The organism is Streptosporangium album (genome assembly GCF_014203795.1).
In the GTDB taxonomy this organism is placed as follows: domain Bacteria; phylum Actinomycetota; class Actinomycetes; order Streptosporangiales; family Streptosporangiaceae; genus Streptosporangium; species Streptosporangium album.
The window spans coordinates 56,544-111,196 of the sequence record NZ_JACHJU010000003.1; the positions used below are offsets into that span (position 1 = coordinate 56,544).

The following is a 54,653-nucleotide window of genomic DNA, read 5'->3' on the forward strand; positions in this document are numbered from 1 at the left end:
CCGCTCGGCCTCCTACTCCCCGTGCCGGTGCCGCCGCCGGGAGCGGCGGCGGCCAGCACGATCCCGTAGGCGAGCGGCCCGTCCAGTCCCAGCCCGTTCACCAGTGCCACCGCGACAGCCGGTACGATCACGATGTCCGCCGCTGCGGCCGCTACCAGCGCCCGCGGACGGCGCCGCAGGACGGTGAACCCCTCCAGGGTGAGCGCGGTACCGATGGTGAGCATGGTCGCCACCAGGAGCAGGACGAGCCCTAATGTGACCGGTGCGGAGCCCATGTCACAGGCCGTAGGCGGACAGGACACCGCCTGCGGCTGAGTTCCGGCCGGCGGGGCGAGCCATACCGCGGGGCGGATGGCGCCGCCGGAATCCAGTTCGGCCCACGGGGCGCCTCCGGCGTTCCGGCATTCGCTTGATTTGACATCTCTCTAATCAGCGAGGCACGCTACCTACTACTTAGATAATCTTCTAAGCAAGAGGTGTGTGATGCGTGCTCTGTTCCGCCGGTTCCGCTCCGCTACGGACGTCACCTTCGATGAGGTCCGCGGCGAGGCCTGTGACACGAGCTGCCGCGTGAGCGCCGCCGTGGACCGCGCCCGCATCGCCACCCTGCTGTTTCGCTAAGCCGCGACGAAATCTCTGGAGAGATAATCATGAGTGACGGATGCTGCGGTCCCACGGGCCCCACGACAGTCGAGATCGAGCAGATCGCCTCGCACCCCGAGGTGAGTGCGTTGCCCGTGGTGGTGATCGGCGCGGGCCCGGCCGGGCTGGCCGCAGCCGCGCACCTGACCGAGCGTGGCCTGGACTTCGTGGTGGTCGAGGCCGGGCACCAGGTCGGCGCGTCGGTGGCGCAGTGGGGCCACGTGCGGGTCTTCAGCCCGTGGCGCTACAACATCGACGGTGCCGCCCGCCGCCTGCTGGAGGCCGACGGCTGGAGCGCCCCCGACGCCGATTGGCTGCCCACCGGCGCCGAACTGATCGGCGACTACCTCGCCCCGCTGGCCAAGCTGTTCGGTGACAAGGTCCGCCTGGGGGCGAAGGTGACGGCGATCAGCCGCCTCGGCCTCGACCGGGTCCGCACCACCGGCCGTGAGGAGGTCCCGTTCCTGCTGCGCCTGTCCGACGGCCAGGAACTCCAGGCGCGGGCGATCATCGATGCCTCCGGTACCTACACCACCCCCAGCGTCCTGGGCGCCGACGGCCTGCCCGCCTACGGCGAAGAGCAGGCAGCCCGGTTCGTCGATCACGCGCTGCCCGACGTCCTGGGGGCCGATCGCGAGGTCTACGCCGGCAAGCACACCCTCGTCATCGGCGCCGGACACTCGGCGGCCACCACCCTGCTTGCCTTGGCCGAGCTGGAGGACACGCAGATCACCTGGGCGGTCCGCGCCACCAATGCCGGCCGCACCTACGGCGGTGGCGGAGCGGACGCCCTCCCGGCTCGCGGTGCGATCGGCACCCGGCTGCGGGCGCACGTCGAGTCCGGTCGCATCACCCTGGTCACCGGTTTCTACACTCACACCGTCACCGAGTCCGGCGGCCGGGTGAGCGTGGTCAGCCGTGACCCGTCCGGCGGCGGGCAGTCGGTGACCGCCGACCGGATCGTGGCCGCGACCGGCTACCGGCCTGATCACTCCATCGCCTCCGAGTTGCGCCTGGACCTGGATCCGATTCTCGGCTCCACCCGCGCCCTGGCACCGCTGATCGACCCCAACCAGCACTCCTGCGGCACCGTACCCGCTCACGGCGTCGACGAGCTCGCGCATCCCGAGAACGGTTACTACGCGGTCGGCGTCAAGAGCTACGGCCGCGCCCCGACGTTCCTGATGGCCACCGGATATGAGCAGGTCCGCTCGGTGGTCGCCGCCCTGGCCGGGGACTGGGAGGCGGCCCGTGACGTCCAGCTCGACCTGCCCGAGACCGGCGTGTGCTCCTCCAACCTGGCCGAAGCTCAGGAACAGCGCCTCGGCCTGGCCACCGGCATCAGCGGCGGCCTGCTGGCCACCCCGCTTCCCCTGGTCACCGTCGCCTCCGACGGTGGCGGCTGCTGCGGCTGAGAAAGGGAACCGACATGTCAGAGGGACACCCCACCGCGGCACAGAAAGAGGCCCTGCGCCTCATCTGCGACCATGGCCACCTGGACACCCACCAACTGGGCCGTCACCTGCTCAGCGCCCGACGATCGAGCACCAACCCGGGATTCGCCCCGGCGATCACCCGCATGGCCGGCACCCTGACCTGGCGCCTGAAAGCCCAAGGCTTCATCACCGACGCCGACACCGAGGGCGCCTGGAGGACCACGGCGGACGGCCGCGCCCTGATCTCCTGCGGCAGGACGCGCGAGTGAACTCCACCGCAGAGAGCGCCGCCCCTGCCACAGGAGGCGGCGCTCCGTCACGTTCCCCTCATGGCCGGCGGATCGTCGCCGCGCTGGCCGTCACCCAGACCATCGGCTACGGCGTGCTCTACTACGCCTTCTCCGTCTTCCTCACCCCCATGGCCCGCGACCTGAATGCGAGCGGCACCCAGATCGCCGCCGCACTCACCGGCTCAATCCTGATCGCCGCGCTGCGCGCCCCGCTGGTCGGCCGTGATGGCGGTCCTGCTCATCACCTACCTCATCCACCTCGGGCACTCACCCGTCCTGGCCGCCACGCTGGCCGGGCTGCTGGGCGTGCTGTCGGTGACCGGACGCCTGCTCACCACCGGCCTGCAACGCCGTATGCCCGCCGCGCTCATCGCGGCGTCGATCTTCACCCTCCAGGGCGTCGCCGCCGCGCTGCTGCCGCTGGCCGGGCGGACGGTGCCGGGCGCCATCGGCTGCGTGCTGGGATTCGGGCTCGGATTCGGCATCGCCTCCATCACCCTGCCGCATCTGCTGGTCGAGAGGTACGGCACGGCGGCGTATGCCTCGTTGTCGGGCCGCATCGCCGCCTTTTCCGTCACCGACAAGGCCTTGGCTCCGCTGGGAGCGGTCGCGCTGCTGGCCTACCATCGCGTATGATTTAGATAGATTTCGAAGTAAGGAGTGCCGTCTTGACCGCCATCACCACCTCGTGCTGCGCGCCGATCGCGCGCGCGCCACTGAGCGAGCCCGACGCGGCCGAGCTGGCGGTACTGCTCAAGGCGGCCGCCGACCCGGTCAGGCTGCGCCTGCTGTCGATGATCGGCTCGCATGCCGGAGGTGAGGCGTGCGTGTGTGACCTGACCGCCGCCTTCGATCTGACCGCGCCGACCATCTCCCACCACCTGAAAGTGCTGCGCACCGCCGGGCTGATCGACAGCGAGCGGCGCGGCACCTGGGTCTACTACTGGATTGTCCCGGCCGCCGTCGCCCGGCTGGGCGCGCTGTTCACCCCGCTGGCCGAGCCCTCGAGCGTGTGAGCAGCTCCCCGACCGCCACCGCGCGGGCGGTCGACGTCCTGGTCATCGGTGGAGGGCAGGCCGGCCTGGCCGCCGGGTACCACCTGCGCCGCGCGGGAGCCGACTTCGCCGTCCTGGACGCGCAAGAACAGCCCGGTGGCGCGTGGCGGCACGCGTGGCCGTCCCTTCGCCTGTTCTCCCCCGCTCAGTACAGCTCGCTGCCCGGGTGGATGATGCCGCCCCCGCCGGCAGGCGGTTACCCCAGCGCCGCCGACACCGTCGCCTACCTGACCGACTACGAACAGCGCTACCAGCTGCCCGTGATCCGGCCGGTGAGCGTGCGGGCCGTACGGCGCAGCGGCGCCTCCCTGCAGGTGGAGACCGACGCGGGCGTCTGGCGCGCCCGGATCGTGATCAGCGCGACGGGCGCCTGGTGGCGCCCCTACGTGCCGTACTACCCCGGCATCGGTGACTTCGCCGGCCGGCAGTTGCACACCGCCGACTACGATGGCCCCGCCTCCTTCGACGGTCGGAACGTGGTGATCGTCGGTGGCGGCAACTCGGCCGCGCAGATCCTCGCCGAGCTCTCTGCCGTCGCGGCGACCACCTGGGTCACCTCGCGCCCGCCCCGGCTGCTGCCTGATGAGGTGGATGGTAGGGCGCTGTTCGATCTGGCGACCCGCCGCCACCAAGCCGCCCTGGTGGGCGAGAGCGCGACCGGGATCGGCGCCCTGGGCGACATCGTCTCTGTGCCCCCGGTCCGAGAAGCACGTGACCGAGGTGTGCTCAAGGCCGAGCCGATGTTCACCCGCATCACCTCTGAGGGCGTGGCGTGGAGCGACGGCACCACCTTGGCCTGCAACACCATCGTGTGGTGCACCGGATTCCGCCCTGCCCTCGGGCACCTGGCCCCGCTGCGCCTGCGCGGCGCGGACGGGCTCATCCCCACCGACGGCACCCGCGCCCTGGGCGAGCCTCGCCTGCACCTGCTCGGCTACGGCGACTGGACCGGACCCGCCTCGGCCACCCTGATCGGTGCCGCCCGCACGGCCCGCACGGCCGTGGCCGAGGTGATGCAGCAGTTGGTGGCTGACGCCCGCTGACGACTCCGTCACCGGCCTTTGCGGCTGCCTACTGCCCGCTCACTTGTTGGTCCAGCGGCGGATCTGCCGGTTTTTGGGAACTCCGTAGGTCTGGAAGAGATCGCCGACGATCTGGGGCGTGGCCCGGGCCAGCGGCCGGCCGTCATCGGCCAGGTCATCCAGCCAGGCCATCGACTCCGTAGGCCAGGCGACAGCGGCGGTGGGCGACGGTGATCTCTGATTCGGCCAGCCACCTTGTCGACCAGGGCAGTGCTCTGCACGGTGTGAGCAGCAGGCCCACTGGCGGGATGATCCAGTCTGATTAGGCGCCCCTCTATCTTGACACCAGCTCCCGTATCTTGACACCAGCTCCCGCGCTGACACCGCCCGCGTGAACCCCAGCAGTCTAACGACCGATGATCAAGAGCGCGGCCGGTTCGGCACCCGCAACGTTGACCAGCCGTAACAACCTCGCGGGCGTGTGTTGGGCTGCTCCTTTACCAGTTCCGCAGGCCGAGCTGGCAGCAGGGCGAGCACTCCTCATTCCACCCCGAGCCCGCTCCCGAGGCCGCCTCCGGTGTCGCCCGCTAGGCCGACCCGGCCTCCTGATGCGGTGGGCGACGGCGGGTAGTCGTCGACGGTCATGGAGTTGTACAGGCGTGCGCTCTTGGTGGTGAGGCGGAGGAGGGCGCGGCTGGGTCCCGCGGGCAGGGCGGAGATCAGGCGGGCGCCCTGGGCCAGTCCCGAGACGCCGAGGCGGGACGTGGGGATCAGGGTCTTCGCCGCGCTGAGCGCGGCCGCGCGGCTGCCGCGCACGTGTTCCGCCATCGCGCGCTCGTAGGCGGGGAAGGCGCGCTCGTGGTCGCCGCCCGCCCGCGCCAGTTCCCCGGCGAGGACGTAGGCGCCGACGACGGCCAGGCTGGTGCTGCCGCCGACGGCCGGGCCGGGGCAGTAGCCTGCGTCGCCGACGAGCGTCACCCTCCCCCGCGACCAGGTGTCCATGCGGAGCTGGGTGATCGAGTCGAAGTAGAACGCCGGGGTGCGGTCGAGCTCGTCCAGCCAGCGGTCCACGTCGGCGTGAAGGCCGTCGAACGCGCCGCGCAGCAGCTCCTTCTGCCGGGGCACGTCGCGGTGGTGGTAGTCGAGCTCGCGCTCGCTCCGGAACAGGAACAACGCCCGCGCGTCGCCGAGGTGCCGCGCACCGTACATGCCGGCAGTGCGGCCGACGCCGACGTGGATGAGGAGCTCGCCGTCGAGGCCGGAGGTGTTGGGCAGGGTCAGCACCCCGAGGTAGGCCCCGACGAAGGCGCTGAAGCGGGACTCGTCGCCGAAGACGAGGCGGCGCACGTTGGAGTGCAGCCCGTCCGCGCCGACGACGAGGTCGAAGTGGCGCGGCGCGGCGTTCTCGAACCGCACCTCGCCGTCGGGCGACATCGCGGTGATCGAGTCGCCGAAGACGTACTCGACGTCGTCACACGTGGCGTCGTAGTAGATCTCGCTCAGGTCGTCGCGCATGATCTCGACGTGCCGGTCGGAGGTGGCGCTGAAGATCTTGGAGAGGTCCACCCGGACGGGACGCCGCGCGCCCTCCCGGCAGAGGGTCATCCGGTTCGTGCCGGTGGCCCGCTCCTCGACGCGCGGGAGCACGCCCATCTTCTCCGAGATGTTCATCGCGGGCCGGAACAGGTCGACCGCGTGGCCGCCGGTCTTACGCAGAGCCGGCGCGCGCTCGACGACGGTGACGGAGAAGCCGTGCCTGGTGAGCCAGTACGCCAGCACCGGACCGGCGACGCTGGCGCCGGAGATGAGAATCTGCATGAACATGTCTCCTTACTTAATGATCGGTAAGCACACCCCGGATACCTATCGTTAAGTCAGATAGGCTGCCGGGATACCTCGTCCCTCTGGCACCAAGCGGCGGATCCAGGTGATCGCCCGCGAGCTCTTCGCCCAGCAGGGTGTGCAGCGGACCAGCCTGCAGGAGATCGCCGACCGGCTGGGCATCACCAAGCCGGCGCTCTACTACCACTTCTCCTCACGCGAGGAACTGGTCCGCAGCATCGTGCAGCCGATCATCGACGAGGAAGAGGCGTTCCTGGTGGGTCAGGAGGCGTTGGGCGAGGTCGAGCCCCGCGCCCTGCTGGAGGGCTGCTTCGGCTTCCACTACCGCCACCGCGAAGAGATCGTCCTCATGCTCAGCGAGCTGACCACGCTCGCCGACCTGGGCCTGATCGACCTCGTGCTGAACTGGCGCGGGCGGCTGGTGAAGCTGCTGCACGGCCCCGAACCCACGCTGGAGCAGGCCACCCGGGCCGTGATCGCCTTCGGCGGCCTCCATGACTGCACGATCCAGTTCACCGACGTGCCAAAGGACGAGCTCCGCCGGGTGGCCGTGGACGGCGCCTGCGCGGCCCTGGGCATCGAGCCGCAGCGCGAGACCTGGCGAAGGGCGTAATCATGCCTCGTCCCCGGTGTGCCGCTCGTCGATCCGCAGGTCACCGAGGCCGCTTCCGCCGAGGACGATGCCGGGTGGCTGGTGTTTCTGTCGGCCCCATTGTCTCATTCAGTCCGTCTGCGCGGCGTGGATCGCGGCGAAGGCCAGGAGGGGTGCGGCGGTCCGCGGCGGATCCTCCAGCATGGGCGAGTGTCCAAGGCCGGGCAGCAACTCGACTCTCGCGCCCGGAACGGTGCGGTATCCGGCGGCGGATGAAGATTGCCATCTCCGGTCTTCCTCGCCGAAGATCACCAGCAGCGGCTTGCCGAGGGGCGTCAGCCGATCCGGGAGCGCCTGCTGCTCCAGGTAGTCGCGGGACGCCTTCATGGTCATGGTGAGCGTGTGGTAGGTCATACTGCGCACTTCGTCCAGGAGCTCTTGTGGAATCTGGTAGCCCGCGAGGCTGAAACCGGTGCTCGCAAACTGGCGGATCTGCTCGTCGGTCGGAGGCCACTGCGACGGTCCGATGGCGGCGGACTCCGGTGCGATGAAGGCGTCCAGGCTGGGTCCGGTGTTGATGAGCGCGAGCGCGGTCACCAGGTCGGGTCGTTGCTCGGCGAGGGCCGTGGTGCTGTAGCCGCCGGAGGAATGGCCGACCACGATGGCGTGCTTGACGCCGAGCCGGTCCAGTGCCACGCCGACCCGGCGTCCCTGGTCGGGGATCTCGTAGCTGCGGTCGACCGGTTTGGCCGACCGGCCGTGCCCGAGCAGGTCGATCCGGATGACACGATGGGATCTGGTCAGCATCGGAACCAGCGGGTCCCACGAGCGGGTCGAGGAGGCGGACCCGTGGATGAGCAGGAGTGCGGGGGCGTCGCGGGGGCCGTCCTGGCACACGTAGATGGTGCCGTCGTCCAGGGACAGGGTCGAGCTCTCGGTGGCCTCGGGGCCGCCGTTCACGTGCGGTCCGCCGTCAGAAATGGTCATGAGGCCACTGTCGCCGCCGGTACGCGCCGGTGGATTGGACGAATGTTCCCCTCGATCGGCCCGCGTAGCATGGGGCGGTGCGGACATTCGTGCACGGCGCGGCTGTGTGGGGCGTGGCATGCCCGCAGCGGCCCAGCCGGGTGGCCGGTGTCACCATGGCCGGGTTCCGGGTCCGTGACCTGGACACGCTCCGGATGGTCCCGCACCCGGCCGTGACGGTGCTCCTGGAGTTCGGTAACGGCCCGCTCGTCGTGGATGCCGCCACCGGCTGGCAGCAGCGGGGAAGTATCGTCGCCGGGCCCGGGCTCGGATCCGGCGGCGCGGTCCGGGCGCGGGGTGAGAACGTCGAGTGCGTGCAGGTGCGCCTGTCCCCGGCGATCGCCCGCGCGGTTCTGGGCGTCTCCTCCGCCGACCTCGACGGCGCCGTGGTGGCCCTCGACGACCTGTGGGGCCGGGAGGCGTCACGGATCCGTGAGCAACTGGGCGATGTCTCCTCGTGGCAGGATCGCTTCGCGTTGACGGACGCGCTGCTCGCCCGCCGGCATGAGGCGGGGCCGCCGGTGGACCCGGAGGTGGCCTGGGCCTGGCAGCGGATCGTCGCCAGCCGCGGCCTGGTACGGGTCGACGGACTGGCGGCCGAACTCGGATGGAGCCGTAAGCGCCTGTGGTCCCGGTTCCGGTCGCAGATCGGCATGCCGCCCAAGCGCGCCGTGAAGCTGGTCCGCTTCGACCATGCCGCCCACCGCCTGGGCGCGGGACAAGACGCAGCCCGAGTCGCGGCCGACGGCGGCTACGCCGACCAGTCCCACCTGCATCGAGACGTCGTGGCGTTCACCGGAGCCACCCCCGCGACCGTGGCCGGCGAGCCATTTCTGGCGGTTGACGACATTGCATGGACCAGCCACGAAACCTTGATCACAATCGGTCGAATGAATTGATCTTCCTGAAGTAGATCTTGAAGCGTGACAGGCTCGGCCCTCGTGACACACGGTGACCATGGAGGGTCGATGGGTACGCGCAGACCGCTCACACTTGAAGATCGCGAGGAGATCTCGCGATGCCTGGTGGCGAAGATGTCCGGAACGGACATAGCGGCGCACATCGGCCGTACTCCGTCGTTGGTGTCTCAAGAGATCAGCCGACACGGGGGACGCGACGGATACCGGGCACATCGGGCCGACGCGCACGCGGCCACCTCGCGGTCGCGCCCGAAATGCCGGAAACTCGACGATAACCCCAGGCTTCGCGCCCGGGTCGAGGACGGGCTGAAGATCGGCTGGTCGCCCGACCAGATCGCCGGACGCTTGCGCCACGAGCACGGATATACCGACCCTGGGAAGGTGATTTCCCACGAGGCGATTTATACCTGGATCTACGCTTTACCCAAGGGCGAGTTGGCCGCGCGCGGCATCGAACTACGCAAAGGCGGCACTGAGCGTAAACCGCGGGGGCGCAAAAAGTCCCCGGGTGCCCGGATCGTGGGCATGCGGTCCATCGACGACCGGCCCGAGGAGGTCGCCGGCCGCCAAGTCCTCGGGCACTGGGAGGGTGATCTCATTATCGGCAAAGCGGGTAAAACGGCCGCCGGCACGCTGGTCGAGCGGGTCAGCCGGTTCACCGCGATCGTGGCTCTTCCTGATGACCGCACCTCCGACGCGGCCTGTGACGCCTTGATCGCCAAGGTGACTGACCTGCCAGAACGCTTCCTCAAGTCGATCACCTGGGATCAGGGTATCGAGATGGCCAAGCATGCCGCGTTCACCCTGGCCACCGAGATCGATGTCTATTTTGCCCACCCTCATTCCCCTTGGGAACGCGGTACGAACGAAAACACCAACGGCCTGATTCGCGAATACATTCCGAAGAGTACAGAAATTCCGAGTAATGAGCAAATCCTCAACGACATTGCGGATTCTCTCAATTCGCGACCGCGTCGGGTGTTAAACTATAAAACGCCAGCCGAAGTTCTGGCCGAGCTAATCGCCGCTGAAATTCATTCCACTGATTGATACCGCCAATGCCTTGGCGCCGCCCGACCAGCAATGACACCGCCTGTGGGGCCGACACCTACGCTCGGAGTCGAAGTTGAAGAGAGGAGGAACCGCACGCAATGAGCTCCGCCACCTACGTCGAACCTGCTGAACTCGAACCGGAGATCGCACTGGTCGGCGGTGACGTCACCAAGGGCGTCGTGCGCATCGGTGACACGGTGCTCGACCCGGACGACCCGTGCGTCCCGGAAGGTGCCGACCTCCTGCACTCGGGCGGCTAATCCTCGTCGAAGGCGGCGCGGATGGCGGGCAGGTTGTCCAGCAGGGTCCGCACGCCGAGCCGGTCGGCGGTGGCCGACGCGTAGACGAACTGCACGTCGATCCGCCAGTCGCCGAACCGCAGCGGCAGCAGCACGGTGTCGCCGTCCCGCACCGACCGCACCGCGACGAACCGGGGGACCACGGCGACGTAACCCGCGTCGACCGCGAGCCGGATAGCGGTCGGCGGCAGCCCGGTCGTGTGGATCGGGGTGTCCACCCCCCGGTCCGGATGCGCGAGGGACGCAGCGAGTTCCTGGGCGTCGCGGCCCCACCGGTAGACGATGACGCCGGTGTCGCAGAGGTCCTCGATCCGCAGCAGCCTGCGATCGGCAAGCGGATGGTCCGGACGGCACACCGCCACCAGCGCGGACCGGCTGATCGGCTCGGACCGCAACCCGCGCAACGGCACCTTCGGCACCACGAATCCGGCGTGCACGCTGCCGTCAACGAGGCGGGCGACCACCTCACCGCTGTGCGCGACTCGGCAGTGCACGGTGACCGCACTGCCCGCGACCGCCTGCAGCGCGGCAGGGAAAGCGACGTCGCCGAGGCTCGCGGGCGCGGCCAGCACGAGTCGTTGAGTCTCGTGCGTCGACACCCCGATGGCCGCCTCGTCGAGAAGATCGAGACACCGCTGCGCGTAGTCGAGCAATCGCTCGCCCGCCGGGGTCGTCGTGCTGCCCCGCGCGCCGCGCACGAACAACGCGGTGCCGAGTTTGCGTTCCAGGGCACCGATCCGGACGCTGACTGACGGCGTCGACAGCCGGAGTTCGGCCGCCGCGGCGCCGAGACTTCCGGTACGGACCACCGTGGTGAACACGACCAGATCCATTGTCTCGATCTTGTGGCCGGTGCCGTCGACGCCGGGGACAGACATAGGCACAGCCTAACCCTCGCCCTAGTGATTTCTGGTCTACCTAAGCTGTGGCGTTATCGTCATATTTCAGGGCATGACTGAGATGCCGAACAAGGCCGGGCCGCTGTCCGCCGTTTCGCCAGGTGAGGATCTCCTCCTGCGGCGCGGACTCGGCACCACTTCCCTTACCCTGATCACCTTTTCCAGTGTGATCGGCTCCGGCTGGCTGCTCGCGCCGTATACCGCGGCCAAGGCGGCCGGGCCCGCGGCCTTTCTGTCCTGGACCATCGCCTCGGTCACCACCGCGCTGATATCGTTCGCCTTCATCGACCTCGCCTTCCGGCATCCGATGTCCGGCGGCAACGTCCGGTGGCCGCAACTGGCCTCCGGCCCGCTGGTCGGCACCGTGGTCGGCTGGGCGGTGTTCCTGCAAGCGGCCAGCGCCGGGCCGAGCGAGTCGACAGCGGTCGTGCAGTACGCGAGCAAGTGGCTGCCGTGGGTGATATCCGGCGAATCGCTGAGCTGGCCAGGCCGGCTGCTCGCCGTCGCGCTGCTCGCGTTCTTCTGCACGCTCAACCTTTTCGGGATCAAGCTGCTCGCCAAGGTAAACAACGTGGTTGCCACCATCAAGGTGGTGATCCCGGTGATGACGGTGATTCTGCTACTGGCCAGTGGTTTCGACACGTCCAATGTGGAAACCGGCGGCGGGGTCGCGCCGTACGGTATCTCGGCGGCGCTCACCGCGGTGGTCGGCGGCGGGCTGGTGTACTCGTTCACCGGAATCAACGCCGCCGCGGTGATGTCCGGCGAGGCGAAGAATCCGCGCCGCACCGTGCCGAGGGCCACGCTGATCGTGCTGGCGGGGACGATCGTGCTGTACATGGGCCTGCAGGCAGTGATGATCTTCTCACTGCCCAACGGGCTGCTCGGCAGCGGCTGGCACGGGATCAACCTCCAGTCGCCGCTCGCCGCGCTCGCCACCCTGCTCGGCCTCTCATGGTTCGCCACCGTGCTACTCGCCGACGCGGTCTTCTCCCCCTCCGGCAGCCTGCTGATCGGCATCGGGGTCAAGGGCCGCTACACCTACGGCGCCGCGCAGAACGGGTTGCTGCCCGCCGCACTGACCAAAGTGGACAGGCGGTTCGGCATTCCCCGGCGCGCGCTGCTGCTCAACGTCAGCCTCGGCTCGGTCGTCGTGCTCGCGTTCGGGAACTGGAAGACCATCGCCAGCTCGCTGAGTTTCTACTACGGGCTCAGCTACGCGGCGGTCTCGGTCGCGGTCACCGTGCTCGGCGCGTCGACGCCGCCGGAGAAGGGCTGGCTACGGAAGTGGACGATTCCGGTCGGCTTCGGTTCCTTCGTTCTCTCCGGGCTCATTCTTTACTGGTCCACCTGGGAGAAGATCCGGATCGCGGTGCCGCTGCTGCTGATCGGTTTCCTGATCTACCTCGCCCGTGCCAAGTCCCGCCAGGGCAGCGCGTTCCGGCAGCAGGCGGTCGGCGGCTGGCTGGTCGGATTTCTGCTCATGCTCGGCGTGCTGTCCGTGCTCGGCACGTTCGGCGGCGCTGGAGTCATCGCCGCGCCGTACGACTCGGCGCTCGTCGGTTTGCTCAGCGCGGGAACCTGGTGGCTGGCGCACCGATCCGGCCTGCGTCACCAGCGATCACTGGCACAGGCCGAGACCCCCGAAGACAACCCCGAGACCGCAAGGAGCACGGCTTGACCGAGACGGCAATCGACCTCGACTGGGACCTCGAGCGATCCCGCGCCCGGCGGACCAAGCGCTGGTCCCAGTACGACCGGGACATCATCGATCTCACCGTCGCGGAGATGGACCTGCCGGTCGCCGAACCCGTCCTCGCCGCCGTTCAGGACGCCGTACGACGGCAGGCGTTCGGCTACCCGGTCGCCGACGAGCGCAGCGAAGTTCCCCAGGCGGCAAGCGAATGGCTCACCGAAGAGCACGGCCTCACGGTCGGCCCGGACCGGGTGCGGCTGCTGCCGGAACTGATGCGCGGCGTGACCATGTCGCTCAGGCATCTGACCAGGGCGGGTTCGCCGGTGGTGGTGCCGACCCCGGTCTACGGCCGGTTCTTCGACGCCATCCAGGTCGCCGGCCGCGAGGCCGTCGAGGTGCCGATGCGCGCCGGGGACCGAGGGTATGAGCTCGACCTCGACGGCATCGACCGGGCGCTGCGCGCGGGCGCGGGCAGCGTGCTGCTCTGCCATCCCAACAACCCGACCGGTCGCGTCACCGATCGCGGCCAACTGGAAACGCTGGCCGAGCTCGCGGCCCGGCACGGCGCGCGGGTGCTCAGCGACGAGATCCACGCGCCGCTGCGATATCAGCCCGATTTCGTCCCGTACGCCTCGATCGACGACAACGCGATCACCCTGGTCAGCGCGACCAAGGCGTGGAACTTCCCCGGTCTGCGGTGCGGGCTGATCGTCTTCAGCAATCCGGACGACGCGCGGCTCTGGGCAACCTTGCCGAGGGCGGCGGTCGGCGGCATGAGCCCGCTCGGCATGGCGGCCACAGTCGCCGCGTTCCGCGACGGAAGGCCGTGGCTGCGGGAGGCCGTCCGATTCCTTGCCGACAACCGGAAACTCGTCACCGACGCGCTCGCCGGGCTGGACATCGGTTACACCGAGCCGGAGGCGGGTTACCTCGCCTGGCTCGACCTGCGCCGGTTCGGGCTCGCCGACCCGGCAGCCCACCTGCTGCGGCGGACCGGCGTCGCCACCACCTCGGGCGCCGATCACGGAACGTCCGGGAACGGCTTCGTCCGGCTCAACTTCGCGACTGTGCCCGGCGTGCTCACGGACGCCCTTGACCGGGTAACCGATTGCCTGCTCGGCGGTTGACGCGGCCGGCCATCTCAGTGCCCGTGTACAAACTGATCCCTGAGCCCGCTGCGTGGGGCGATAAATGGGCGAAATGGTGACGTAGCGCGAATCGTCGACGACGTGGAGCGACCTTCCGGTAGTAACGGCGGTTATCGATGCCCCGTCACCAACCGGAAGGTCTACCGCCGTTGTACGCCACCGCTCCTGCCGCTGTCCCCCGCAACGAAGAAACTGCCTGCTCATGCGTGGCCTGCCGCTACGGTCACAGAGCGCGGCGCCCGGCCCGGACGCGCTGCTACACCACCGACATGACCGACGCCGAATGGCAGGCCATCGAGCCGGTCATGCCCCGGCCGGCCTGGTTACACGGCAACGGCGGACGCCCCGAGAAGTACTGCCGTCGCCTGATCGTGGACGCCATCCGGTACGTGGTCGACAACGGCTGCAAGTGGCGCAACCTGCCCGCCGACTTCCTATTAGTTACGTGGAATCACGCGCCGCAGGATGCAGCTCGTATCCTGCGGCGTCCCCACGCACTGAGGAGATCCGTTGGGCAGCGCGGTGGTGCTGGAAGAGAAGTGGCCGGTCCTGGGCCGGCACGAGAAGGCAGCCGAGTGGCTGCGAATATGGGCGGATCTGGGGCGGGCTCCCCGGACGATCGATGCGTACGCGCGGGGACTGGCTGAATACCTGCTGGTCTGCGAGCGGGACGGGATCGACCCGGTTGCCGCGAACCGTCTGCATGTAGCGGCGTTCGTGAAGGAGCTGAGCACGCGGCCGAGCCGTCGAGGGGCCAACGTCGTCGCGCTGGACTCCGGGGCCGGCTTGGCGAACGCAACGCTGCAGCAGCGGCTGGTGTCGGTGCGGCTGTTCTACGACTACCTCAGGAGGAGGGACTGCGGGAGTCCAACCCGGTCGGCCGTGGCCGCTACACACCCGGCCGGAATTTCGGCGGACACCAGCGAGGGCTGGTACCCCGGCTGACGAAACTGCCGTGGATTCCGAGCGAACAGCAGTGGCTCGACCTGCTGGCCGTCGCGCGCGAGGAGCCCGTACGCAACCGCGTCATGCTCGCTCTCGCCTACGACGCGGCCTTGCGGCGCGAGGAACTGTGCTCCCTGCGGACCGATGACCTCGATCCCGCCCACCGGACCCTCCGGATTCGCGCTGAGACGACGAAGACCCGGCGCGAGCGCGTGGTCCCCTACTCGGCGGCGACCGGCGTCCTGCTGTCTGGCTATCTAGCGCATCGGGCCATGATCAGCCGGGCCCGCGGGCCGCTGTTCTTGTCCGAGTCACACCGCAACTACGGCCGGCCGTTGACCCTTTGGACCTGGTCGAAGGTAATCCGGCGCGTCGCTCTCGCCGCCGACCTGCCGCGGTTCTCGACCCACACCACTCGGCATCTGTGCTTGACCGACCTGGCAAGGATGGGCTGGGAACTGCATGCCATCGCCTCTTTCGCCGGGCATCGCAGCACCGAGTCGACGCTGACCTATATCCACCCCTCGGGCCGTGACCTGGCCGAGAAGCTGAACCGGGGCATGCGGCAGATCCATTCCTGGCGCGTGGACATGCTTACCCGAGGCGCCCATGCCCCTGAGGCGGTCGCCGAATGACCGCACAACCGAGAAGGACGGGGCCGGCAAGCACTCCGACCTGGGAATCATCCGTCGGCCTTGCACACTATGACCGTCGCGGCCTGCTTACCGAGGCTGAGGCGGAAGCACTCCAGACCTTCAGCATCGACCGGCTCCGGCACGACGGCCTCAGCCTCGACGCGGTGCCGCTTCGGCCGGTCGCCCGGCTGGTGCGGCCGTTGGCGGATGCTCTCGCTGGTCTGTACTTGCCGCCGGACGACCGTCATCAGCGGCGGTTCGCACGGGACGCGGCCGGTCTGGTGCTGGTCCGCTGCGGCGAGCTTCGCCGGGCCTTCTGAGGCTGGTCGGTGGACGACTGGGTGGACCTGATCAACGCCAGCGGCGCCGACTTCCGACGCTCATGGGGCGGCCAGATCGGCCCCAACGCCCGGCCGTTCGTGCTCGTCTACGCCTACCTGTTTGGCGACTTCACCGCCTTCGACCGGCTCGGCCGATTCATGCGGCCGCCCCTGGCCCGTCGGGTCTTCGGGAACGAGCTCGTCGACGATGCCGTCCGACGGATCTGCAAGGTTCTGGCCGACTGGGGCTACCGCCGTGACGCCGACAAGCTGGCCGCGGTGATCTGCCAGATGCTGCTGCTGAACCGCTTGGGCTTGACGAATCTGATTCCACAGAACGCCCTGGCGCACCGTCCACGCGACCTTCACTCGCTGGTGGCAGGACGGCGATCTCTACGTCCTCCACAACGACCCGCGCGAACACGTCCGACTGGCCGAAGGACGCCACGCCGAACCCAGCACAGGGATCATCGATTCACAGTCGCTGCGGGCAGCCGAGACCGTCGCCACCGACTCCCGCGGATACGACGCGGCCAAGAAAGTGCAGGGCCGCAAGCGGCACGTCATCGTGGACACCCTGGCCCTGCTGCTGGTCGTCATCGTCACCGCCGCCGGCGTCCAGGACCGCGACGGCGCCAAGCCCGCGCTGGAACACCTGCGCGACTGGTACGAGAGGATCTCGCCGATCTGGGCCGGCAGCGCCTACGCGGGCAAGCTCGTCACCTGGGCCAAGAAGCACGTCCGGCTCACCCTGGAGATCGTCAAGCGCAGCGACGATGTCAGCGGCTTCGTGGTCCTGCCTCGCAGGTGGGTGGTGGAGAGGACGCTGTCGTGGATCTGTCAGCGCAGGCGGTGCGTACGTGACTATGAACGGTTATCCGAGCACCACGAGGCCAGGGACTGTACGGGTTTACGACAGGCCCCGCCCTGGTTTGTGGCGATGTGGCCGCTACGCTTCACCCGCGCCGAGGTCGGAGCCGGGCGACGACCCCTTCCACCTGAACGATCCCAACAGCTGAGAAGGGGCGGCGGGAAAGACGACCGCCAGAATGGGGGCGGTGGAGAGGTCGGTACTGGTAGGTGTCGTATCGGGCTGCGTTCCGATCGTCTTGCTGGTGAAGGGCCTTGGTTCGGCGGCCGTCAAGGCGGGAGACCGGATCAGGGCGACCAGGAAGAAAAGGGAGCACGATCATGAATCCGACACTCAACACCATCGACATCGTGGTGTCCGACATCAATGTCTCGATTGCCTTCTACGCCCGTCTCGGGCTGGAGTTCAAGATCGATGAGCACTCGCCTGAGCACGCCGGATGTGACCTGCCGAACGGGCTGCACGTGATGCTCGATACCGAGTCCTTCCGTACCCCGTTCCTGCCCGGCTGGAGCAAGCCGTCCGGCGGGCCTCGCACCCTGCTGTGCTTCGAGTTCGACGCCCCGGCGGGGGTGGACGCCAAGTACGCCGAGCTCGTCCAGGCCGGCTATCGGGGGATCGCCGAGCCGTTCGATGCCTTCTGGGGCATGCGTTACGCCACGGTGGCCGACCCGGACGGGTGCGGCGTCGACCTGTACGCAGCGCTGCCGGCCGGCTGAGCCCGGGCGCGGCAGAGAAGCAGGTACATCATCGACGAGCAGGAGGTTCAGCAAGATGAAGTACGTGCTGATGTTCATCGAGACCGAGCAGTTCGCCCAGCAGCTGGAGGCGATGGGTGAGCTGGAACAGGCCCAGGCCTATGAGGCGGTGGGTCGGTGGTTCGCCGATAACGCCGAGGTGATCACTCATCACACGCATCTGGCGCCGGTGCACACCGCCACCACGATGCGCCTGGACGGCGCCGAGCCGGTGGTCACCGACGGGCCGTTCATGGAGGGCAAGGAGGTGGTGAGCGGGTTCGCCGAGATCGAGGTGGCCGATCTGGATCAGGCGTTGAAGGTGGCCCGCTCGTGGCCGGCGTGCCCGATCGTGGAGATCCGCCCCGTCTCATGACCGGCCCCGCAGACCCGCCCGCTGACGGTCTCCCGGACGGAAGCGCCGATGGCGAACTCGGCGAGCAGCCGGGCCGCGCCGGCGCGGCCCTGGACGGCGACAGCGGGCGGGTACTCGCGCGGGTGTTGCGCGAGCACGCGGGCCGGCTGGCGGCGAGCCTGATCTCGCTGCTGGGCGACTTCTCCGCCGCCGAGGACCTGGTGCAGGACGCGGTGGAGACGGCGCTGCGCCGCTGGCCGGTCGAGGGCATTCCGGAGCGGCCGCAGGCGTGGCTGTACACGGTGGCCCGGCGGCGGGGCCTGGATGTGCTGCGGCGTGAGTCGAACTACCGGGCCAAGCTGGCCCAGCTGCACTGGCCGGAGCCGCAGGCGGCCGATGACCGGCTGCGGCTGATCTTCACCTGCTGTCACCCGGCACTGGCCCCGCAGGCACGGATCGCACTGACGTTGCGGGTGGTGTGCGGACTGTCGACGGGGCAGATCGCGGCGGCGTTCGTGGTGCCCGAGACCACGGTGGCCCGGCGCATCACCCGGGCGAAGAAGAAGATCGGCCAGGCCGGCATCCCGTATCGCGTCCCGGCGGCCGAGGAGTTGCCGGAGCGGCTGCGCTCGGTGCTGGCGGTCATCTATCTGCTGTTCAACGAGGGCTACCTGTCCAGCAGCCCCGAGCGGGCCCAAGCGCGTGACCTGGTCGACGACGCCGAATGGCTGGCCGCGCTACTGGCCGGGCTGGCGCCGGCCGAGCCGGAGGTGGCCGGGCTGCTGGCGCTGATCCGGCTGCACCGGGCACGAGGTCCGGCCCGCTTCGACGCGGAGGGCAGGCTGGTGCTGCTGGCCGATCAGGATCGCTCCCGCTGGGACCGGCATGCGATCGAGCAGGCGGTGGCGCTGCTGACGCGGGCGGCTCGTGCGCATCGGCGGCCGGGCCCGTACCAGCTGCAGGCGGCGATCGCTGCCTGTCACGCGGAGGCCGTCTCGTTCGAGCAGACCGACTGGGCGCAGATCCTGGTGCTCTACGACATGCTGGCGCATCTGGCCCCCTCGCCGGTCACCCGGCTGCACCGGGCAATCGCCCTGCGCCATGTCCACGGCGCCGCTGCGGCGCTGGCCGAAGTCGATGAGCTGGAACGCGACCTGGCCGGCTACGCGCTCTGGCACGCCACCCGCGCCGAGCTGCTGCGCGAGCTGGGCCAGGCCGAGCGGGCGCGGGCGTGTGACGAGCGGGCCCTGAAGCTGACCACCAACCCCGCCCAGCAGGCCCTGTTGGTCGAACGGCTCGCCTGGAGCTGAAGATCAGGGCGGTCATCTGCCGGGCCGCCAGGGCGCGTTCGGGTCCACCCGGCGGGCCTGGCCGTTGATCTGCAGGGCGTAGGTGGGCCGGCCGAGGCCGGGAACCTGGCCGAGGTAGGAGTGGCCGGCCAGGTGGCACCAGGCAGGCCGATCCAGCGGCGCGGCCGGGTCGGTGGCAATCACCCGCACCACGGTGCCCGCCTCCAGGTCGGCGACGAGGCGGGCCAGCTGGATGAGCAGCAACACACAGCGGGCGTCGCCGCCGTCCAGCACCACTGGCGACGGAACAACCGGGTGACCCTCAAAAGCGCCTGGGCTGCTCATGCGGCGACCGGCAGACCGGCCAGCCGCCATTCGAGCATCCCGTCGGCCAGCCGTACCGCGCGGTGGCCGCGTCCAGTCGGGGTCCCGGTAGTATCGGCGAAATTTCCAACGGATATGCAGGTCAGGAGCCCTTCCAAGGTTGGCCCTGGAAGATCGTCTGCCGAGGCTCTGACCAGCATTTCCGTTGCTTTTGCGGCGATTACTACCGGGACCCCGAATAGGGCTGCCCAGATGGCGACGCCTCTAGATCATCCCATTTCCGGTACTGGTCGATCCGAAAGCTCCCCAAGCAGGCCGACGTGGGGGCGGAGAGCGATGACGTTGGCGTGTGGCTGGGTGAGCTGCTCGCGTAGGTCCTGGTTCTCGAGGGTGAGGATGTGGACGGCCCGAACGAGCGCGGGGACGTCTGCCTGGAGTTGCGCGAGCTTCTCGTTCTTGTTCGCGATCGTCTTCTTCAGCCTGGTGATCTCGGCGCGAAGTCGGACCTCGACGTCCGGGGTCGCGCCGCGTGCCTTGACCAGTTCGTAGAACTCGTTCTTCAGGTCGGTGTGGCGCTGGGTGAGGGCGTTGCACGGGACCTGCGACTCTTGGGCGAGCGCGACGATGGTCAGGGCGCCGTTGGAGTACTTGGCCTGGTCGTTGAGGAGGCGGTGGATGCCGGCGCGGATACGTTCGCGTTCGTCTGGGGTCGGGCTCATGTGGCGTCCTCGAGAGTGATGCGGGTGCGGTCGTGGGTGTCGGCGAGGTCGCGGAGGCGGGCGGCGTTGGCGCGGAACCGATCGCCGATCGGTCGGGCGGCGAAGGCGGCGCGTTTGTCGAGGAATTCGGCGCATTCGCGGAGCTGGGCGGCGTGCTCGTCAGCGCGGATGATATTGCCGCAGCCGGGGACGCAGCGGTCGAGGGTGGGAGTGTCCCTGACGCCGTCGCGATGGCAGAGGGCCTGAGCGCGCTTGTAGTGACGGGGTACGGACAACATCGGAACCGGAACGCACGTTAAGCTCGTTCGCTGAGGTCGATGAGGGTGCGTGACGGGGCGGCCGGAGGTGCTTGGCGTGCGTTTCCGTTCGGACGCAGCCCGCTTGTCGATCTTCGCCGGGTCTGCCCGCCGACCAGGATCGGGCGACTGGTCAGGCTGAATCGCCGCCGTAGTCACCGATCGGGTGCGCGGGGATCGGCTGTCCGGAACTCCTCAGTAACGGACAAGATCGAGTAGGGCCGCGCGAGGGCTCTGACTGGCCCCGACAGGCGTCCGTAACTCCGTCCGGAATCAACGTCCCGAAACTTGCGGACCAGAGCCGGGTTCCGGAACACGATCAACCTCCCGAGCGCCTTCGTTCGATCATGTCCGATACCGCGTCCGAAAGCTCACTCACCCTCGGCGATCAGTCCAATGGCCCTCTCGTCATTCCGTTGACCTGCGTGAACAGAGCTAATCGTGCGTTCTGGTTCCGTTGCAGGTCCAGCCCCGTCGCGGAGCCAGATCCGGATGGAGGCGACGTCGATGGTGCCCTGGTAGATGCGTTCTCGCTTGTCATAGCGGGTGGCCATGTCGCCAGCCAGCTTCATGGGACCGCTGAGAGGGGTTTTCTGCCACGAGCATGGGACCACCCGGTTGCCAGTGGTGGGACCACCCGGCGTGTCGCGTTCGGGAGGTTGATCACTTCCGGTTACGAACCGTTCCAGGCCGTTCGACTTGGTGGGGGTTCGGGGAATGGCGTTTCGGGAGGTTTCCGTGATTGAGGTACGCGAGGTGCTGCGGGCGTGGCTGGCCGGGGCCGGCCTGCGCAAGGTCGCTGGCAAGCGACAGGCCAGGGCGCGGAAGGCCTTGAGCTTGTTGAGGCACCGTTCCACGGTGTTGCGATCTTTGTAGCGTTCGGGATCGAAGGCGGGGCCGGAGAGCTTTGCTGGCTAGAACATGTCCGGCGTCGGGATCGCCTGGCTGAAGTCTCCGGACCGCAGTGAGACGTTGTCAGCAACGGTCGATGACCGTGTGTAGCCGATCACGGCGGGCGTGGGAGTGATCAAGTAGAGAAAAGCGTGAAGCCCCTGGTAGGGGTGGGTCTTGTCGAAGGATCCACCGCACCGCACACAAGGGCTTCACGTGACCTCCAGTATCACCTACACAGCCGAGTTGGACATGCCGCGCGAGGTTGTGCTGTTTCTGGCCGGGCTGTTGCGCGCCGAGCGGGTACGGCGCCGCACCCGCGCGGGCACTCGGGCGCTGGGCGAGTTCAAGCAGGCCGTTCTGATCATCCGCTGGCTGGTGGACGGCGCTCGGATCGCCCGGCTGGCCGCCGATAACGCCATCTCGCACGCGACCTGTGATCGGTACGTCGAAGACGGGGTCACCGTATTGAAGGCCCAGGCGCCGACGCTACAGGAGGCGCTCACGGCGGCGAAGGCCGCCGGCTACACCCACCTGCATCTGGATGGCACGCTGATCGAAACCGACCGCTGCCGCGCCCTGGGCCCGAACGGCGCCGACCTGTGGTGGAGTGGAAAACACAAGCAGCACGGCGGCAACATTCAGGTCCTGTCCAGCCCCGGCGGCGACCCGCTGTGGACTTCTGAGGTACGGCCCGGCCGTGAACACGATCTCACCTGTGCCCGCCTGCACGGCCTCCTCGACCCGCTGGCCAAGGCCGCCGAGGACGGGCTGATCACGTTGGCCGACCTCGGCTACGTCGATGCGGGTATGGGGTTTCGCCTGCCGTACAAGAGGTCTCGGGGTGGCACACTCACCGACGATCAGATCCAGTACAACAAGGTCCACGGTGCGCTCCGAGCCCTCGCCGAACGAGCAAACGCCCAGCTCAAGATGCGGTTCAAGGCACTGCGGAACGTCAGCAAGTGCCCTTGGAAGATCGGCGGTATCGTCGCCGCGGCGCTCGTCCTCTTCCACCGGGAGCAAGCTCACAAGCAGCTGTCACCCAGCGTGAACGCCGGTTGCTGACAATGACTCAGTGCTTGGGTGGGGATCGACCAATGCATCCAGCCGCCTTCGCCCTCCATATGCCACTCGCCCTGATCGGACAATTGAAGCAGGTGGTGAAAGGAGTTCGGGTCTTCGCCATCGGGAAAATTCTGCGAGACAGTCCCTGGGAGCATCGGCCAGCCGAAGGCGATTTCCCCGCTGGTGAGAACGCCCGGCCGTGCCCACAACCAGTCGCTCTCGGTGTTGCCGATTCTGACGTAGTCGCTTATGTACTCGTAGGTGTCGTACTCGACGTCGTCGAGAATCTCCTCCCAGGCCGCGTCATAGCCGTCGGGCATGGCGAATCCGGACTCGGCCTTCCAAGCGACCGGTGCGAAGACCTTGGACTCGGCGGGCGGGTCTATCTCGACGGCGTGCCCGGAACGGGCGGCGATCACAGCCACGGCCTCCGGTTCGAACGCCAACCCGATGTCGTCGAGGTAGAAGAAGTTGAGCAGGCCGGTGCCAGCCGGTGCGAGGTCACCGAGCCACGGGGCAAGGACATCGGTGTCAAGGACGGCGAACAGACTCAACGGATCGTCCTCGCAGGTGGGCCACGGCGTCCCCGGTTCGAGCATCGCCCGGCCACCAAATCGGCAGTGGCCTGACCCCTCACCCGGCTCGGCTCTCCTCAGGTCGAAACCGGGGCGGGCGAGGCTGACGATGCGGGGAGTGAGTTCCGCGCCGAAACGCTCGACGCAGAAGTCATGCAGGGCGGCAAGCGTCTCTCTCGGCTCCATGCGACGTTCAGCCTTCCTCAATGAACGCGACCACCTCGGGGATCTCCTGCCTGGAAGGGAAGCGTGCCATCTTCTGAAAGCACTTCAGTACCAGCACCACCGCGAACAACGCCTGCGGACTGGCGGTCCGCTCTTGAGCCCAGGCCCTCTCCTCGACGGTCGGGGTGAAGAACACATGCAGCACCCGTGCCGAGGTCAGGCGCTTGAACTGCGGGTAGGCGGTCCGCTCGATCGACGTCACGCGAGCCCTTTCCGGCTGAACACCTCCAAAACCCGCCCATCGTAACGGCAGATGATCAACACCCGCCCGCCATTCACCAAACCGCAACCAAACAAGCGCAAATGGTCACACTTCAGGCATCAGCACGTCTTCTGACCTGGGCTTCCCCTCGTAACGTGGAGATATCGCCTTAAAGGGGGACGGCGATGACAGAGACACGGCGAAGGTTCGATCAGGACTTCCGGGACGGTGCGATCCGGATCGTGGAGGAGACGGGCAGGCCGATCGTGCGGGTGGCCCGGGAACTGGGCGTCAATGCGGGCACGTTGGCCAACTGGGTGAACATGGCCCGGCAGCGGCGCCGGGTCGGTAACGACGGCCTGGGCGAGGACGAGCTGGTCCGGCTGCGTAAGGAGAACGCCGAGCTGCAGATGCGGTGTGATGTGCTCAAGCGCGGTCTGACCCTCTGGGTGCAGGACTCGACGACCCGATGAGCGTGGTCGCCTTCATCTGCGCGCAGAGGGCCGAGCATGGCGTGCCGTACGCGGTGGCCTGCCGTGCTTTGAGCAGGTCGCAGGCCTGGCTCTACAAATGGCGGCAGCGTGGGACCTCCGCGCGGGAGCAGCGTCGACGGCGGTTGGATGCCGGGGTTGAGGAATCCAGGAACAGCGGTTGGCGGTAGGGTCGGGAGCTGGCGCGGTGGTGATCATGGTTGACGGTAGGGCCCAGGGCCTGTCTTCCGCCGGTTTCCCGGTCGGCTGTGCTCTCCCTGGTGTCCGTGGTCAGGTCACTCCGTTTCCAGCTCCCGCCGCATCGAACTGGGCGTGCGGTTCTCCCGCACCCAGCTCACCGACGCCGTTCACCGCCGGTATTCAGCTTTTCCCGCCAGGGCTTGCCGGCTCTGGGCGGGACGACGATTCCAGACAGCTTGATCAGGCCGCACTGGTCCGGCGAGCGGTAGGCGACCACGTCGATGCCGAAGCGCCGTCCGCGTTTGTGTCGCTTCCCGATAAAGATCGCCAGCCGTTGGATCGCGTAGTGCCTGATCTTGCCGATGCGGATCGTGGAGTGGCCGTACTTGAAGTACGTCGCCCACCCGCGCAGGAAGGCGTTCACCTCCTGCACGACCGCTTCGACCGACATCCACAGCCGGGACCGGTGGGTGAGTTCCCGGATCCGGTCGCGGGCGTGTGCCATCGCCTTGTCTGCGGGCCAGCGAGCCAGGAACCGCACCCCTCTGCCTCCGCGCCTCCCGCGAGAGCGCACCATCCGGTGACGGAAGCCCAGGAAGTCAAAACCGGGGCCTCCTTCCTCCAGGTGGATGATGGCCGTCTTGGCCTCCTTCGGCTCCAGGCCGAGTTCGGCCAGCAGCTCCCGCAGCCGCGCGAGCGCGGCCTCGGCCTGCTGCCGGGATCTGCACATCACCAGCAGGAGAGTAGGCCGGGGGAATCGCACCCCCGGCCTCTCGCAGAACCGGACTTAAACCTCTCGGCTTATCCGGCTCCCATCGCCCAGCCGTCAGGACGAGCGCCGAGACGCCAGTGCGCGAACAGGCGGGGAGATCGCCGGGCGATCTCGGCCAGCCAGGCCATCGCGCGCCGTTCCCGGCGTTTGAGCCGTTTGTATTTCCGGCACGCCCAGCCCACCAGGAGCTTGTTGAGATGCCGGAGGAAGGAGAGCAACCGGGACCGGTAGAAGCGCCCGTAATAGTTGATCCACCCCTGCACGATGCTGTTGAACATGCGGGCAAGGTCGTCCAGAGACTTGTCACTGCGCCGGGACAGATGCCAGGAGCGGATCACCGCTCCCATCGCCTTCATCGCCTGCGTGCTGACCGCGGGCAAGAACGACACGAAGTGCTTGCCGTGCTTGTTCTTGGCCAGCCGGGGCCGGAACTCATAGCCCAAGAACGTGAACCGGGTGTGCTCGTGCGAGCCCGTCCGGTCGGCGTCCTTGCAGTAGATGATGCATGTCTTGTCCGGATGCAACTCCAGGCCGACCTGCGCCAGACGCATTGCAATCGCGTCTCGCACGTATTCGGCCTGCCGGCGGCTGCCGCAGTGCACCACCGCGTCATCGCAGTAACGCTCGAAACCAAGCGCCGGAAATTCCCGGGCCAGCCAGGCGTCGAACGCGTAATGCATGAACAGGTTAGCCAGCAAAGGTGAAATCGCCGACCCCTGCGGGGTCCCGCGATCTCGGGCGACCAGGGTGCCATCCTGCCGTTGCATCGGAGCGGTCAACCACCGCTGGACATACAACAGGATCCACCGCTGATCCGGTGAAAGGTGCTTGGCGACGGCCTTGAGCACCAGGTCATGCGGCACGGTGTCGAAGAAGGCCCGGATGTCCATGTCGATCACCCAATCCTTCCGCCAGCACCGCACCCGGCACGCCCCAACCGCATCCAGCGCCGACTTGCCCGGCCGATAGCCGTAGGAATCCGGATGGAAGATCGGTTCGACCTTCGGCTCCAGATACATCCGCACCACCGTCTGGGCCACCCGGTCGGCCACGGTCGGCACGCCCAGCACCCGCACCCCTCGCCCTTGCGGCTTGGGGATCTCCACCGCTTTCACCGGCGGCGGGAAGTACGAGCCTGAGGACAACCGGTTCCAGATCCGATACAGATTCCGGTCCCGATCGGCCTCGAACTGCGCGATCGACTCCTCATCGACCCCCGCCGCCCCCTTGTTGGCCTTGACTCTCTGAAACGCTTCCCAGACCTTCCACTTGTCGATCTGAAACGGCTTGTCCTGCTGCCTGAGTTCGCTCACCTGGCTCCTCCCGGCCCGATCGGATGACCAGCCGGTTGACCACCAAGCGACTCCGGGCGACCCGGCCCCTTCGCTCCACGCCCATTACGGCGCTTCTGCACTACTACGAGCCGGTCCGTCCCTCCGCCTCGCCCCGGTACTCGGCCCCTTGCAGTGTCCGCTGCTTGGGGTACTCCCTTCGGCCGGACGCTCCAACACGCGCCCGACACCGCTGAGACGGCAGGTTCCCACGTTCCGTACTGGCGCCCAAGCCGAACTCGCGCCACCTTGACGCCGGTCACCACCTGGCCAGCAAGCAGGCACCCGCCAGGCTCATCCCGGGGCAACAACTGGACCCCGGTTTCGATGACGCCGCTACGCTTTCGACGTTTCATCAGTGGTTCACTCTCGTTCGCCTTCTCGGCTCACACCTGACGCATCTCGTGCGCCTTTTCCGCGACGCTCACCACCACGGCCATTGAGCCGCAGCAACTCGCGGTGGTTTGGGACCTCCCCCTGCGTCCCGAGTTCCGCGTAATTAGCGGTCACTAGAGACTCCGACCGGGTAAACTTGCAGGTCAGAATGGTGTGACTAGAGCTGCGGCCTGAAATCGCCTAGAGAAACGCCTGGGCAGATTGCCCCGTTAGCTCCGGGTTTGGGTGGGTATCGTCTAGAGACGATGTATGTGAAGACCACCAGCCGGAAGACCAAGAACGGCACGGCAGTCCGCTACCTGCACCTGGCCCACAACGAGTGGGACCCGGTCGCAGGTCGCTCCGTGCCCAAAATCTTGCACAGCTTCGGCCGGGAAGACCAACTCGACCGCACCGCGATCACCCGGCTGGTCGCCTCTCTATCCAAGCTGCTGGACCCGGCCGAAGCACTGGCCGCCACCACGGCCCCCGGCCTGGCGTTCCTAGAATCACGCCCTTACGGCGGCACCTACGCACTGGACCAGATATGGCGCCGGCTGGGCATCGACCAGATCCTCATCCAGCTCCTGCAGGGCCGCCGCGGCCGGCCCCGTGACGTCTCGGCCGAGCGGGTGCTGTTCGCTCTGGTCGCCAACCGCGCCCTGGCTCCGTCGTCCAAACTGGCTGCCGCCGACTGGATCAGCAACGATGCCCACATCGACGGCCTGGCCGCCACCAGCGACGACGCCTGCTACCGGGCCATGGACTGGCTACACGACGTCCGCGAACGACTGGAGGCCGAGATCTACAACCAGGTCGCCAACCAGCTCAATCTGGAGGTGGACCTGCTGTTCTTCGACACCACCAGCACCTACTTCGAACTCGACGAGGCCGACGAGCCGATCGCTCGCGACGAGCACGGACTGCCGGTCTCCCCATCCGCATCCGCATCCGCATCCGCATCCGACGGCGACGGCGACGGCGACGGCGACGGCGAGCAGGACAGGGCCGGATTTCGCACCTACGGCAAGTCCAAGGACTCCCGCGACGACCTGCCGCAGATCGTCATCGGCATGGCCGTCACCCGCTCCGGCATCCCGGTCCGGGTATGGTCCTGGCCGGGCAACACCTCCGATTCAGCGTTGATCCGGCAGGTCAAGGACGACATGCGGGACTGGACCCTGTCCAAGATCGTGTGGGTGGCCGACCGCGGGTTCGCCTCCGCGGCCAACCGCCGCTACCTGCGCAGGGGCGATCATCACTACATCATCGGCGAGAAGCTGCGCTCCGACAGCCCCGAGATCACCACCGCGCTGTCGCGGCAGGGCCGCTACGCCGACATCACCGCGAACATGCGCATCAAAGAGGTCAAGGTCAGCGAGCACGAACGGTTCGTGATCTGCCACAACCCCGAGGCGGCCGCCCGCGACGCCCACGTCCGCGAGCAACTCATCACCCAACTGCGCGAGCTGATCGACGGCTCCGACACGCTGAGCGTGATCAAACGGGCCGAGCTACGCGGGAAGATCAGCGCCAGGCCCGCGCTGAACCGCTATCTGCGCACCACCCCCGGCGGGCGCTTACGGATCAACGCCCGCGCGATCAACGCTGAGGCCAACCTGGACGGCAAATACCTGCTGCGCTGCTCGGACCCGCATCTACCGGCCGCCGACATCGCCGTCGGCTACAAGCAGCTTTTGCAGGTCGAGCGCGGCTGGCGCGACATGAAGTCGATCATCGATCTGCGGCCCGTCTACCACCGCCGCGAGGAACGTATCCGCGCCCATGTCATCTTGTGCTGGCTGGCCCTGCTGCTGGTCCGCATCATCGAAAACACCGTCGGCGACACCTGGGTGAGCATTCGCCGTCACCTCAACCGTCTGCAGATCGGTACCTTCCATGGCCCCGCGGGCCGCTTCCGTCAGCGCACCGAGCCCACCAAGGTCCACCGCGACCTGCTGACCAAACTCGGTATCGCTGCGCCCCAGCAGATCATCGAGCTCGCTGCTCTCTCCTGATCCTTCCTAAGCTCGGACCTGTGCGCGGACTAGAGAAACGCCCATCCGGTGTGTCTCCACGCGTTTCCCCAGGTCAAGCACCGGTTTCGAGCTCTAGCCGCTCCGAATTACGCGGAACGCAGGTGCGTGAGCGATCCCGGAGGACCTACCTCCATCACCAGCACAGCACCGCATCCGAAGCTCGCGATCTTCTACATCACAACCTCCATCAGCGTTCGTGGCGCACGATCGTCGGCGAACCGGATGATCACACCGTGCTCGCGTTCGTCCCATGCCCGGTCGATCCGGTGCAGGTAGACGTTGCAGAGCAGCGGCGAGATCGGACCGCCCTGGGCGGTTCCGGTCACCTCACGCCGGACCTGTCCGTCCTGCATGACACCGGCTCGCAGGATCTGCCGGATCAGCTTCAGGACGGACTGGTCACACACGCGTTCCTCGATCGCTTGCATCAACCGATCATGCGGAATCGCCGAAAAGCAGTTGGCGATGTCCGTCTCGACCACCCACCGGCGGCCCCGCCAAGCCTCATCGATGACGACTTGAAGGGCGTCGTGCGCCGACCGTTTCGGCCGGAACCCGAAGCTGCACGTCGCGAAGTCCGCCTCGAACACCGGCTCAAGCACGATCTTCAACGCGGCCTGCACAACCCGGTCCCGAACCGTCGAGATGGAAAGCGGACGGTATTCATCCGCCCGTCCCGGTTTGGGGATCATCACCCCGCGCGCGGGCAGCGGACGGTACCGGCCCTCCCTCAGCTCGGCGGCCGGCTCGTCCACAAGCCGGACTGCTCCGTACTCGTGTTCGATCTGGTCCAGAGTGGTCCGGTCGATGCCGGGTGCGCCGTTGTTGGCGCGCACCGCGGCCCACCCACGCCACAGAACGTCCCTGCGCAGGACCTTGTCCATGAGCGCGTGAAACCGTCGTCCGGGATCGGCCTTGGCCGTCCGGTAGAGCGTGTGCTGCAGGGCACGCACCTTGTCCAAGGGAGCCTTCACCAGGGCGGTGGGACCAGCCGACATAGCGGCACTCACCGGGCACCTCCATCTGCCCCGGCATCATCTGGGGCGTCTGCATCAGCACGCGTCGACGAAGTAGGGGCCCTTCCCTCACCGCCGGTTCTGTTGTCCGATCGGCTCAAGCGGTACTACGGCCCCCTCCGACGCCCACCCGGCCAGCCATCCACTTCCCGAGGTCATCGGTTATGGGACACCACGCTCCGGCAACACGACTGCGCAGGTCACCGGGCCGGGGAGGGCCTCTCCAGTTCCCGCCGCCACTATCTGTACGTTCCACGCCCTCTACGCCGGGGGATCCTTCACGGCTGCATCTTCAGGATCTTCACCGCTTCCATGGCCTTCGCCCTTCTCAGCCGGGCTCGGCATCCCCTCGCCCCACCCGTCACCGGGTGAGAGATCTAACGACGCGGCAGGCTTCGCTTCATGCTGCGGACCGCACAGTTGCACGCCCCCAAGGGACGCTTGACGCTGGGCTTCGACTCCGACCGTTTCCAGACGGAGCCGCCAGCCTGCTACCGGGCTCCCTGACGACTACCCGGACCGGACTCGCACCGGCAAGCGACGACGAGCTTACGAGATCAGTCGTTAACCACTCATTTCGATCAACCACCTATCTCTACTGGACGCACCTGAGAATGATCATGGCGTGGGTGGGCAGTCCGGGTCTCGATGCGGTGAACGTCCGGCGCACCGGCCGGCTCGGCCGCTTATCGGTCACGTGACCATTTTGCCCCGTCATGGCGGCCTGATCAGCGAAGGTCATCGTCACTGTCTTGGTGGTCCCGTCTCGCCCTGCTTCACATCAAAAGGACTCATACGCCTATGTCTCACAGCAGTCTGACAGAGAGGGTCCCGGATCGGCGGCCAGTTCCTCGACGTGGGAGATGCGGCGGATACCGGTCAGTTTGAGCGCGAGCAGCGATAACACCGAACTGGTCGCCTCGATCCACCGGCTGCCGGGGTATCCGGCCGCGGCCACGAGGGCGGGAAGATCCAGGGCGACCAGTTCCGGGACTGCGAGCAGCAGGCCCGCCACCCGCGTCTCGGCGTGGGCGGGCAGCACGCCGAAGTCGGCGCTCTTGGCCACCGGCAACACCTGGCGGCGGGGCAGTCCACGCTGATCGTGCGGGCGCGGCCGCATCCGCTCAAAGCCTTCCTCGGCCAAGACCTCCGCCACGCCGGTCCGGTTCAGGGGCGTGCCTTCGGTGGCGAGGACCTGCGAGATCTCCACCGCCGAATGGCCGCCCCAGCGCAGCTCGATGATCCGCGTGCGGGCCGCGTCTTTGGCCGGAGCGGTCTTGGGGCCGGGCCGGGGCGGTGGTGCGAAGAAGTCCCGGTGGCCCGCTCGGAAGTCACGCACCACCGTGGTCGATGCCGCCGGTGTGTAGCCGAATCGGTCGGCTGCATCCGTCAGTGCGACGCCGTCCAGCAGGTAGGCGCGCAATGCCTCATAGCGGCGCTGGAGCGGGTCGGCCGGGTCGGTGAAGAACTCCGCGCCCGGCCGTGACCAGGGTGATCTGGCTGTATGTTCCATGCCTCAAGCAAAACCTGAGGCGGTCAAGGAGGTCGTGGCCGGCCCCGCCGTACCTGATGCCGCAGCTCCAGATCCCCGTGTTTTCCGGGCTTGCTCACATCCGCCGAAACGAATCAACCACGGGTGCCCGGAGGCACAGAAAAACGATCATGGCTTCGCATACAGCCAGACCACCCCGATGATGCCGACAGGGCGGATGGGCAAACCCCGTACGAGCAAGGGCATTCCGACTCCGTCCAGCAAGACCGGAAAGCCCGCGATCAGGGTGAATTACGATCCGTGGAAATCGGCGTTAGCGTTACGGGATGTTCGAGCATGTCAGGACGGGTGTGCACGACAACGGCGTTGAGTCAACGTCGGCCCGAACGTGGCGGGAGAGTCTGGCGCGATAACGCGACCTTGAGTGTTTCCGCAGGTCGCGGTGACCATCTGTACCATGATCCATCTCACCGCTAATGGCTGTCCTCTCGTTCCTCGACCCCGGAGGTCAGCCATGCCGACAGGGCGAACGCGGCGTACGCCTCCACACCGATCGGCAGCGTGACAGCGCTGTTGATCTCCCAATCGTCGGCGATCCCCGGCAGCAGCTTCACCGGACCGAACCCGGTCATCTCCCCGAGACCGACCCACCCGGACCATGTAGCGACTCCGGCCGGGAGTGCCAGCAGGGCGAGAGGCCAGCGGCGAGGCCAGCGAACGGAGTGGGGGCTACTGGTCATCAGTGGTCCCCTCTCTCAGTAAGGCAGCCACTTCGTCTATGTGGCGGAGCCCCACTCGAACGATCGCGTTGTGGATCTCGGTTTTGGTCAGCTCAAGTCGAGCGGCCAGGATCACGTCAATCCGCCGAGCGTCGACCTCTGCGGCGACTTCGGGGGAGACGAGCAGGCGGCCGACAGGTGGCCTCTGGGCCATGGGGTTACTCCTGGTGGGTGGCGCGTGGGTAAGCGCGGATCTCGTTGTCATGAAAACCAGCATTGCACGTGATGGAAACTGTTGGCAACAGTGTCAGTCGCATGTAATGCTGGTGAGCGTCACCAGGGTATGCCTGATGATCTCCGGTGCCAACGAACGGCACCGGCAGACAGCAAAAGGCCCCGCCGACTTCCTGGACAGATGCCCGGCGGGGCCACCTCACGAGAGGTGATCCAATCATGGACGACCTGACACGGTTCTGGGGACTCCTGTGCAGGCTGGCGCACGCTGTGCGCGTCACGGCCGCCACGCTGGCAGCGCTCGCGCTGGTGATCCAGGACGTCACCATTCACACGCTGAGCAGGTGGCACGCCCAGCAGCTCCCCAGAGGTCTGGTCGAGGTGACCGCGCCGGCCCCCGCGGAGCAAGTGCAGGAGCGCACGGCGTAAAAGGCCCTCCGCTCGGGTCGCCGCCACCAGACGCAAAGTAGCTGCGAGTAACCGGGCGTTCCCGGACAGCTTGTTAGCGGAGCAACCCGCCACATCTCCCCCGCAGGGAGCAGGACGAGCCCCAGGCCTCGTTGGTGAGCTACTCCAGCGGCCCGAACTTCATGTCCGAGACATCGATGGCCATCCCCCGCACCTGCTGCTCAGTTATCCCGCGCACACCCCTCAAGTCGGCGCCGCGCAGGACCGCGCGGGTCAGGTCCGCGCCGGTCAGGTCCGCGCCGGTCAGGTCCGCGCCGGTCAGGTCCGCGCCGGTCAGGTCCGCGCCCAGGTCCGTGCCGGTCAGGTCCGCGCCCAGGTCCGCGCCGCGCAGGACCGCGCCGCGCAGGACCGCGCGGGTCAGGTCCGCGCCGGTCAGGTCCGCGCCGGTCAGGTCCGCGCCCAGGTCCGTGCCGGTCAGGTCCGCGCCCAGGTCCGCGCCGCGCAGGACCGCGCCGCGCAGGACCGCGCGGGTCAGGTCCGCGCCGGTCAGGTCCGCGCCGTTCAGCTTCGCGCCGTTCAGGAACGCGCCGGTCAGGTCCGCGTCGGTCAGGTTCGCGCCGTTCAGGACCGCGCGGGTCAGGTCCGTGCCGGTCAGGTTCGCGCCGTTCAGCTTCGCGCCGTTCAGGAACGCGCCGGTCAGGTCCGCGTCGGTCAGGTTCGCGCCGTTCAGGACCGCGCGGGTCAGGTCCGCGCCGCGCAGGTCCGCGCCGGTCAGGTTCGCGCCGCGCAGGTCCGCTTCGGTCAGGTCCGCGCCGCGCAGGAACGCGCTGGTCAGGAACGCTTTGGGAAAGCGGCTGAAGGAGAAGTCTGCGCGGTCATTAACCTCGCCGCTTTCATCGAATGCGGCCAGAGTGGGAGCAATGGTCAACGCCGCGACTACATCGGCAGGGAGACGCACGTAGGAGCCGTTATCTTCCCCGGCGTCACTGCATCGCTTGGGCGGGGTTTTCTCACCGGGTTGAAGAGCGCACCCGTCGTGGTTGCGGACGAACGCCGACAACACATTGCGGATGCTGTCCCGGTCGCGAGTGGAGTCAGTGGTCAGGCGTTGCAGGGCGTAGATGCCGCCCAGTCGTACGTCGGATTTGGTGGAACCGAGCTGTTCGATGGCTTTCGTGTACCGGTCGGTGATCTGCCCCTCCTGGGTGGTGTTCAGCGTTTGAGCGGTGTACCAGAGCCCCAGTGCCGTGAATACGACACCGCCGATCACGACTAGCCCGGTCACTGCCTGGACGAGCGTGTGACGCGCGGAGTTGACTGCCTCCACCCGTTCGGCCGCGGTCATCTCTGTGCGTTCGACGTCCGTGAGCGGGGTGCGTTCGCCGGCGAGGTATCGGGCGGCCGGCCCGATGAGGGCCGCGAGCGCAAGGCAGGCCGCCAGCGTAAGCGCGACGCCCGCTAAGACCCAGCGCTCCCAGGTTGGTCCTGTCCACATGATCGAGGCCCAGGCGCAGGTGGCGATCAATGCCAGGAGCGGGACCAGCCAGCGCCCGCGCCGCCACCACCTGTGGCGTGGCGGTGCGGGCGGTGGGGGGTTGTCTGACGGCTGTGCTGGGGCTGGTTCTGACTCCACTGGTGGCGGTGGGTGCGGTGTCCGCCCCCTAGTTGAGGAGGCGAAGGCGACTCCGGCTGCGGCCGACGTGAGGAGCGCGGCCAACGTGAGGGCTGCGCGGAAAAGCAGGGGTTTACCAGCCATGCTGATGATTGCACCAGGTCCGCTGGCCCAGTGGAACAGGAGATGATCAACCCTCGCGACCACACGGCGTGACACTGATTACTCAGCGCTACTTTGCGTCTGGTGGCAGCGACCCGAGCGGAGGGCCTAAAAGGCATGCCCTCGCCGGGCGGGCAGGCTCCGGGATCGGGGTCGAGGAACGACGGGACAGCCATTAGCGGTACGGGATGTTCGAGCATGTCAGGACGGGTGTGCACGACAACGGCGTTGAGTCAGCGTCGGCCCGAACGTGGCGGGAGAGTCTGGCGCGATAACGCGACCTTGAGTGTTTCCGCAGGTCGCGGTGACCATCTGTACCATGATCCATCTCACCGCTAATGGCTGTCCTCTCGTTCCTCGACCCCGGAGGTGACCGTGCCGCACGCGCACTGGCAGCGGTGGGCCCGATGCTCGGTCACCATCACCGTGACCAGCGGAATGTCACGCACCTGACGACGGACAAAGCCGACGCTGTCGCTCGCGGACAGGCCAGATCCGCAGCCGGTGCACGCAGGCGGCACATGATCGGCGATCTCGTCGGGCACCTCGGCCATGCTCAGCCCTGACCCGGGCGCTCCGGGTCGGGGTCCCGGTAGCACTGACGAAGTTTCGGTCGGATATAGTCGCGACCTGCGGTGACGTCGAGGTGGTTACTGGCGGGTGTGTTCCTGCCTGGGTGAGCGTCCGTGTTCGGCAGGGGCGTGGAGTGTCGGTGCTCGCGAGGATCATGTGGCGGCCCCGGCCGCCCTGGCTGTGGTCGGGGCTCGCCCTCGACTGGTAGTGCGTTTTATCGGCGCGATGGTTTGCGCTTGATCTGGTGGAGCGTGACCACCCGATCCCGTGCTCAATGGAAGCTGTTCGCGGGTGTACGGCTCAGCGGGGAGGCGCGGCGATCTGTACGCGGCGGCTGTCGTTATCAGACAGGAACGGCGCCAGTGCCCGCCCTTCCTCGGCGACAGCGGTGCGGTCGGCTTGGGAGAAGGGGCGCAGCGGGGTGACGACCACAGTGCCCGCCTCAACGGTCCAGGTCGCGGCGGCCCGGCCGTCAAGGAGGACCATGCGAGCGCCGGCGACGGACAGGCCGCGGTGGGCGTCGTCGATGATCCGGCCACGGTCGTGGTAGCCGAGGATCGCGTTGTCGAAGGCAGGCAAGAACCGTACCGGGGCGGGTGTGCCCGGGTCGGGGCGCGGCGCGGCGGGGAGGTCCAGCAGTTCCCGGCCGCGCTCGTCGCGGAAGGAGACGAGCTCCTCGCGTATCGCGGCCACCGCGGCTGGGAGCCCGGCCAGGCCGCACCAGGCGCGCAGGTCGGCGGTGGCCGCGGGGCCGAAGGCGGCCAGGTAGCGCCGGACCAGCGCCTGGCCGACCGGGTCGGAGCCGTCGGGGGAGGGAGGGTCGATTTCGCGGCCCAGCCAGGTGGAGAGCAGAGCGTTGCGCACTCTCGCTTTGGTGCGCCACAGCCCGCGCGGCGGCAGCTGCACCATAGGGATGAGGGCGGCGACCAGCATCTCGCCCAGTGCCCGTGTTCCCGGTGCCGGCCAGTGAGCTAGTTCCATCCTGTCCTCGCAGGTCGGAGGGGGTGGCCTGGCGGTGTTGAGTGTGCTCTCTCCTGGTAGACGGCTGGGATCATGGGTCTCGATCGTCCGCCGGGGGCAAATGTGGATCTTCCGGCTTTCGTCTGCGCTGCCCGGCCTGGGGTCGTTATCGTCCGTGTCCTGGTGATCTCGCCAGGTAATCGTTGTCTTGTCGGCCGGGGGAAGCCATGTCGTCACCGCTGCTGGAGCGCATCACCATGCGCCTGGTCGCGCTGGGCACGCACGCCGATCGGTTGCGCGAGCAACTGGCCGAGACCGAAGACGAGATGGACCGGCTGCGTGTGGCCGAGCAGGTGGTCAAGGAACTCCTCGCCGACGATCCCGCCGAGCAGCTCAACGCACCCGGCGAGCCCGGCGGTGAGCCGACGCCGTTCTACCAGGTGATGCTCACCCCAGCCCAGGCAGCAGAGCAGGCCTCCCAGGGGATAGAGCTGCGCCCCATACCCGTACCCGTACCCGCGTCCGTGCCCGTGCCCGGCGGTTTGCTGATCCCGCACCGTCACCACGCTGCCGGCACTGATGAGCTGCCCGCCGACTACCAGGCGCTACTGGCCGCGGTACGCGCCGCCGACGGCCCCCTCATCTGCAAGGCGATCTGCGCCCAGCTCAGCCTTTCCACCGAATCGGGGCAGGTCGAAGGCGTGCGGGCCAAGCTGAACCGGCTGGCCGAGCGGGGCTGGCTGCGCAAGACCCCCAGCGGCGCGTTCGCCCCCTGACCTCGGGCGGCCCACTGCGCCCACTGCCGCTTCCCGCAGCCCCTGGCCAGGCCCTGCCCGGGTGAAACATCCCGAGCGTGTCCCCGGCGGGGGCCTGGCGGCGTGTGACCACAACCAAAACCACGACATCGACAACGTCGAAGGCTTCGACGTCCGCCGAAGACACGCCCTCGCCTGTCTACTCCTGCATGCTGCCGCTGTCCACCCAAACCCTCACCTTCCTGGCCGACCTGCTGCGCGCTCATCTCAAGACCATCGGCTCGCGCTGGCGGAAACTGCCCGCCGGGAAGATCGCCACCATCGTGCTGGCCGTCTTACGCCATGACCAGCGCCTGGCCGACATGGCCGGCGCCAACAACGTCTCGGCCTCCACCGTGCGACGCTGGATGCTGGAGACCGTCGAACTGCTCGCCGCCCGCGCACCCCGCCTGGACCGCGCCCTGAAGAAGATCGCCAAAGCCGGTGGTGAGGTCGTCCTGCTGGATGGCACCCTGATCCGCACCCGCCGCCGCACCGGAGCCGACAACCGCAGGAACTACTCGGGCAAGCACAAGGCCCACGGGCTGCTCGTGGTGGCGCTCACCGACACCCGCGGCAACCTGCTGTGGGTCTCCGCCGTCCGGCCTGGTCGCGCATCGGAGATCACCACCGCCCGGCACAACCGCCTCACCGCCCGCCTGCGCGAGGCCGGGCTGGGCGCTATCGCCGACCTCGGCTTCGTCGGCCTGGACGACGATGACGACAATCCGGTCATCATCACCGGCCGCAAAGCCACCCGCGGCAGGCCCCTCACCCCCGCGCAAAAGCAGGTCAACCGGCTCATCAGCGCCGAACGCGCCCCCGTCGAGCACGGCTTCGCCACGTTGAAGGCCTGGCGCATCCTCACCAAGCTCCGCCTGGACGCCATCCACGTCACCAAGCTGCTCCGCGCGCTGATGGTCCTGGCCATCACCGAACACACCCGCTGACCGATGATCACCCACCATGATCAGTACCCACCACCAGCCAGAGCATGCCCTCAACGGATCACACCAGGCCCCTGACCAGCAACTTCAAGTTGGAACGATCTCAGTGATCGGCAAGCGTTCGCGCGAGCTCGGCCATCGAGCGGGGCTCGTTGTCGGCCATCATCTCCCGGCCCGCCGCCGCGAGCTCGTCGAGGTCAACCCCGGCGAGCTCGCGGCGGTAGGTTCCGAGTACCCGTTGACGCAGCATGGTGTCGTGACGGGCGCGCCAGGCAAGGGTGTCCTCGGCGGTGAGGAGGTGGACGGTGCGGCGCATGAGGTGGGTCCGCACGACGCCCCGCCGTACCAGAAGATCCGAGAGCACCGCCGGGTCGAACGCGCGCAGCCGCGACCAGAGCCCGACGAACGGTTCCTGCGGCTCCTGCGCCTGCAGGCCGCACAGGTGCGCGACGGCGTCGCGCACTGGCAGGTCGACGCGATCGAGTAGCAACTGCCTGGCCAGCGTCGCGCGGTTGAGCGCCCGGGTATCAAGAACGGTCACGCCGCGGCACGCTCGTCGGCTGATCGCCGGCGCAGAGCCGTGCGGGTGATGGCCGGCGGGGTGTACGACACGTCGGTGCGGGGACCGATGATGGCCGAGGTGACGCCCGGGTGGGCGACGGCGAAAGCCATCGCCAGGTGGGTCAGTGAGAGACCGGCCTCCTCAGCCAAGGGCATGAGCTGCTCGACGGCGTCGAGTTTGCGTTCGTCGGTCAGGTGCTTGGGCACCCAGTTCATCCGCGCGTTCCGCGGCTCGGGCTGACCCTTGCGGTAGCGGCCGGTGAGCAGGCCCATCGCCAGCGGGCTCCACACCAGCGTGCCCATGCCGTAGCGCTGGCAGGCGGGCAGGACCTCGCGCTCGATGCCGCGGTTGAGGATGGAGTATGTGGGCTGCTCGGTGCGGAAGCGCTGCAGGCCGCACCGGCCGGTGACCCACTGCGCCTCGACGATCTCCGACACTAGGGCGTTTGAGGATCCGATGGCGCGTACCTTCCCGCTGCGGACCAGGTCGGTCAGGGCCGACAGCGTCTCCTCGATGTCGGTCCGTGGGTCGGGGTGGTGGATCTGGTACAGGTCGATGTGGTCGGTCTGCAGCCGCCGCAACGAGTGCTCGACCGCGGTGATGATCCAGCGCCGTGAGCTGCCCCCGCGGTTGGGGTCCTCCCCCATTGAGCCGTTGACCTTGGTGGCCAGCACGATGGTGTCGCGTCGGCCCTTCAGTGCCCTGCCGACGATCTCCTCGGACTTCCCGCGAGGTCCGTACACGTCGGCGGTGTCGACGAAGTTGATCCCCATCTCCAGTGCCTGGTGGATGATCCGGACGCAGTCATCCTCGTCGGTGTTGCCGGCCTGTCCGAACATCATGGTGCCCAGGCAGTACGGGCTGACTTGGATCCCGGTCCGTCCCAGCTCGCGCAGTTTCACTGCTACGTCCTTGCCTTTCGAGTCTCGTGTTGGCCGGGTAGCGGATGCCCGCCACCCGACCTGTGGTGGTCAGGACGCGTCGTACTCGCTGATGACGTCGAGGACCCAGGTGATGCCGAACCGGTCCTTCAGCATCCCGTACAGGGGCGCCCACGGCGCGGGTCCCAGCGGCTGCAGGATGGTCGCGCCGTCGGTGAGCTTCTCCCAGTACGCGGTGACCTCCTCGGTCGCTTCACCGCGCACCGAGACGAAGAACGCGTTCTCTCCCTGGTTCCACGGCAGGCGCGAGGGCACGTCGTAGGCCATCACGCGAAAACCGTTGTCTGCGGCGACCTGGCCCCACATCACCTGGTCGGCCTCGGACGGCTCCTGGACGTTCCCGGCGTCCTTGTAGGTGACCATGGCCACATCCCCGCCGAACACGGACCGGTAGAACGTGAGTGCCGCGCGGGCGTCACCTCGAAAGTTCAGGTGGGTTACAGCGTTCACGGACATGTTGGGCTCCTTGCCTGTCGATTTGTCGCTTGGCCTGCTCGATGAGCACAGTCGCAGAGGAAGCGGCCAGGTTGTGTCCGCTTCTTTGGGTAATATGGGGATTGTGCAAAAGACTTCAGCGCGCCTGCTGTCGTTGCTCTCGCTGCTCCAGACGCGCCGGGACTGGCCGGGGGCGTTGCTGGCCGAACGACTGGACATCAGCCCGCGCACCGTGCGCCGCGATGTCGACCGCCTGCGCGAGCTCGGTTACCCCATCGTGGCCGTCAAAGGTCCCGACGGCGGGTACCGGCTTGAGGCCGGTACGGAGCTGCCCCCGTTGCTGTTCGACGACGAGCAGGCCGTCGCCCTTGCCGTCGCACTCCAGATCGCTGTCACCACTGGTGCCGGCATCGAAGAGGCAGCGGCACGCGCGCTGACCACCATCCGGCAGGTCATGCCTGCCCGGCTGCGCCACCGGATCGACACCCTCCAGGTCACCGCCATCGAGCGGCCCGTGAACCGGCCGAACCCACAGGTCGACAGCGGCGTGCTCACGGCGCTCAGCGCCGCCGTCCGCGCCCGTGAGGTGCTGCGCTTCGACTACACACCCGAAACCCCGCCGGGAGGTACCGACGACGATCGCACCGAGCCCCCTCCGCGCCGCGTGCAGCCTCACCACCTCGTCACCTGGGGCGGGCGCTGGTACCTCGTCGCCTGGGACCTCGACCGCGAGGACTGGCGTACCTTTCGCGCCGATCGGATCACCCCGCGTACCCCCACAGGACCGCGCTTCACCCTGCGCGAGCTGCCCGAAGGTGATGTGGCCTCGTTCGTGGCCAGCAGGTTTCGGGGCTCCGACGGCTCGGGCGACTGGCCCTGCCGCGGCGAGGTGATCCTCGACCTGCCCGCCGCCGTCGTGTCTCGCTACACCCGCGAGGGAGTCGTCGAGGAACTCGGCCCGAACCGCTGCAGGCTCGTCCTGGGCTCGTGGTCATGGCCCGGCCTGGCGGCCGCCATCGGCAGGTTCGACGCCGACATCGAGGTCATCGGGCCGACTGAGCTCAAGGACGCCTTCGCGCACCTGGCCCGCCGCTACGCCATCGCCGCAACCGACCCGCCCCCGACCCAATGAGCCAAGCGCACCTCGACCACGGTTCCAGGCTGATCATGCCCTCGTATGTACGTGATAACAGTTCCTTATCCGGTACATGCCGCCGAGCTGGACGGCGTTGACCTGCGAGGGCGCCGAGACGGCGATCGCACGACCCAAGCACGCTATCCGGTACATCGAGATCGGTTGTGGGTTCTGGGAGTATGTGGGCTGGACCCCTCAACTTGCGATTTAAGCAGGTCCGGGTGTTGGTGCAGTCTGGGGCAGATAGCGGCCGATAGTAGGACTATTGCGACATGGCGGGATGCACCGGAATGTAACCGTCGTGGTACGGCGTGTCGCGCCCAAGAGAGCGGCCACCATCTCCATCTTCGGTGTTGTCAAGACGCCGGAGACCCGAGAGGTGGCCGCAGATGCCGACTATCGCAGCAGCGCGCGAGGTGACGGAGCACATTGGGGCATCCGGTCGGTCACATCTTCGTCCCCTGATCGATTTCCGGGCCGGCCTCCACCGGCTCTTGTGGCGCCGGGCGGACGCGTTGTTCGAGCTCACCGATGCGTTGCTGTGCGCGCAGGGGCCGGTGCGCTCGCCGGTGGAGTTGTCGATGGAGCCGGAGTTCCGCCGCGGGCACGGCTCGGTCTACGCCGCTTTGGATCAGGGCCGGATCGACGCGGGCGGGCTGCGGCGCCTGCTGCTCGGGGTGTCTGCCGCGGCCCGGCCGGGCGAGCCGTTGATGTTCGCGCTGGACATCACGCCGGACGCGCGGCCCGACGCCGAATATGCCGACGAGCGGGTGATGGTGCAGGTACGCGGCAAGGGCGGCGACAAGTTCCTGCCCGGCTGGCCCTACAGCCTGCTGGTGGGTGTGCAGTGGGGAGACTCCTCATGGGTGGACCCGATCGAGGCGCGCCGGCTGCGGCCGAGCCAGGAGCACACCGATGTCACCATCGAGCAGATCACCGGCCTGCTGGCGGACCTGGAGTCGACCGGCCGGCTCACCGGGGGCGATCCGCCGCCGCTGATCATGCTGGACGCCGGGAACTACGCCACCGACATCTCCCACGCGCTGACCGGTCGGCACGTTCAGGTCCTGGTTCGGCTGCGCGCCACCCGCGTCTTCTACGCCGACCCCGAACCCCGGCGACCTGGCGAAATGGGCGCGGGTAAGCGTCACGGCCAGGAGTTCTCCTGCTCGGATGCGGCCAAGCGGTATGCCCCGGACATCGACCTGGCCGCAGGATCGGCCCGGTACGGCACCGTGAGGGTACGCGCGTGGAAGGGCCTGCATCAAAAGCTCACCCGCACCGGTCGCTGGGCCGGTCACCCCGCCGATGAGCGGCTGCCCATCGTGCGCGGTACCGTCCTGCAGATCGTCGTGGACCGGCTGCCCGACGGCCGCAAGCCCACCAAAGATCTCTGGCTGTGGCATGCCGGGCCCGTCGAGGTCGATCTGGATCTGGTGGATCTGCTGTGGAAGGCCTACCTGCGTCGCTTCGACCAAGAGCATTTCCACCGGTTCGCCAAGGTCTACCTGGGCATGGCCCGCGCCCACCTTTCCTCCGCGCAGGCCACCGACCGCTGGATGCATCTGATCATGGCCGCCTACGCCCAACTCCGGCTGGCCAGCCCGCACGTCGATGACCTGCGCCGCCCCTGGCATCCACGCCCCGAACCGGGAAGGCCGCTCAGCCCGTACCGGGTCCGCCTCGGCTTTCGCCGTCTCCGTGCGAAATTGGGGACGCCCGCCGGCTCGCCGAAACTCACCCGACCCGGACCCGGACGCCCAAAAGGATCAAGGAACCGGCCGAAGGACAAGCGTCCGCCCTACCGAAAGACCGTAACGACCGGCAACGAACACCGAGAGTGACGTTAAATCGCAAGCTCAAGGGTCCCGGTATTAACGGCGCAAGAAACAACGGATATGCAGGTCAGCGGTCCGTTTCCAGACGGCGCTCGAAGCCCTTTACGGGGGCTTCGACCTGCAGATCCGTCGAAAATTTCCCCAGTACTACCGGGACCCCAGGAGATACGCCCACTCGGACGGCGTGGCCTGGCCCGCCTCGACAGCGGCCTTCAGGAGCGGCAGACAACTGCGCTGAAACTCCGGATCCTGGTCGGCGTGCTGGGCCAGGATCCACGCGGCGTGTGCGGCTGAGAGGCCGAGATCATTCCGGACGATCCGGACGCCCTTTTGGCTGACCACACGCGCGCCCTGGACGCGGCCTATCGGGAAGTCGGCGGCCGGCTGGACGCCAACACCGAGGTGCGAATCGACGACGCCGGAAAGATCCACCTGACCGGAGTGAAGGCCGTGGAGGAACCACCGTCGCTGGTCGACCTGCGAGGCCGCACCGCGGCGATGCTGCCGCGCGTGGACCTGCCCCAGGTCATCTTGGAGGTGATGACCTGGGAACCACAGCTGGTGGAGGCGTTCACCGCGGTGTCGGGCGGACGGTCCAGGCTGGAAGACCTGCCAACCTCGATCGCGGCGTGCCTGGCCACGCACTCCATGAACGTCGGGTATCGGCCGATCGCCAAGGCCGGCGTGCCCGCCCTGGAACGCTCACGTTTGTCACACGTCTTCCAGAACTACTTCCGGCCCGAGACGCTCAGCCTGGCCAACCCGCCGCTGGTCGCCTGGCAGGCCGGATTACCACTCGCGCAGGCGTGGGGCGGCGGCATGATCGCCGCGGTCGACGGGATGCGGTTCGTGGTCCCCATCCCAGCAGCCTTCGCCCGCCCCAACCGCAAATTCTTCGGCTCGAAACGTGGCATGACCTGGCTCAACGCCATTAACGATCAAGGAATCGGGCGTGGCGCGAAAATCGTGTCCGGGACGGTCCGCGACTCCCTGCACATGGTCGACGTCATCTTCGGGCTGGACGGCGGAGATTTGCCCGAAATCGTCGTTTCCGACACCGGATCGTATAGCGACCTGACCTTCGGCCTGCTGGAACTGCTGAACATCTCCTACCGGCCCGCGCTGGCGGACCTGCCCGATCAGAAGGGCTGGCGGATCGACCCCGGCGCCGACTACGGGCCGCTGAGCACCTTCGCCCGCGGGAGGATCGACCTGCGCAAGATCCGCCGGATGTGGCCCGACATCCTGAGGGTCGTCGCCTCGATCTACACCGGCACCGTCCGCGCCTACGACGTGGTGACCATGCTGCAGCGCGACGGCCACCCGACCGCACTCGGCGAGGCGATCGCCACCTATGGAAGGATCTTCAAATCCCTCCATATCCTCGCCTACATCGACGTGGACGAGACCTATCGGCGCGACATCAAGCACATCCGCAACCTGCAGGAGGGCCGCCACGCCCTGGCCCGCAAGATCTGCCACGGCAAGAAGGGCGAGCTCTACCACCGCTATGAACGTGGGCTTGAGAACCAGCTCGGCGTCCTCGGGCTTGTTCTGAATTGTGTCGTTCTATGGACGACCGTCTACCTGGATGCGGCCGTCCGTCAGCTGAAGGCGCAGGGCTATCCAGTTCGCGAGGAGGACATGGCCCGGCTATCGCCTTTCGTCAGCCGGCACCTCGGCGTGCACGGCGCCTACAACTTCCTGCTTCCCGACCTGGCCCCCGGCACCATCCGCGACCTGCGCGATCCGGACGGCGCCGAAGACGACGAGATCTGACCGTCACCCTGGCGGGCGGGCTTCGATCACCCGGTCTGGTTCCTCTGACCAGGCGATGTCTCCGGACAGGGTGTGCCTTCACAGTGCTCGCGGCGACATCTGTCACGCGGGTTCGGTGCGGCCCCGCCGCCCCGGTGGGCGGAGGGGCCGTGACCTGCTGGGAACCGATCTATCCGAGCACCGGGTAGTTCGCACGGAACACGTTGTGCGGGTCACGGGCCCGCTTGATCTCCCGCAGCCGCGCGAGCGCGCTGCCGGAGAAGGACTTCGCCGCCATGTCACCGGGGGACAGCACGGTGTACGGCTTGCGGCCGCTGATGTAGGCCTCCAGGTCGGCCACGACCTCGGCCTGCTTGGCGCGCGTCGCATCGGCCGCGTGCGGCAGGCCGAGACCCAGCAGGCCGAGCAGGTAGGGCTCAGCCACCGCGCCGCTCGCACCGGCCCCGCCGCCCGGCTCGGCGAGCGCCCCGCCCAGGTGCCTGATCTGCACGTTGATGAGCGGTTCGACCGGCTTGGCCAGCAGGAGCTCCACCGCGTCCGCGTCCAGGCCGGTGAGCAGCTCCGCACGAGCGATGGATGGGGCCGGATCGGTGGGCTCGGCGGCGATGTCACCCAGATCGGCAACCGGGACGACGCCGCGGCTGTCGGAGATCGCGCCCTCGATCTTGTCGATGCGCGCCAGCAGGTCCTCCCCCTGAGCCGCCTCACCCAGGTAGGCCAGATCCAGCGTCACCATCGGCGACGCGCCGGGGGGCTGGAGCCGGTTGATCCAGACACTGAGTTCACGCGGCGCCTCGGCGGTGATCTCCAGGAACGCGTCGTACACCTCCCTGGTCCGGTGCTCCGGCCAGATCACGCGCCCGCCGTACAGGACTGGCGCGGGATACAGCTCGAGTTCGAGGGCGGTCACCACCGCGAAGTCCCCGCCACCGCCGCGCAGCGCCCAGAACAGCTCGGGATCGGACTCGGCGGTCACCCGGCCCGGCTCGCCATCGGCGTCCACGATGTCGATAGCCCGCACGCTGTCGGAGGCGAAGCCGTACTTGCGGCTGAACCAGCCGACCCCACCGCCCAAGGTGTAGCCGGTCACGCTGACCCCCGGCGCACTGCCGGACAGGCCGGTCAGACCCAGCGGACCGGCCGCCGCCAGCACCTGCCCCCACTTCACGCCCGCGCCCACCCGGACCACGCGCTCCCCCGCGCGTACCTCCACCTCGTTCAGCAGGCCGGTACGCAACAGGATCAGGCCTTCCACATCACCCGAGGCGCCATGCCCGCTCGGCTGCGCGGTCACCGTCATACCCGCCCGCCGCGCGTAACGCACGAGCGCCGCCACGTCATCGGCGTCCGCGGCCTCCACCACAGCCGCGACCGGCTGCCTGACGGTGAGGTTCCACGCGGTGGCCGCCTGCTCAAAGCCGTCGTCATCAGGCAGGAGCACGCGCCCCTTGAGGACACCGCGCACATCGTTGATCGTCATAGTCGTCTCCCTCTTCAAGTTCTCGGAAATGCACCTGCCGGACCACGCGGTTTACGCGACGAGCAGGAGCACACTGATCGCCAGCATCACCACGGCGGTGGCGCCGTGGATGCCGTAGACGGCCGCCTTGGGCCCGTTGCTGCGCAGCACGATCACCGCATCGCCGACGGGAATGAAGCTGGCGGCCAGCATGAACCAGCCCAGCAGATGGGTTGTCCCGCCGGCCAGCACGATGAAGATGAAGACCCCTGCGGCGATGTCGCGCACGCCCTTGACCGACAGCCAGGCGTGGAAGCTGGGGTCCTCGGTCGGCGTGTCGGGGATCCCGAAGCCGACCGCGGCCTGTGGCGCCCAGAAGGCGCGGGCGCCCATGAAGATGATGCCCGCGCCGATCAGTCCGGCGAGCACAGTGGCGATGTTGCTGAGCATGAGTTGTCCCCTCAATCCCGATTGGCCCTCGGCGGGGCGATGGCATCAGGCGGGCGTCGCCGGAGCGGCCGCGACCTTGCGGGTCTCGCGCATCATCAGCAGGCCGTTGACCACGATCAGCGTCGCGGTCAGGCCGTGGACGCCGAGCGCGGTGGCCACGGAGCCGTGGTGGGCCAGCACGGTGGTCATGTCGCCGTACGCGGCGAGGGCCTCCACCAGCAGCACCCAGCCCAGCGCCCGGCGGTGGCCCGTCACCAGCAGGATGCCCAGGACCAGGGCCAAGACGACGTCGCGGATTCCCTTGATGATCAGGAAGCCGTCGCCGTCGCCGGACGGCCAGCTCGGCAGGCCGAAGCCCGGCGCCGTCGTCTCCGGGCTCAGGATGAACTCCACCCCGAACCAGAGGATGAAGAGGATGAAGGCGGCGGCCAGGACGGTGTTGATCTTCTTCAGCGACATTGTTCTTCTCCTTGCGAGTCTTTGTGAGCTTGGTGAGCTTCGTGGAGCTTGGTGAGCTTCGTGGAGCTTGGTGGGCTTGGGAGTCGTGTGGGTCTGGTCAGGCGGCGCGGACGCGGCTGATGTGGCGGGCGTAGCGGGGGCGGCCGATGATGTGCCAGATGCCGCGTACCGGAGCGGGAAGGGCGGACAGGAGCGTGGCGCGCTCGGCCGGGTTCGCATCCTCCAGGACGAGGCCGAAGAGGGTGAGCAGGGTGAGCTTGGGCGTGTTGGCCACCAGGTGGTCGCCCAGGGAGGCCCATTCCTTTTCGGTGATGTGCTCGGCCGCGAGCGGAAGGAGAGTGGCCTCCTCGTCGTCGAGGTGCTCGAGAAGCACGGCCCGGTGGTCGGCGAGGGCGGCCACGAGCGTGTCGCGCTCGTCCGCCCCGGCGGTGGCCTCCCACGCGGGGACCGCCGCGTCCAGCCTGGTCAGCGTGGCCGCGACGCGTTCGTGCTGGGCCTCCATGCGCAGCACGATGTCGGCCTCCAGATCGACCCGGGACAGGAGCGGCGGCCAGAGCAGCTCGTCCTCGCCCTCGTGGTGGTTCTTCAGTCCCAGCCGGTAGTCGCGGAAGTGGTCGGCGATCACCTTGGCGCGAGCGGTGTCACCCGGGGCCACCGCCACGACGAGCTCCATCAGCAGCCGCGACTCTCGGCGGAAGGCGCGGTGGACGATCTCCATGTCCTGGGTGTTGACGCTCATTTCGTTCCTGCCCTTCATCGGTTCGACGTGTTAAGGCTGCTCCGGGCGTTTGGAAGGCACTTGGAACTGACTTGGAACACCCGCGCGCGTACGATGTCCCACGTCATGGTCTTGATTCGGGTTTTGGGCTCTTTCGGCGCCGAGGTCAACGGCGAGTCCGTTCCCCTGGGCGGGCCGCGGCAGCGCGGCGTCCTGGCCCTCCTGGTCGCGGCGCGCGGACAGGTCGTGTCGGTCGACCGGATGATCGAGGACCTCTGGCGCGGCGAGCCGCCATCCCGTGCGCTGGCCTCCCTGCAGGCGTACGTCTCCAACCTGCGCCGGCTGCTGGAGCCCGGCCGCCCGCCCCGAACCCCGGCCCGCCTCCTGGTGAGCGCCTCCCCCGGCTACGCACTGCGGCTGCCGCCGAAGTCGGTGGACGCGTGGCGTTTCGAGGACCTGCTCGACGAGGCCCGCACGCTCACCGAGCCTCAGGCCGCCCGCGCCCGGCTGGCCGAGGCACTGGGCCTATGGCAGGGACCCGCGTTCGCCGAGGTCGCCGACGAGCCGTGGGCCGCCGCCGAGACCGCCCGCCTGAACGAGCTGCGCCTGGTCGCCCGCGAGCTCCACGTCGCGGCGGGCCTGCGGACGGGCGACCCCGCCTCGGTGGTCCCCGAGGCCGAGCGCCTCACCCGCGACGAACCCCTGCGCGAAGAGGGCTGGCGCCTGCACGCCCTAGCGCTGTGGAGCAGCGCCCGCCAGGCCGACGCCCTGGCGACGCTCCGCCGCGCCCGCGCCACCTTCGCCGACGAACTCGGTCTCGACCCCGGCCCCGACCTGGTCGCCCTGGAAGAGGCGATCCTCGCCCAGCGCATCGACATCCTCCGCACGGCCGTCCCCCCGCCCCCGGCCACCACACCCCCGCACGACGCATCCCCGCACGACGCGCGCCTGCACGACGCGACCCTGCATCGCGCTGCCTCGTTCGTGGGGCGGGAGGGCGAGCTTGCCGCGCTGGTTTCGGCCGCCGGGGAGGCTGCCGCCGATGGGGCGCGCGTCGCTCTTGTCACCGGGGAAGCGGGGCTGGGCAAGTCGACGCTCTTGGAGCACCTCGGCGCGCAGTTGGAGCGCGACGGCTGGCTCGTCGCCGCCGGGCGTTGTCCGGAGGTCGACGGCGCGCCGCCCGCGTGGGCGTGGGTCGAGGCGCTGCGGGCCGTCGCCGCGACCGTTCCTCCGGGGGAGTTCGCGGAAGACCTGGCGCCGCTGCTCTCCGACTCCATGCCGGTGGACAGCGACGCCGCCGCCGGGCGGTTCCGGCTGCGCCGGGCCGTGTGGGGCTGGCTCGCGGCGGCCGCCACGGAACGGCCGGTCGCCGTCGTGCTGGACGACCTGCACTGGGCGGACACGACCACGCTGGGGCTGCTCGGCGGCGGCGTCGGCGTGCGGGCCCCGATCCTGGTCGTCGCGGCGTACCGCCCGGACGAGAGCGAGCACCTCACCGAGACGCTGGGTGCGCTCGCCCGCACCGCGCCGCTCCGGATCGCACTGCCCGGGCTCGACGGCGCGGCGGTGGCCGAGCTCGTACGGGCCGAAAGCGAGGCCGACGACGCGACGGTGGCGGGGATCGCCGAGCGCACCGGCGGCAACCCGTTCTACGTGCGGGAGAGCGCGCGGCTGCTGAACGGCGAGGGTGCGCTGGTCGCGCTCTCCGAGGTCCCCGAGGGCGTACGGGACGTGCTGCGGCGCCGGCTGGCAAGGCTCCCCGAGAGCGGCGTGTCCGTCCTGCGGCTGGCGGCGGTGGCCGGCAGGGAAAGTTCGGTGGACGTGCTCGTGCAGGCCGCCGACTCCGACGGGGACGGCGTGCTGGACGCGCTGGACGCGGGCGTCATCGCCGGGTTGCTCGACGAGCCGGGGCCGGGGCGCGTCCGGTTCGTTCACGCGCTGGTCAGGGACACGCTGGTCGCCGACGTCAGCCGGTTGCGGGCCGCAAGGATGCACGCCCGGATCGCCGCCGCCCTGGAGGGCACTGGCGACGTCGCGGCGCTCGCCCATCACTATGCGCGAGCGGGATCGCCGAAGGCCGTCGGCTATTGCGTGCGGGCCGCCGAGCTGGCCGAGGCACGCTACGCCCACGACGTGGCGGCTGCCCTCCTCACCGACGCGGTCGCCAACTCCAGCGAACCGGACGAGCGCGTCGGCCTGCTCGGCAGGCTGCTCCGGGCGCAGATCAGGGCCGGGGCCGTCGCTGCGGCCAGGGACACGCGCGAGCAGGCCGTGGAGTACGCCGAGTCGATCGGCCGCGACGACCTGATGATCGCCGCGTTCACCGCCTGGACCGAGCCCACCCCCTGGCAGGCCCGCACGTACGGCACGGTCGACCGTCCCATCGTCGGCCGCCTCAGCCGCCTGCTCAAGCGGACCGGTCTCGCCCCCGACGTGCGGTCCCGCCTCCTCATCGCGTACGCCAACGAGCTGGTGGGCGAGGACGATCCGACGGTCATGGCGGCGGCGCGGGAAGCCCTCGACCTCGCCACCGATCCCCGCCTCCGGGCCGCGGCGCTCCTGGTCCTCGCCAGCGACCCCGGGCGGGAGGAGTACTCCCGCGAGCTGGTGGAGATCGGCGTCGAGCACGACCTGCCCGTCTACCGCGTGACCGGGCTGCTCAACCAGGCCGCGAACGCCGCTGCGGCCAACGACCCGGCGACGATGCGCCGCGTGACTGGGGAGGCGCTCGACCTCGCCCGCGCCTATCGGATGCCGGAGGCGATCGGCGCCGTCGAGATCGCGCTGGCGACCCTGGTGCTCATCGAGGGCCGGTTCGCCGATGCCGAGCGCCTCTACGTCGAGGCCACCGAACGCATGGAACGCGCCGGATCGGTGCACGCCGGCTTCGTCCGCCTCGCGCTGGCGGCGATCTGGCTGAACGACGGCACGCTCGGCGACCACCTGGACGACGTGCGCGCTCTCCACGAGGCGCTCGGCCCGATGGTCGCCGACCTGCTCGCGCTCGCCCTCCACGCCGCCGGCCGCAGCGACGAGGCACGCCGGGCCCGCACGTCACCGGGCCCGATCCGGCCCGACTTCTTCTTCGCCTTCCTGACCACCCTGCGCGCCATGGCCGTCATCGCACTGAACGACACCGCACTGAACGACACCGGCGCCGCCGAGGAGTGCTACGCGGCCCTGCTCCCCCATCGCGACGGTCCTCCGGCCGGCGCCACCAGCCTGTCGCTGGCCGTGCGCCCGGCCGCCCACACGCTCGGCGAGCTGGCGCTGCTGCTCGGCCGCGACGACGAGGCCGCCGCCCACTTCGCCCGGGCCGCCGCCATCGCCGACCGCTGGAACGCCCCCCACTGGTCCGCCCCAGCCCGCGCACACCTCTGACCAGCCCAGCCCGGACGGAAGATTCGCAAACCTTTGCGCTGCCCTCGGGGCCGGGGGCTGTTCCGTTAGGGGATCCCTCAGCGGAACACCGCGCAACCGGAACAGGCCCCAGGTCAGGGTGTTCCGTATAGGTGTTCCGCGAACTGTTCCGGTTAAGGCCCCCTATCCGGAACACTTCAGAGCGTGAACGGGACCCGGGTCGGCTACGCGCGCTGCAGCACCGATGAACAAGACGTCATCATCCAGACCGAGCAACTCCTCGCGCTCGACGTTCCCGAGGACCGCATCTACATCGACCGCGGTTTCTCCGGCACCACCCGCCGCAACCGCGCCGGTCTCGACCAGGCCCTGGCCGCTGTCTGGGACGGCACCGTGTTCACCGTCACCAAGTTCGATCGCTTCGCCCGCAACATGGCCGAAGCCAACGACATCCTGACCGACCCGTCCGACCGCGGCGTGCTGTTCGGCCTGGGAGCCTCCGTCTACGACTGGAACGACCCGTTCGGCCGGCTCTTCCTGCAGACCCTCGCCATGGTCGCCGAGTTCGAAGCAAACATCGGGCACCAGCGGACCCGCGAGGGCATGGCTCTGGCCAAGAGGAACGGCAAGCTCAAGGGCAAGCAGCCCAAGCTGCCCGAACCGGCGCGGCGTTCCATCCGCCGCCGCTACGCCGAAGGCGAGGTCTCCCTGGCCGACCTGGCCGTCGAGTACAGCGTCGGGCGCTCCACCATCCACCGCATCATCCACGGAGCCCCAGAAACCGCCAGGTAGAAAGCGGATCATCGCCTGCCCTGCCCCTCGCCGTGGCTATGGGAGCTCCGGGCCACCTGGCCAGGATCAATCGGACGGCCTGTGACCTACGCCCATGAGTGGTCGCATCAGAACGGCCAGTGGCGATAGCCCGGGTCCCAACGGCTCGCTAATGGAACCGCTGAGCCTGCTGGGATGGTTGGTGTCCGGGCAGACTCGGTGCCTGGTAGCCATTGGCAGGTGAGCACTCCGGCTCGCTGGACCGATCACGAGTCCTGGCGTTAGACCGTGCCGGAATCTGTCAAACCGGTTGAGACATCAGGCTACTTGTGTGGTTTGTGGTGAAGGATCGACCTCTTGGGTCGTGGGTGGTTTGTTGATCCACACTCGTGAGGGCAGCGGCGGCGGACAGGGCCGCCGGCCGTGGAACCGCTCGGGGTGGGCCAGGAACGCCGCGTTCAGCGTGGCGGCCCGCCTGGCGTGGATCTCGGCCGCGGAGCCGTCGTGCACCGATGCCGGGGTGTGCATTCCGATGCCGGAATGGCGATGCTCATTGTTGTAGTACCGGAAGAACTGGTCGCAAAAGACGTTGGCATCTTCGATGGACCCGAACGTGCCAGGAAACGCGGGACAGTACTTGAGTGTTTTGAACTGCGCTTCTGAGTACGGATTGTCGTTGGACACACGCGGCCGTGAATGGGACTGGTCGATTCCCAGCAGCGCGAGCAGCCCGGAAACGGTGTTCGAGGTCATCGAGGTGCCACGGTCGGCGTGGATCGCGCCGGGGGCGATCCCGCCGTTGGCCTCGATCGCGTGCTCGATGAACTCCCTGGCAAGGGTTCCCGTCTCCGTCGGCCAGATCTCCCACCAGATCACTTTCCGCGAGAAGATATCGATGATGACATACAGCAGGTAATAGACGCCGCGCACCGGTCCTTTTAGTTTCGTGATATCCCACGACCACACCTGATTCGGCCCGTCGGCTTCCAGTTCGGGTTTCTTCTTCGCCGGATGGACGGCCTGGACGCGCCGCTCACCGGACTGGCCGCGCTGGCGCAGCAGCCGGTACATCGTGGCCTGCGAGCACAGGTAGACGCCCTCGTCCAGCAGGGTCGCCCACGCCTGGCCCGGTGACTTGTCGGCGAACCGGGGCGAGTCCAGCACGGCCAGCACCTGCTCGCGCTCGTGTTCCGACAATTGGGCCGGGTGATGAAATGGGCGGCGTGGACCCAGCCGGGGCGGGGTGGGATTACGGCGCCGGTGCAACGTGGCCCGCGACCTTCCCAAGATCGCACATGCCCTGGCCGTGCCGAGCAACTCCTCCATTTCCGGGAAATGCTCGTCGATGACCCGAGTCAGTTCGTGTCGGAGTCCGCGCTGCTTGAGATGTCCCGAAGCAGCGCGAATGCTTTTCCCGCGATATCAAGCGCGGTCCTGGTCTTCCCGAGTTCGCCGCTGAGCTTCTCGTTTTTGGCCTCCAGTTTCGCCGCGTCGGCCTTGAGCTTTCTGTTCTCGGCCCGCAACCGGGCCAGCTCCTCCGACTCCGTGCTTTTTTTCGGCTTACCCGTCGAAGCGGCCAGTGTGCCGTTCTCCTGCTGCTTTCGCCAGTGCTCGATGTGGGAGTGATACAGCTTCTCGGTGCGCATCAGCGCGCCACGCTCGGGGCTGCCCTCGGGCAGGGCGTCATAGGCCGCCAAGATCCGCGCCTTGTAGGCGGCGGTGAAGGTCCGGCGCACCGGCCGGCGCACCCGATCGTCGGTCACCAGACCATCCTGCCCCCTCATGGCGGCCTGGTCTGCGAGGGTCATCGTCACTGTCTCGATCATCCTGTCTCGCCCTGTTTCACATCATGAAGACTCATTCATCCCATGTCTCACAAGAGTCTGACAGAGAGGGTGCCCCTGCCGGTGGTCGGGAGAGGAACAGCTGATGGGGTGTCGAGCCCGCCAAGGTCTGGCGTGAGCACTGGTCCAATAGCACGCTGGATTCTCCCACGGGCTGCTCTTTGCGGGTTTCGGAGACAGGGAGACCAGGTGCTGTTCGTCGGAGATGACTGGGCTGAAGACCACGTGCGCCACGAAGCGCGCGAAGTCGAGCGGAGGTGAGAGACCTTCGCCTCCTGGCCGTCGCAGCGGCTGGGTGAAGCTGGGGGCAGCCTGATCCGGGAGTCGCCGGGGAGGGTGGGAGCAGCCCCGACAACGCCGGGACGTGCCGAGACTGTCAGACGGTGCGGGTCCGGTTAGCGAGACAGGAAGGTGTACGAGAGAAACCAGTGCCTGACGCCCCTTAACGGCCCACCAGCTCAAACCTGACGGATATGGGCTGGGTGCGGTGCGTCCCCGCTCGTGTGCATTGGCGGGGAACTCCTCGGGACCATGTGAACCACCCCGGGGAGGCCACGACGAAGGTCTGCGGCGTAGTCGTGGCGATGCCGCAGGGGTAGAGCTGGACGCCTCACCTGTCGATCGACTTCGTGACGAACGTGGGAACCGTCCGGTGCCGCCCTCGCCCCGCGCGGCCAGCGTGGCGGAAGGGCAGGCGCGACGTCTGCTGATGGCATCGGGCGGGGCGGAGGCTCCGTAGTAGTCCGAGGCCGGGAAAGCCGGCCACATGGCGAAGGGAGCCAGCAAGTCAGTGGTGGAAGTACTGGAAGACCAGGAGGTTCGCTGGTGAATACGAGTGATCCGTCGTGGGGCCTGTTGAGGGCCGAGCGACGGGTACTGGAGATCCAGACCAAGCTGCACCGTTGGGCGACCGATGATCCTCATCGTCGGTTCGACGATCTGTTCAACCTCGTCACCGATCCCGGCTTTCTGCTGATGGCTTGGGAGCGGGTTGCGGGGAACAAGGGCGCACGCTCGGCCGGAGTCGACGGGATAACCGCCGCCTTCGTCCAGGAACGGATCGGGACTGAACAGTTCCTGGAGGAGTTGCGTGAGCAGCTCAGGAACCAGACGTTCCGGCCCGTTCCGGTCAGAGAGCGGATGATTCCCAAGCCGGGGACGCGCAAGCGCCGCCGTCTGGGGATCCCGACGATCGCCGACCGGGTGGTCCAAGCGTCCTTGAAGCTGGTGCTGGAGCCGATCTTCGAGGCGGATTTCCTTCCGTGCTCGTATGGGTTCCGGCCGAACCGGCGAGCGCACGACGCGATGGCCGAGACGCGCTTCCTGGCATCCAAGACCTACGAATGGGTACTGGAGGGCGACATCAAGGCCTGCTTCGACGAGATCTCGCACCCGGCCCTCATGGACCGGGTGCGCGGACGGATC

The 54,653-nt window shown here is 68.2% G+C and carries 59 protein-coding genes and 3 pseudogenes (2 of these 62 cut by a window edge); 32 read left to right on the forward strand and 30 right to left on the reverse strand.

The window, feature by feature from the left end; genetic code table 11:
• Positions 1-275 carry the 5' portion of a hypothetical protein gene (locus tag FHR32_RS30115; protein WP_184757953.1) on the reverse strand. It extends 31 nt beyond the left edge of the window, so 275 of the gene's 306 nt are visible here — the first part of the coding sequence; it begins with the start codon at positions 273-275; the stop codon falls past the left edge of the window.
• A gap of 208 nt (positions 276-483) precedes the next feature.
• Between FHR32_RS30115 and FHR32_RS30120 the strand changes: the two genes are divergently transcribed.
• From FHR32_RS30120 to FHR32_RS30145, 6 genes are all read left to right on the forward strand, one after another.
• On the forward strand, positions 484-621 hold the full coding sequence (locus FHR32_RS30120; RefSeq protein ID WP_184757954.1) for a hypothetical protein: 138 nt from the start codon (positions 484-486) through the stop codon (positions 619-621).
• Positions 622-650: 29 nt separating this feature from the next.
• Positions 651-2,057 (forward strand): FAD-dependent oxidoreductase, encoded by a 1,407-nt coding sequence (locus tag FHR32_RS30125; RefSeq protein WP_184757955.1) that lies wholly within the window; start codon positions 651-653, stop codon positions 2,055-2,057.
• A 14-nt stretch (positions 2,058-2,071) separates the two neighbouring features.
• Positions 2,072-2,347: a hypothetical protein gene (locus FHR32_RS30130; RefSeq protein ID WP_184757956.1), complete on the forward strand. Its 276-nt coding sequence runs from the start codon at positions 2,072-2,074 to the stop codon at positions 2,345-2,347.
• A 246-nt stretch (positions 2,348-2,593) separates the two neighbouring features.
• Positions 2,594-3,004, forward strand: coding sequence for an MFS transporter (locus tag FHR32_RS30135; protein WP_184757957.1), 411 nt, complete (start codon positions 2,594-2,596; stop codon positions 3,002-3,004).
• A 32-nt stretch (positions 3,005-3,036) separates the two neighbouring features.
• Positions 3,037-3,384 (forward strand): ArsR/SmtB family transcription factor, encoded by a 348-nt coding sequence (locus FHR32_RS30140; RefSeq protein ID WP_184757958.1) that lies wholly within the window; start codon positions 3,037-3,039, stop codon positions 3,382-3,384.
• Positions 3,381-4,466 (forward strand): ArsO family NAD(P)H-dependent flavin-containing monooxygenase, encoded by a 1,086-nt coding sequence (locus FHR32_RS30145; RefSeq protein ID WP_184757959.1) that lies wholly within the window; start codon positions 3,381-3,383, stop codon positions 4,464-4,466. Before FHR32_RS30140 ends, FHR32_RS30145 begins: the two co-directional genes overlap by 4 nt.
• 39 nt (positions 4,467-4,505) lie before the next feature.
• Here FHR32_RS30145 and FHR32_RS46185 read toward each other — a convergent pair whose 3' ends face one another.
• Both FHR32_RS46185 and FHR32_RS30150 read right to left on the reverse strand, forming a co-directional pair.
• A complete protein-coding gene (locus FHR32_RS46185; protein ID WP_281391103.1) occupies positions 4,506-4,637 on the reverse strand; it encodes a hypothetical protein in 132 nt (43 codons plus the stop codon).
• 348 nt (positions 4,638-4,985) lie between these two features.
• Positions 4,986-6,269: an FAD-dependent monooxygenase gene (locus FHR32_RS30150; RefSeq protein WP_246467966.1), complete on the reverse strand. Its 1,284-nt coding sequence runs from the start codon at positions 6,267-6,269 to the stop codon at positions 4,986-4,988.
• A gap of 103 nt (positions 6,270-6,372) precedes the next feature.
• Here FHR32_RS30150 and FHR32_RS30155 point away from each other — a divergent pair, with 103 nt between their 5' ends.
• The gene (locus tag FHR32_RS30155) at positions 6,373-6,900 is read left to right on the forward strand and encodes a TetR/AcrR family transcriptional regulator (RefSeq protein WP_312882770.1); all 528 of its coding nucleotides are present in this window, start codon (positions 6,373-6,375) and stop codon (positions 6,898-6,900) included.
• 108 nt (positions 6,901-7,008) lie between these two features.
• Here the strand turns inward: FHR32_RS30155 and FHR32_RS30160 are convergent, their stop codons facing one another.
• The gene (locus tag FHR32_RS30160) at positions 7,009-7,866 is read right to left on the reverse strand and encodes an alpha/beta fold hydrolase (RefSeq protein WP_184757960.1); all 858 of its coding nucleotides are present in this window, start codon (positions 7,864-7,866) and stop codon (positions 7,009-7,011) included.
• 77 nt (positions 7,867-7,943) lie between these two features.
• Here FHR32_RS30160 and FHR32_RS30165 point away from each other — a divergent pair, with 77 nt between their 5' ends.
• From FHR32_RS30165 to FHR32_RS30175, 3 genes are all read left to right on the forward strand, one after another.
• A complete protein-coding gene (locus FHR32_RS30165) occupies positions 7,944-8,804 on the forward strand; it encodes an AraC family transcriptional regulator (protein WP_184757961.1) in 861 nt (286 codons plus the stop codon).
• A gap of 69 nt (positions 8,805-8,873) precedes the next feature.
• On the forward strand, positions 8,874-9,875 hold the full coding sequence (locus tag FHR32_RS30170) for an IS30 family transposase (RefSeq protein WP_184757962.1): 1,002 nt from the start codon (positions 8,874-8,876) through the stop codon (positions 9,873-9,875).
• Positions 9,876-9,976: 101 nt separating this feature from the next.
• Complete coding sequence (locus FHR32_RS30175; RefSeq protein WP_184757963.1) at positions 9,977-10,138, forward strand: hypothetical protein; 162 nt, start codon at positions 9,977-9,979, stop codon at positions 10,136-10,138.
• Here FHR32_RS30175 and FHR32_RS30180 read toward each other — a convergent pair.
• Positions 10,135-11,055 carry a LysR family transcriptional regulator gene (locus tag FHR32_RS30180; RefSeq protein ID WP_184757964.1) on the reverse strand — a complete coding sequence of 307 codons (921 nt, stop codon included), beginning with the start codon at positions 11,053-11,055 and terminating at the stop codon, positions 10,135-10,137. The two genes, FHR32_RS30175 and FHR32_RS30180, sit on opposite strands and share 4 nt — an antisense overlap.
• 73 nt (positions 11,056-11,128) lie before the next feature.
• Here FHR32_RS30180 and FHR32_RS30185 point away from each other — a divergent pair, with 73 nt between their 5' ends.
• From FHR32_RS30185 to FHR32_RS30205, 6 genes are all read left to right on the forward strand, one after another.
• Positions 11,129-12,757 carry an APC family permease gene (locus tag FHR32_RS30185; protein ID WP_184757965.1) on the forward strand — a complete coding sequence of 543 codons (1,629 nt, stop codon included), beginning with the start codon at positions 11,129-11,131 and terminating at the stop codon, positions 12,755-12,757.
• On the forward strand, positions 12,754-13,899 hold the full coding sequence (locus tag FHR32_RS30190) for a MalY/PatB family protein (protein ID WP_184757966.1): 1,146 nt from the start codon (positions 12,754-12,756) through the stop codon (positions 13,897-13,899). The genes FHR32_RS30185 and FHR32_RS30190 overlap by 4 nt, the downstream gene beginning before the upstream one ends.
• A 290-nt stretch (positions 13,900-14,189) precedes the next feature.
• On the forward strand, positions 14,190-14,567 hold the full coding sequence (locus FHR32_RS46190; protein WP_281391104.1) for a transposase: 378 nt from the start codon (positions 14,190-14,192) through the stop codon (positions 14,565-14,567).
• A complete protein-coding gene (locus tag FHR32_RS43195) occupies positions 14,518-14,865 on the forward strand; it encodes a site-specific integrase (protein WP_281391115.1) in 348 nt (115 codons plus the stop codon). The genes FHR32_RS46190 and FHR32_RS43195 overlap by 50 nt, the downstream gene beginning before the upstream one ends.
• 14 nt (positions 14,866-14,879) lie before the next feature.
• Positions 14,880-15,500, forward strand: coding sequence for a tyrosine-type recombinase/integrase (locus FHR32_RS30200; RefSeq protein WP_312882825.1), 621 nt, complete (start codon positions 14,880-14,882; stop codon positions 15,498-15,500).
• A gap of 164 nt (positions 15,501-15,664) precedes the next feature.
• Positions 15,665-15,820 carry a hypothetical protein gene (locus FHR32_RS30205; protein WP_184757967.1) on the forward strand — a complete coding sequence of 52 codons (156 nt, stop codon included), beginning with the start codon at positions 15,665-15,667 and terminating at the stop codon, positions 15,818-15,820.
• A gap of 60 nt (positions 15,821-15,880) precedes the next feature.
• Here the strand turns inward: FHR32_RS30205 and FHR32_RS30210 are convergent, their stop codons facing one another.
• On the reverse strand, positions 15,881-16,189 hold the full coding sequence (locus FHR32_RS30210; protein WP_184757968.1) for a hypothetical protein: 309 nt from the start codon (positions 16,187-16,189) through the stop codon (positions 15,881-15,883).
• Positions 16,190-16,250: 61 nt separating this feature from the next.
• Between FHR32_RS30210 and FHR32_RS30215 the strand changes: the two genes are divergently transcribed.
• Genes FHR32_RS30215 through FHR32_RS30230 form a run of 4 tightly spaced genes read left to right on the forward strand, consistent with a single transcriptional unit; the run spans position 16,251 to position 19,093 of the window.
• The gene (locus tag FHR32_RS30215; RefSeq protein ID WP_184758612.1) at positions 16,251-17,015 is read left to right on the forward strand and encodes a transposase; all 765 of its coding nucleotides are present in this window, start codon (positions 16,251-16,253) and stop codon (positions 17,013-17,015) included.
• Positions 17,012-17,410, forward strand: coding sequence for a VOC family protein (locus FHR32_RS30220; protein WP_184757969.1), 399 nt, complete (start codon positions 17,012-17,014; stop codon positions 17,408-17,410). The genes FHR32_RS30215 and FHR32_RS30220 overlap by 4 nt, the downstream gene beginning before the upstream one ends.
• 55 nt (positions 17,411-17,465) lie before the next feature.
• A complete protein-coding gene (locus tag FHR32_RS30225) occupies positions 17,466-17,804 on the forward strand; it encodes a YciI family protein (protein ID WP_184757970.1) in 339 nt (112 codons plus the stop codon).
• Positions 17,801-19,093 (forward strand): RNA polymerase sigma factor, encoded by a 1,293-nt coding sequence (locus FHR32_RS30230; RefSeq protein ID WP_184757971.1) that lies wholly within the window; start codon positions 17,801-17,803, stop codon positions 19,091-19,093. The genes FHR32_RS30225 and FHR32_RS30230 overlap by 4 nt, the downstream gene beginning before the upstream one ends.
• A gap of 12 nt (positions 19,094-19,105) precedes the next feature.
• On the opposite strand, the gene FHR32_RS30235 is transcribed toward FHR32_RS30230, so the two are convergent.
• The 4 genes from FHR32_RS30235 to FHR32_RS30250 form a co-directional block, all read right to left on the reverse strand.
• The gene (locus tag FHR32_RS30235; RefSeq protein ID WP_184757972.1) at positions 19,106-19,417 is read right to left on the reverse strand and encodes a sulfurtransferase TusA family protein; all 312 of its coding nucleotides are present in this window, start codon (positions 19,415-19,417) and stop codon (positions 19,106-19,108) included.
• 248 nt (positions 19,418-19,665) lie between these two features.
• The gene (locus FHR32_RS30240; RefSeq protein ID WP_184757973.1) at positions 19,666-20,115 is read right to left on the reverse strand and encodes a kinetochore Spc7 family protein; all 450 of its coding nucleotides are present in this window, start codon (positions 20,113-20,115) and stop codon (positions 19,666-19,668) included.
• The gene (locus tag FHR32_RS30245; RefSeq protein ID WP_184757974.1) at positions 20,112-20,393 is read right to left on the reverse strand and encodes a hypothetical protein; all 282 of its coding nucleotides are present in this window, start codon (positions 20,391-20,393) and stop codon (positions 20,112-20,114) included. Before FHR32_RS30245 ends, FHR32_RS30240 begins: the two co-directional genes overlap by 4 nt.
• A gap of 389 nt (positions 20,394-20,782) precedes the next feature.
• Positions 20,783-20,983 (reverse strand): hypothetical protein, encoded by a 201-nt coding sequence (locus tag FHR32_RS30250; protein ID WP_184757975.1) that lies wholly within the window; start codon positions 20,981-20,983, stop codon positions 20,783-20,785.
• Between the two features lie 571 nt (positions 20,984-21,554).
• Between FHR32_RS30250 and FHR32_RS30260 the strand changes: the two genes are divergently transcribed.
• Positions 21,555-22,370, forward strand: coding sequence for an HARBI1 family protein (locus FHR32_RS30260; RefSeq protein WP_184758613.1), 816 nt, complete (start codon positions 21,555-21,557; stop codon positions 22,368-22,370).
• Here the strand turns inward: FHR32_RS30260 and FHR32_RS30265 are convergent.
• Together FHR32_RS30265 and FHR32_RS30270 are read right to left on the reverse strand one after the other, a co-directional pair.
• Positions 22,331-23,131, reverse strand: a complete 801-nt coding sequence (locus FHR32_RS30265) for a DUF1963 domain-containing protein (RefSeq protein ID WP_184757976.1) — start codon at positions 23,129-23,131, stop codon at positions 22,331-22,333. The genes FHR32_RS30260 and FHR32_RS30265 overlap by 40 nt on opposite strands.
• Positions 23,132-23,159: 28 nt before the next feature.
• Positions 23,160-23,372, reverse strand: a pseudogene (locus FHR32_RS30270) (DUF4158 domain-containing protein); the annotation flags it as partial.
• 185 nt (positions 23,373-23,557) lie between these two features.
• Here FHR32_RS30270 and FHR32_RS30275 point away from each other — a divergent pair.
• On the forward strand, positions 23,558-23,845 hold the full coding sequence (locus FHR32_RS30275; protein ID WP_184757977.1) for a transposase: 288 nt from the start codon (positions 23,558-23,560) through the stop codon (positions 23,843-23,845).
• A gap of 352 nt (positions 23,846-24,197) precedes the next feature.
• On the opposite strand, the gene FHR32_RS44895 is transcribed toward FHR32_RS30275, so the two are convergent.
• Entirely contained in the window at positions 24,198-24,773 is a 576-nt protein-coding gene (locus FHR32_RS44895; RefSeq protein ID WP_184756731.1) for a group II intron maturase-specific domain-containing protein, read from the reverse strand.
• Between the two features lie 71 nt (positions 24,774-24,844).
• On the reverse strand, positions 24,845-26,128 hold the full coding sequence (ltrA, locus tag FHR32_RS30285; protein ID WP_184753221.1) for a group II intron reverse transcriptase/maturase: 1,284 nt from the start codon (positions 26,126-26,128) through the stop codon (positions 24,845-24,847).
• Positions 26,129-26,787: 659 nt separating this feature from the next.
• Here ltrA and FHR32_RS30290 point away from each other — a divergent pair.
• Positions 26,788-28,539: an IS1634 family transposase gene (locus FHR32_RS30290; RefSeq protein WP_184755385.1), complete on the forward strand. Its 1,752-nt coding sequence runs from the start codon at positions 26,788-26,790 to the stop codon at positions 28,537-28,539.
• Between the two features lie 191 nt (positions 28,540-28,730).
• Here the strand turns inward: FHR32_RS30290 and FHR32_RS46825 are convergent, their stop codons facing one another.
• From FHR32_RS46825 to FHR32_RS47785, 4 genes are all read right to left on the reverse strand, one after another.
• Positions 28,731-29,570 (reverse strand): reverse transcriptase domain-containing protein, encoded by an 840-nt coding sequence (locus tag FHR32_RS46825; protein ID WP_221466179.1) that lies wholly within the window; start codon positions 29,568-29,570, stop codon positions 28,731-28,733.
• An 805-nt stretch (positions 29,571-30,375) separates the two neighbouring features.
• A complete protein-coding gene (locus FHR32_RS30300; protein WP_184757978.1) occupies positions 30,376-31,089 on the reverse strand; it encodes a hypothetical protein in 714 nt (237 codons plus the stop codon).
• A 452-nt stretch (positions 31,090-31,541) separates the two neighbouring features.
• Positions 31,542-31,700, reverse strand: coding sequence for a hypothetical protein (locus FHR32_RS43205; RefSeq protein ID WP_221466461.1), 159 nt, complete (start codon positions 31,698-31,700; stop codon positions 31,542-31,544).
• A 97-nt stretch (positions 31,701-31,797) separates the two neighbouring features.
• Complete coding sequence (locus FHR32_RS47785) at positions 31,798-32,064, reverse strand: DUF7970 domain-containing protein (protein ID WP_512700855.1); 267 nt, start codon at positions 32,062-32,064, stop codon at positions 31,798-31,800.
• Between the two features lie 176 nt (positions 32,065-32,240).
• Here FHR32_RS47785 and FHR32_RS30310 point away from each other — a divergent pair, with 176 nt between their 5' ends.
• Entirely contained in the window at positions 32,241-32,450 is a 210-nt protein-coding gene (locus FHR32_RS30310) for a hypothetical protein (protein WP_184757979.1), read from the forward strand.
• Positions 32,451-32,589: 139 nt separating this feature from the next.
• On the opposite strand, the gene FHR32_RS30315 is transcribed toward FHR32_RS30310, so the two are convergent.
• The 3 genes and pseudogenes from FHR32_RS30315 to FHR32_RS30325 all read right to left on the reverse strand — a co-directional run.
• Entirely contained in the window at positions 32,590-33,954 is a 1,365-nt protein-coding gene (locus tag FHR32_RS30315; protein WP_184757980.1) for a pentapeptide repeat-containing protein, read from the reverse strand.
• 584 nt (positions 33,955-34,538) lie between these two features.
• Positions 34,539-34,757, reverse strand: a complete 219-nt coding sequence (locus tag FHR32_RS30320; RefSeq protein WP_184757981.1) for an IS66 family transposase zinc-finger binding domain-containing protein — start codon at positions 34,755-34,757, stop codon at positions 34,539-34,541.
• Between the two features lie 319 nt (positions 34,758-35,076).
• Positions 35,077-35,742 (reverse strand): annotated as a pseudogene (locus FHR32_RS30325) (DNA glycosylase AlkZ-like family protein); the annotation flags it as partial.
• Positions 35,743-35,963: 221 nt separating this feature from the next.
• Between FHR32_RS30325 and FHR32_RS30330 the strand changes: the two are divergent.
• Both FHR32_RS30330 and FHR32_RS30335 read left to right on the forward strand, forming a co-directional pair.
• Entirely contained in the window at positions 35,964-36,512 is a 549-nt protein-coding gene (locus FHR32_RS30330) for a hypothetical protein (protein WP_184753076.1), read from the forward strand.
• A gap of 188 nt (positions 36,513-36,700) precedes the next feature.
• A complete protein-coding gene (locus tag FHR32_RS30335; RefSeq protein ID WP_184753075.1) occupies positions 36,701-37,480 on the forward strand; it encodes a transposase family protein in 780 nt (259 codons plus the stop codon).
• Between the two features lie 109 nt (positions 37,481-37,589).
• On the opposite strand, the pseudogene FHR32_RS30340 reads toward FHR32_RS30335, so the two are convergent.
• The 3 genes and pseudogenes from FHR32_RS30340 to FHR32_RS30350 form a co-directional block, all read right to left on the reverse strand.
• Positions 37,590-38,018 (reverse strand): annotated as a pseudogene (locus FHR32_RS30340) (DNA glycosylase AlkZ-like family protein); the annotation flags it as partial.
• Positions 38,015-38,941, reverse strand: coding sequence for an aldo/keto reductase (locus tag FHR32_RS30345; RefSeq protein ID WP_184757982.1), 927 nt, complete (start codon positions 38,939-38,941; stop codon positions 38,015-38,017). The gene FHR32_RS30345 and the pseudogene FHR32_RS30340, both read right to left, overlap by 4 nt.
• Positions 38,942-39,010: 69 nt before the next feature.
• Positions 39,011-39,436 carry a VOC family protein gene (locus FHR32_RS30350; RefSeq protein WP_184757983.1) on the reverse strand — a complete coding sequence of 142 codons (426 nt, stop codon included), beginning with the start codon at positions 39,434-39,436 and terminating at the stop codon, positions 39,011-39,013.
• A gap of 103 nt (positions 39,437-39,539) precedes the next feature.
• On the opposite strand from FHR32_RS30350, the gene FHR32_RS30355 reads away from it, so the two are divergent.
• The 3 genes from FHR32_RS30355 (at position 39,540) to FHR32_RS30365 (ending at position 44,167) form a co-directional block, all read left to right on the forward strand.
• Positions 39,540-40,547 carry a helix-turn-helix transcriptional regulator gene (locus FHR32_RS30355; RefSeq protein WP_184757984.1) on the forward strand — a complete coding sequence of 336 codons (1,008 nt, stop codon included), beginning with the start codon at positions 39,540-39,542 and terminating at the stop codon, positions 40,545-40,547.
• Positions 40,548-40,939: 392 nt separating this feature from the next.
• Positions 40,940-42,394, forward strand: a complete 1,455-nt coding sequence (locus FHR32_RS30360; protein WP_184758753.1) for a transposase — start codon at positions 40,940-40,942, stop codon at positions 42,392-42,394.
• Positions 42,395-42,718: 324 nt separating this feature from the next.
• Entirely contained in the window at positions 42,719-44,167 is a 1,449-nt protein-coding gene (locus FHR32_RS30365) for a Tn3 family transposase (protein WP_184757985.1), read from the forward strand.
• Between the two features lie 169 nt (positions 44,168-44,336).
• Here FHR32_RS30365 and FHR32_RS30370 read toward each other — a convergent pair whose 3' ends face one another.
• The 4 genes from FHR32_RS30370 to FHR32_RS30385 form a co-directional block, all read right to left on the reverse strand.
• Positions 44,337-45,647 carry an FAD-binding oxidoreductase gene (locus FHR32_RS30370; protein WP_184757986.1) on the reverse strand — a complete coding sequence of 437 codons (1,311 nt, stop codon included), beginning with the start codon at positions 45,645-45,647 and terminating at the stop codon, positions 44,337-44,339.
• 51 nt (positions 45,648-45,698) lie between these two features.
• Positions 45,699-46,076 (reverse strand): DUF4267 domain-containing protein, encoded by a 378-nt coding sequence (locus FHR32_RS30375; protein ID WP_184757987.1) that lies wholly within the window; start codon positions 46,074-46,076, stop codon positions 45,699-45,701.
• Between the two features lie 45 nt (positions 46,077-46,121).
• Complete coding sequence (locus tag FHR32_RS30380; RefSeq protein ID WP_184757988.1) at positions 46,122-46,535, reverse strand: DUF4267 domain-containing protein; 414 nt, start codon at positions 46,533-46,535, stop codon at positions 46,122-46,124.
• A gap of 97 nt (positions 46,536-46,632) precedes the next feature.
• Positions 46,633-47,274 (reverse strand): hemerythrin domain-containing protein, encoded by a 642-nt coding sequence (locus tag FHR32_RS30385; RefSeq protein WP_184757989.1) that lies wholly within the window; start codon positions 47,272-47,274, stop codon positions 46,633-46,635.
• Positions 47,275-47,379: 105 nt separating this feature from the next.
• Between FHR32_RS30385 and FHR32_RS30390 the strand changes: the two genes are divergently transcribed.
• Together FHR32_RS30390 and FHR32_RS30395 are read left to right on the forward strand one after the other, a co-directional pair.
• Positions 47,380-50,634, forward strand: a complete 3,255-nt coding sequence (locus FHR32_RS30390) for an ATP-binding protein (RefSeq protein ID WP_184757990.1) — start codon at positions 47,380-47,382, stop codon at positions 50,632-50,634.
• Positions 50,635-50,817: 183 nt separating this feature from the next.
• Entirely contained in the window at positions 50,818-51,405 is a 588-nt protein-coding gene (locus FHR32_RS30395) for a recombinase family protein (protein ID WP_184757991.1), read from the forward strand.
• A 297-nt stretch (positions 51,406-51,702) separates the two neighbouring features.
• Here the strand turns inward: FHR32_RS30395 and FHR32_RS30400 are convergent, their stop codons facing one another.
• A complete protein-coding gene (locus tag FHR32_RS30400) occupies positions 51,703-52,743 on the reverse strand; it encodes an IS3 family transposase (RefSeq protein ID WP_281390987.1) in 1,041 nt (346 codons plus the stop codon).
• The gene (locus FHR32_RS30405) at positions 52,740-53,210 is read right to left on the reverse strand and encodes a hypothetical protein (RefSeq protein WP_184754836.1); all 471 of its coding nucleotides are present in this window, start codon (positions 53,208-53,210) and stop codon (positions 52,740-52,742) included. The genes FHR32_RS30400 and FHR32_RS30405 overlap by 4 nt, the downstream gene beginning before the upstream one ends.
• A gap of 843 nt (positions 53,211-54,053) precedes the next feature.
• Here FHR32_RS30405 and FHR32_RS46830 point away from each other — a divergent pair.
• Positions 54,054-54,653: the 5' portion of a reverse transcriptase domain-containing protein gene (locus tag FHR32_RS46830; RefSeq protein ID WP_184753220.1), read on the forward strand. 294 nt of this gene lie beyond the right edge of the window; only the first 600 of its 894 coding nucleotides appear in the window; its start codon is at positions 54,054-54,056; the stop codon falls past the right edge of the window.

What these genes read in the sequence shown, in the direction of transcription:
- FHR32_RS30120 (WP_184757954.1), top strand. Translation starts at nt 484, where the DNA reads ATGCGTGCTCTGTTCCGCCGGTTCCGCTCCGCTACGGACGTCACCTTC.
- FHR32_RS30125 (WP_184757955.1), top strand. Translation starts at nt 651, where the DNA reads ATGAGTGACGGATGCTGCGGTCCCACGGGCCCCACGACAGTCGAGATC.
- FHR32_RS30130 (WP_184757956.1), top strand. Translation starts at nt 2,072, where the DNA reads ATGTCAGAGGGACACCCCACCGCGGCACAGAAAGAGGCCCTGCGCCTC.
- FHR32_RS30135 (WP_184757957.1), top strand. Translation starts at nt 2,594, where the DNA reads ATGGCGGTCCTGCTCATCACCTACCTCATCCACCTCGGGCACTCACCC.
- FHR32_RS46185 (WP_281391103.1), bottom strand. Translation starts at nt 4,637, where the DNA reads ATGGCCTGGCTGGATGACCTGGCCGATGACGGCCGGCCGCTGGCCCGG.
- FHR32_RS30150 (WP_246467966.1), bottom strand. Translation starts at nt 6,269, where the DNA reads ATGTTCATGCAGATTCTCATCTCCGGCGCCAGCGTCGCCGGTCCGGTG.
- FHR32_RS30160 (WP_184757960.1), bottom strand. Translation starts at nt 7,866, where the DNA reads ATGACCATTTCTGACGGCGGACCGCACGTGAACGGCGGCCCCGAGGCC.
- FHR32_RS30170 (WP_184757962.1), top strand. Translation starts at nt 8,874, where the DNA reads ATGGGTACGCGCAGACCGCTCACACTTGAAGATCGCGAGGAGATCTCG.
- FHR32_RS30175 (WP_184757963.1), top strand. Translation starts at nt 9,977, where the DNA reads ATGAGCTCCGCCACCTACGTCGAACCTGCTGAACTCGAACCGGAGATC.
- FHR32_RS30180 (WP_184757964.1), bottom strand. Translation starts at nt 11,055, where the DNA reads ATGTCTGTCCCCGGCGTCGACGGCACCGGCCACAAGATCGAGACAATG.
- FHR32_RS30185 (WP_184757965.1), top strand. Translation starts at nt 11,129, where the DNA reads ATGACTGAGATGCCGAACAAGGCCGGGCCGCTGTCCGCCGTTTCGCCA.
- FHR32_RS46190 (WP_281391104.1), top strand. Translation starts at nt 14,190, where the DNA reads ATGACCGACGCCGAATGGCAGGCCATCGAGCCGGTCATGCCCCGGCCG.
- FHR32_RS30220 (WP_184757969.1), top strand. Translation starts at nt 17,012, where the DNA reads ATGAATCCGACACTCAACACCATCGACATCGTGGTGTCCGACATCAAT.
- FHR32_RS30225 (WP_184757970.1), top strand. Translation starts at nt 17,466, where the DNA reads ATGAAGTACGTGCTGATGTTCATCGAGACCGAGCAGTTCGCCCAGCAG.
- FHR32_RS30230 (WP_184757971.1), top strand. Translation starts at nt 17,801, where the DNA reads ATGACCGGCCCCGCAGACCCGCCCGCTGACGGTCTCCCGGACGGAAGC.
- FHR32_RS30235 (WP_184757972.1), bottom strand. Translation starts at nt 19,417, where the DNA reads ATGAGCAGCCCAGGCGCTTTTGAGGGTCACCCGGTTGTTCCGTCGCCA.
- FHR32_RS30240 (WP_184757973.1), bottom strand. Translation starts at nt 20,115, where the DNA reads ATGAGCCCGACCCCAGACGAACGCGAACGTATCCGCGCCGGCATCCAC.
- FHR32_RS30245 (WP_184757974.1), bottom strand. Translation starts at nt 20,393, where the DNA reads ATGTTGTCCGTACCCCGTCACTACAAGCGCGCTCAGGCCCTCTGCCAT.
- FHR32_RS30250 (WP_184757975.1), bottom strand. Translation starts at nt 20,983, where the DNA reads ATGAAGCTGGCTGGCGACATGGCCACCCGCTATGACAAGCGAGAACGC.
- FHR32_RS30260 (WP_184758613.1), top strand. Translation starts at nt 21,555, where the DNA reads ATGCCGCGCGAGGTTGTGCTGTTTCTGGCCGGGCTGTTGCGCGCCGAG.
- FHR32_RS30265 (WP_184757976.1), bottom strand. Translation starts at nt 23,131, where the DNA reads ATGGAGCCGAGAGAGACGCTTGCCGCCCTGCATGACTTCTGCGTCGAG.
- FHR32_RS30275 (WP_184757977.1), top strand. Translation starts at nt 23,558, where the DNA reads ATGACAGAGACACGGCGAAGGTTCGATCAGGACTTCCGGGACGGTGCG.
- FHR32_RS44895 (WP_184756731.1), bottom strand. Translation starts at nt 24,773, where the DNA reads ATGTGCAGATCCCGGCAGCAGGCCGAGGCCGCGCTCGCGCGGCTGCGG.
- FHR32_RS30290 (WP_184755385.1), top strand. Translation starts at nt 26,788, where the DNA reads ATGTATGTGAAGACCACCAGCCGGAAGACCAAGAACGGCACGGCAGTC.
- FHR32_RS30300 (WP_184757978.1), bottom strand. Translation starts at nt 31,089, where the DNA reads ATGGAACATACAGCCAGATCACCCTGGTCACGGCCGGGCGCGGAGTTC.
- FHR32_RS43205 (WP_221466461.1), bottom strand. Translation starts at nt 31,700, where the DNA reads ATGACCGGGTTCGGTCCGGTGAAGCTGCTGCCGGGGATCGCCGACGAT.
- FHR32_RS47785 (WP_512700855.1), bottom strand. Translation starts at nt 32,064, where the DNA reads ATGCTGGTTTTCATGACAACGAGATCCGCGCTTACCCACGCGCCACCC.
- FHR32_RS30310 (WP_184757979.1), top strand. Translation starts at nt 32,241, where the DNA reads ATGGACGACCTGACACGGTTCTGGGGACTCCTGTGCAGGCTGGCGCAC.
- FHR32_RS30320 (WP_184757981.1), bottom strand. Translation starts at nt 34,757, where the DNA reads ATGGCCGAGGTGCCCGACGAGATCGCCGATCATGTGCCGCCTGCGTGC.
- FHR32_RS30330 (WP_184753076.1), top strand. Translation starts at nt 35,964, where the DNA reads ATGTCGTCACCGCTGCTGGAGCGCATCACCATGCGCCTGGTCGCGCTG.
- FHR32_RS30335 (WP_184753075.1), top strand. Translation starts at nt 36,701, where the DNA reads ATGCTGCCGCTGTCCACCCAAACCCTCACCTTCCTGGCCGACCTGCTG.
- FHR32_RS30350 (WP_184757983.1), bottom strand. Translation starts at nt 39,436, where the DNA reads ATGTCCGTGAACGCTGTAACCCACCTGAACTTTCGAGGTGACGCCCGC.
- FHR32_RS30360 (WP_184758753.1), top strand. Translation starts at nt 40,940, where the DNA reads ATGCCGACTATCGCAGCAGCGCGCGAGGTGACGGAGCACATTGGGGCA.
- FHR32_RS30370 (WP_184757986.1), bottom strand. Translation starts at nt 45,647, where the DNA reads ATGACGATCAACGATGTGCGCGGTGTCCTCAAGGGGCGCGTGCTCCTG.
- FHR32_RS30375 (WP_184757987.1), bottom strand. Translation starts at nt 46,076, where the DNA reads ATGCTCAGCAACATCGCCACTGTGCTCGCCGGACTGATCGGCGCGGGC.
- FHR32_RS30380 (WP_184757988.1), bottom strand. Translation starts at nt 46,535, where the DNA reads ATGTCGCTGAAGAAGATCAACACCGTCCTGGCCGCCGCCTTCATCCTC.
- FHR32_RS30385 (WP_184757989.1), bottom strand. Translation starts at nt 47,274, where the DNA reads ATGAGCGTCAACACCCAGGACATGGAGATCGTCCACCGCGCCTTCCGC.
- FHR32_RS30390 (WP_184757990.1), top strand. Translation starts at nt 47,380, where the DNA reads ATGGTCTTGATTCGGGTTTTGGGCTCTTTCGGCGCCGAGGTCAACGGC.
- FHR32_RS30405 (WP_184754836.1), bottom strand. Translation starts at nt 53,210, where the DNA reads ATGATCGAGACAGTGACGATGACCCTCGCAGACCAGGCCGCCATGAGG.